At 64.2% G+C, this 57,671-nt stretch carries 47 protein-coding genes (2 of these 47 running past the window's edge); 30 read left to right on the forward strand and 17 right to left on the reverse strand.

Going from position 1 to position 57,671, the window contains the following annotated elements:
- Positions 1-781, reverse strand: the 5' portion of a protein-coding gene (locus RX329_RS40860) for an MFS transporter (protein ID WP_085385504.1). It extends 467 nt beyond the left edge of the window; the window shows 781 of its 1,248 coding nt (coding positions 1-781); the start codon lies at positions 779-781; its stop codon lies beyond the left edge, outside the window.
- A gap of 207 nt (positions 782-988) precedes the next feature.
- On the opposite strand from RX329_RS40860, the gene RX329_RS40865 reads away from it, so the two are divergent.
- Positions 989-3,055 (forward strand): prolyl oligopeptidase family serine peptidase, encoded by a 2,067-nt coding sequence (locus RX329_RS40865; RefSeq protein WP_085385566.1) that lies wholly within the window; start codon positions 989-991, stop codon positions 3,053-3,055.
- Between the two features lie 234 nt (positions 3,056-3,289).
- Positions 3,290-4,636, forward strand: coding sequence for an IS5 family transposase (locus RX329_RS40870; protein ID WP_317245434.1), 1,347 nt, complete (start codon positions 3,290-3,292; stop codon positions 4,634-4,636).
- A 63-nt stretch (positions 4,637-4,699) separates the two neighbouring features.
- Here RX329_RS40870 and RX329_RS40875 read toward each other — a convergent pair whose 3' ends face one another.
- The gene (locus RX329_RS40875) at positions 4,700-5,371 is read right to left on the reverse strand and encodes a DUF938 domain-containing protein (protein ID WP_018455989.1); all 672 of its coding nucleotides are present in this window, start codon (positions 5,369-5,371) and stop codon (positions 4,700-4,702) included.
- Between the two features lie 258 nt (positions 5,372-5,629).
- Between RX329_RS40875 and soxX the strand changes: the two genes are divergently transcribed.
- From soxX to RX329_RS40910, 7 genes are read left to right on the forward strand one after another with little or no spacing between them, the layout of a single operon-like run.
- On the forward strand, positions 5,630-5,983 hold the full coding sequence (soxX, locus tag RX329_RS40880; RefSeq protein ID WP_018455988.1) for a sulfur oxidation c-type cytochrome SoxX: 354 nt from the start codon (positions 5,630-5,632) through the stop codon (positions 5,981-5,983).
- 38 nt (positions 5,984-6,021) lie between these two features.
- Complete coding sequence (gene soxY / locus RX329_RS40885) at positions 6,022-6,513, forward strand: thiosulfate oxidation carrier protein SoxY (RefSeq protein ID WP_018455987.1); 492 nt, start codon at positions 6,022-6,024, stop codon at positions 6,511-6,513.
- A 15-nt stretch (positions 6,514-6,528) separates the two neighbouring features.
- The gene (gene soxZ, locus RX329_RS40890; RefSeq protein ID WP_018455986.1) at positions 6,529-6,840 is read left to right on the forward strand and encodes a thiosulfate oxidation carrier complex protein SoxZ; all 312 of its coding nucleotides are present in this window, start codon (positions 6,529-6,531) and stop codon (positions 6,838-6,840) included.
- Positions 6,840-7,703, forward strand: coding sequence for a sulfur oxidation c-type cytochrome SoxA (gene soxA / locus RX329_RS40895; RefSeq protein WP_085385505.1), 864 nt, complete (start codon positions 6,840-6,842; stop codon positions 7,701-7,703). Before soxZ ends, soxA begins: the two co-directional genes overlap by 1 nt.
- Entirely contained in the window at positions 7,700-8,017 is a 318-nt protein-coding gene (locus RX329_RS40900) for a hypothetical protein (protein WP_085349637.1), read from the forward strand. Before soxA ends, RX329_RS40900 begins: the two co-directional genes overlap by 4 nt.
- Positions 8,018-8,072: 55 nt before the next feature.
- Positions 8,073-9,824: a thiosulfohydrolase SoxB gene (gene soxB, locus RX329_RS40905; protein ID WP_018455983.1), complete on the forward strand. Its 1,752-nt coding sequence runs from the start codon at positions 8,073-8,075 to the stop codon at positions 9,822-9,824.
- Positions 9,821-10,279 (forward strand): hypothetical protein, encoded by a 459-nt coding sequence (locus tag RX329_RS40910; RefSeq protein ID WP_018455982.1) that lies wholly within the window; start codon positions 9,821-9,823, stop codon positions 10,277-10,279. The genes soxB and RX329_RS40910 overlap by 4 nt, the downstream gene beginning before the upstream one ends.
- 56 nt (positions 10,280-10,335) lie before the next feature.
- On the opposite strand, the gene RX329_RS40915 is transcribed toward RX329_RS40910, so the two are convergent.
- The gene (locus tag RX329_RS40915; protein WP_317244478.1) at positions 10,336-11,514 is read right to left on the reverse strand and encodes an IS481 family transposase; all 1,179 of its coding nucleotides are present in this window, start codon (positions 11,512-11,514) and stop codon (positions 10,336-10,338) included.
- 311 nt (positions 11,515-11,825) lie between these two features.
- Between RX329_RS40915 and RX329_RS40920 the strand changes: the two genes are divergently transcribed.
- The 3 genes from RX329_RS40920 (at position 11,826) to RX329_RS40930 (ending at position 14,453) form a co-directional block, all read left to right on the forward strand.
- Positions 11,826-12,863 carry an MBL fold metallo-hydrolase gene (locus RX329_RS40920; protein ID WP_018455981.1) on the forward strand — a complete coding sequence of 346 codons (1,038 nt, stop codon included), beginning with the start codon at positions 11,826-11,828 and terminating at the stop codon, positions 12,861-12,863.
- 76 nt (positions 12,864-12,939) lie between these two features.
- Complete coding sequence (locus RX329_RS40925) at positions 12,940-13,113, forward strand: hypothetical protein (protein ID WP_018455980.1); 174 nt, start codon at positions 12,940-12,942, stop codon at positions 13,111-13,113.
- A 131-nt stretch (positions 13,114-13,244) separates the two neighbouring features.
- Positions 13,245-14,453, forward strand: a complete 1,209-nt coding sequence (locus tag RX329_RS40930; protein WP_018455979.1) for an MFS transporter — start codon at positions 13,245-13,247, stop codon at positions 14,451-14,453.
- Between the two features lie 187 nt (positions 14,454-14,640).
- Here the strand turns inward: RX329_RS40930 and RX329_RS40935 are convergent, their stop codons facing one another.
- Positions 14,641-15,999 carry an MFS transporter gene (locus RX329_RS40935; RefSeq protein WP_085349635.1) on the reverse strand — a complete coding sequence of 453 codons (1,359 nt, stop codon included), beginning with the start codon at positions 15,997-15,999 and terminating at the stop codon, positions 14,641-14,643.
- A gap of 145 nt (positions 16,000-16,144) precedes the next feature.
- Here RX329_RS40935 and RX329_RS40940 point away from each other — a divergent pair, with 145 nt between their 5' ends.
- Genes RX329_RS40940 through RX329_RS40955 form a run of 4 tightly spaced genes read left to right on the forward strand, consistent with a single transcriptional unit; the run spans position 16,145 to position 20,743 of the window.
- Complete coding sequence (locus RX329_RS40940) at positions 16,145-16,798, forward strand: ABC transporter ATP-binding protein (RefSeq protein ID WP_085361911.1); 654 nt, start codon at positions 16,145-16,147, stop codon at positions 16,796-16,798.
- Positions 16,795-19,257, forward strand: coding sequence for an ABC transporter permease (locus RX329_RS40945; RefSeq protein ID WP_085361912.1), 2,463 nt, complete (start codon positions 16,795-16,797; stop codon positions 19,255-19,257). The genes RX329_RS40940 and RX329_RS40945 overlap by 4 nt, the downstream gene beginning before the upstream one ends.
- Positions 19,247-20,329 (forward strand): lipocalin-like domain-containing protein, encoded by a 1,083-nt coding sequence (locus tag RX329_RS40950; protein WP_085361913.1) that lies wholly within the window; start codon positions 19,247-19,249, stop codon positions 20,327-20,329. Before RX329_RS40945 ends, RX329_RS40950 begins: the two co-directional genes overlap by 11 nt.
- Positions 20,330-20,356: 27 nt before the next feature.
- Positions 20,357-20,743, forward strand: coding sequence for an MAPEG family protein (locus tag RX329_RS40955; RefSeq protein ID WP_085361914.1), 387 nt, complete (start codon positions 20,357-20,359; stop codon positions 20,741-20,743).
- Between the two features lie 177 nt (positions 20,744-20,920).
- Here the strand turns inward: RX329_RS40955 and RX329_RS40960 are convergent, their stop codons facing one another.
- From RX329_RS40960 to RX329_RS40970, 3 genes are all read right to left on the reverse strand, one after another.
- Positions 20,921-22,114: an ABC transporter substrate-binding protein gene (locus RX329_RS40960; RefSeq protein WP_085361915.1), complete on the reverse strand. Its 1,194-nt coding sequence runs from the start codon at positions 22,112-22,114 to the stop codon at positions 20,921-20,923.
- Positions 22,115-22,421: 307 nt separating this feature from the next.
- Complete coding sequence (locus tag RX329_RS40965; RefSeq protein ID WP_317245436.1) at positions 22,422-25,586, reverse strand: multidrug efflux RND transporter permease subunit; 3,165 nt, start codon at positions 25,584-25,586, stop codon at positions 22,422-22,424.
- Entirely contained in the window at positions 25,583-26,788 is a 1,206-nt protein-coding gene (locus RX329_RS40970) for an efflux RND transporter periplasmic adaptor subunit (protein WP_018455971.1), read from the reverse strand. The genes RX329_RS40965 and RX329_RS40970 overlap by 4 nt, the downstream gene beginning before the upstream one ends.
- A gap of 279 nt (positions 26,789-27,067) precedes the next feature.
- Here RX329_RS40970 and RX329_RS40975 point away from each other — a divergent pair, with 279 nt between their 5' ends.
- From RX329_RS40975 to RX329_RS41005, 7 genes are all read left to right on the forward strand, one after another.
- Entirely contained in the window at positions 27,068-28,222 is a 1,155-nt protein-coding gene (locus tag RX329_RS40975) for an iron-containing alcohol dehydrogenase (RefSeq protein ID WP_085348656.1), read from the forward strand.
- An 18-nt stretch (positions 28,223-28,240) separates the two neighbouring features.
- A complete protein-coding gene (locus tag RX329_RS40980) occupies positions 28,241-29,791 on the forward strand; it encodes an AMP-binding protein (RefSeq protein WP_085348657.1) in 1,551 nt (516 codons plus the stop codon).
- A 172-nt stretch (positions 29,792-29,963) separates the two neighbouring features.
- A complete protein-coding gene (locus RX329_RS40985; protein WP_317245437.1) occupies positions 29,964-31,565 on the forward strand; it encodes an ABC transporter substrate-binding protein in 1,602 nt (533 codons plus the stop codon).
- Between the two features lie 35 nt (positions 31,566-31,600).
- Positions 31,601-32,548, forward strand: a complete 948-nt coding sequence (locus RX329_RS40990; RefSeq protein WP_018455967.1) for an ABC transporter permease — start codon at positions 31,601-31,603, stop codon at positions 32,546-32,548.
- 9 nt (positions 32,549-32,557) lie between these two features.
- Positions 32,558-33,451 carry an ABC transporter permease gene (locus tag RX329_RS40995; protein WP_018455966.1) on the forward strand — a complete coding sequence of 298 codons (894 nt, stop codon included), beginning with the start codon at positions 32,558-32,560 and terminating at the stop codon, positions 33,449-33,451.
- Positions 33,451-34,458 (forward strand): ABC transporter ATP-binding protein, encoded by a 1,008-nt coding sequence (locus tag RX329_RS41000; RefSeq protein WP_018455965.1) that lies wholly within the window; start codon positions 33,451-33,453, stop codon positions 34,456-34,458. The genes RX329_RS40995 and RX329_RS41000 overlap by 1 nt, the downstream gene beginning before the upstream one ends.
- Positions 34,455-35,441 carry an ABC transporter ATP-binding protein gene (locus RX329_RS41005; protein ID WP_018455964.1) on the forward strand — a complete coding sequence of 329 codons (987 nt, stop codon included), beginning with the start codon at positions 34,455-34,457 and terminating at the stop codon, positions 35,439-35,441. The genes RX329_RS41000 and RX329_RS41005 overlap by 4 nt, the downstream gene beginning before the upstream one ends.
- Positions 35,442-35,491: 50 nt before the next feature.
- Here the strand turns inward: RX329_RS41005 and RX329_RS41010 are convergent, their stop codons facing one another.
- The 7 genes from RX329_RS41010 to RX329_RS41040 all read right to left on the reverse strand — a co-directional run bounded on the left by RX329_RS41010 (position 35,492) and on the right by RX329_RS41040 (position 44,262).
- Positions 35,492-37,465, reverse strand: coding sequence for an acetyl-CoA carboxylase biotin carboxylase subunit (locus RX329_RS41010; RefSeq protein WP_085394870.1), 1,974 nt, complete (start codon positions 37,463-37,465; stop codon positions 35,492-35,494).
- The gene (locus RX329_RS41015) at positions 37,462-39,078 is read right to left on the reverse strand and encodes an acyl-CoA carboxylase subunit beta (protein WP_018455962.1); all 1,617 of its coding nucleotides are present in this window, start codon (positions 39,076-39,078) and stop codon (positions 37,462-37,464) included. The genes RX329_RS41010 and RX329_RS41015 overlap by 4 nt, the downstream gene beginning before the upstream one ends.
- A 113-nt stretch (positions 39,079-39,191) precedes the next feature.
- On the reverse strand, positions 39,192-40,058 hold the full coding sequence (locus tag RX329_RS41020) for a 3-keto-5-aminohexanoate cleavage protein (RefSeq protein WP_018455961.1): 867 nt from the start codon (positions 40,056-40,058) through the stop codon (positions 39,192-39,194).
- Between the two features lie 199 nt (positions 40,059-40,257).
- Positions 40,258-41,058, reverse strand: coding sequence for a helix-turn-helix domain-containing protein (locus RX329_RS41025; RefSeq protein ID WP_018455960.1), 801 nt, complete (start codon positions 41,056-41,058; stop codon positions 40,258-40,260).
- A 170-nt stretch (positions 41,059-41,228) separates the two neighbouring features.
- Entirely contained in the window at positions 41,229-41,885 is a 657-nt protein-coding gene (locus tag RX329_RS41030) for a glutathione S-transferase family protein (protein WP_018455959.1), read from the reverse strand.
- A complete protein-coding gene (locus RX329_RS41035) occupies positions 41,885-43,048 on the reverse strand; it encodes an acyl-CoA dehydrogenase family protein (protein WP_085361919.1) in 1,164 nt (387 codons plus the stop codon). Before RX329_RS41035 ends, RX329_RS41030 begins: the two co-directional genes overlap by 1 nt.
- 77 nt (positions 43,049-43,125) lie before the next feature.
- Positions 43,126-44,262 (reverse strand): acyl-CoA dehydrogenase family protein, encoded by a 1,137-nt coding sequence (locus RX329_RS41040; RefSeq protein ID WP_085361920.1) that lies wholly within the window; start codon positions 44,260-44,262, stop codon positions 43,126-43,128.
- Positions 44,263-44,524: 262 nt separating this feature from the next.
- Between RX329_RS41040 and RX329_RS41045 the strand changes: the two genes are divergently transcribed.
- Complete coding sequence (locus RX329_RS41045; RefSeq protein WP_317245438.1) at positions 44,525-46,075, forward strand: long-chain fatty acid--CoA ligase; 1,551 nt, start codon at positions 44,525-44,527, stop codon at positions 46,073-46,075.
- 73 nt (positions 46,076-46,148) lie between these two features.
- On the forward strand, positions 46,149-47,369 hold the full coding sequence (locus RX329_RS41050) for an ABC transporter substrate-binding protein (protein ID WP_085385510.1): 1,221 nt from the start codon (positions 46,149-46,151) through the stop codon (positions 47,367-47,369).
- 50 nt (positions 47,370-47,419) lie between these two features.
- Here the strand turns inward: RX329_RS41050 and RX329_RS41055 are convergent, their stop codons facing one another.
- Both RX329_RS41055 and RX329_RS41060 read right to left on the reverse strand, forming a co-directional pair.
- Positions 47,420-48,931: a glycosyltransferase family 2 protein gene (locus tag RX329_RS41055; RefSeq protein ID WP_085361922.1), complete on the reverse strand. Its 1,512-nt coding sequence runs from the start codon at positions 48,929-48,931 to the stop codon at positions 47,420-47,422.
- Positions 48,932-48,978: 47 nt separating this feature from the next.
- Positions 48,979-49,749: a transcriptional regulator gene (locus RX329_RS41060; RefSeq protein WP_085361923.1), complete on the reverse strand. Its 771-nt coding sequence runs from the start codon at positions 49,747-49,749 to the stop codon at positions 48,979-48,981.
- A 183-nt stretch (positions 49,750-49,932) separates the two neighbouring features.
- Between RX329_RS41060 and RX329_RS41065 the strand changes: the two genes are divergently transcribed.
- The 5 genes from RX329_RS41065 (at position 49,933) to RX329_RS41085 (ending at position 57,453) form a co-directional block, all read left to right on the forward strand.
- Positions 49,933-52,194, forward strand: coding sequence for a marine proteobacterial sortase target protein (locus RX329_RS41065; RefSeq protein ID WP_085361924.1), 2,262 nt, complete (start codon positions 49,933-49,935; stop codon positions 52,192-52,194).
- Positions 52,195-52,383: 189 nt separating this feature from the next.
- Entirely contained in the window at positions 52,384-52,953 is a 570-nt protein-coding gene (locus RX329_RS41070) for a class GN sortase (protein WP_085361925.1), read from the forward strand.
- A gap of 151 nt (positions 52,954-53,104) precedes the next feature.
- A complete protein-coding gene (locus tag RX329_RS41075; RefSeq protein WP_085361926.1) occupies positions 53,105-54,085 on the forward strand; it encodes a glycosyltransferase family 2 protein in 981 nt (326 codons plus the stop codon).
- A 159-nt stretch (positions 54,086-54,244) separates the two neighbouring features.
- Positions 54,245-56,464, forward strand: a complete 2,220-nt coding sequence (locus tag RX329_RS41080) for an acetate--CoA ligase family protein (protein WP_085361927.1) — start codon at positions 54,245-54,247, stop codon at positions 56,462-56,464.
- A 158-nt stretch (positions 56,465-56,622) separates the two neighbouring features.
- The gene (locus RX329_RS41085) at positions 56,623-57,453 is read left to right on the forward strand and encodes an MlaD family protein (RefSeq protein ID WP_085361928.1); all 831 of its coding nucleotides are present in this window, start codon (positions 56,623-56,625) and stop codon (positions 57,451-57,453) included.
- A 3-nt stretch (positions 57,454-57,456) separates the two neighbouring features.
- Here RX329_RS41085 and RX329_RS41090 read toward each other — a convergent pair whose 3' ends face one another.
- Positions 57,457-57,671, reverse strand: the 3' portion of a protein-coding gene (locus RX329_RS41090) for an autotransporter domain-containing protein (RefSeq protein WP_317245439.1). 2,839 nt of this gene lie beyond the right edge of the window; the window shows 215 of its 3,054 coding nt (coding positions 2,840-3,054); its start codon lies beyond the right edge, outside the window — the gene reads right to left on this strand; it ends in the stop codon at positions 57,457-57,459.

A 57,671-nucleotide genomic window follows, 5' to 3' on the forward strand; every position in this document is an offset into this window, starting at 1 on the left:
TGCCGAAATTGGAATCTGAAACGCTCAAGCCGCACAGCTTCATGGCAAGCGGCGCCGAGGTCATCACCAGGTTCATCATGGGGTAGGAGATGACGCCGCACAGCGCCGCTGCGATGAAGCGTGGCTGGGTCACGATCTCGAGCAGCGGCCGCCCGCCATGAAGATCGGCCGGCGCCGGTTTCGGCATGTCGACCCCGGCGACGATGCCCATCGCGATGAGCGCGACAGCCGCCTGGACCAAGAAGCTGAAGGCGAAGAGATAAGGCTGCCAGACATCCATGGTCCATTGCACGAGCTGCGGACCGAGCACGCCGGCGAACACGCCGCCCGCCATTACCCAGGACACCGCCTTGGGTCGGTACGCCGCGCTGGCGCCGTCGGCGGCAGCGAAGCGATAGGACTGCGCCACCGCGCCGTAGAGGCCGCCGAGAAAAGTCGCCAGACAGAACAACGGAAACGAAGCGTGCAGGATCGCGAAGCAGCCGAGCAGGCCGGTGAGCGTACCCAGGCCCGTGCCGATGATGAAGGCCCAGCGGCGGCCGAAGCGACTCGATATCGCGCCGGTCGGCAGCGTGCCGGCCGCAAGCCCCAGCACGTACATCGACAGCGGTACCGTCGCGAGCGACATGTCGGGTGCAAGCGTCGCACCGACGATGGAGCCGGTGGCGAAGATCACCGCCGAATTGGCGCCGGTCAGCGCCTGCGCGGCGGCAAGGCGCACCACATTGGCGCGCACGCGGGCGTCGGCGGCGACCTCATTGGCTGCAGTCACATCCAGCATCGGCATTTCCGCCCCAACGGGCTTTTAAGTGCTTTCAAGGGCTCGCTTGATTCCCGGCACTATGGCGGGACGCGGGAGGGCGGGCAACCGGCGCAAACGGGCGCAGGCCATGTCTCTGACGCAATCGGGCCGATGATAATGGGCCGCGCACTTGACGGCTTGCGCTCGATCAAATCCTATCCGCCACGACCTTCCGGAGTTTCGTTCATGTCCGTCGACGACAGGCCTACGCTCAGCGCTCCTGACGACGATCCCTGGCTCTGGCTGGAGGAGATCGAAGGCAAGCAGGCGCTCGATTTCGTCACGCGGCAGAACAGCCTGACACTCGACGCGTTCGGCGGAGCGGCCTTCGCGCGCGATCGCGACATCCTCGCGGCGATCTACGATCGTCCCGACAACATTCCCTATGTCAGCCGCCGCGGCACCGAACTGCACAATCTCTGGAAGGACGCCACCAACCCGCGCGGCCTGTGGCGGAAGACTTCCCTCGCGGAGTTTCGCAAACCGCATCCGACGTGGGAAATCATGCTGGATGTCGACCAGCTCGCGGCACGCGAAGGCGAGGACTGGCTGCTGAGCGGCATCACCACGCAGCCGGGAAGCGCGCGCGCCATTTTGGGGCTGTCGCGCGGTGGCAGCGATGCCGTCACCTTGCGGGAATTCGACCTCGACACCAAGAGTTTCGTTGCGGACGGATTTGCGCTGTCGGAAGCCAAGGGCGGCGCCGATTGGCTCGATGCCGACACGCTGCTGTTGTCGAGCGCCCATGGCGAAGGCATGGCGACGAGCTCGGGATATTCCCGGACGGTTCGCCTGTGGCGACGCGGCCAGCCTGTCGATCAGGCGCAGGTGATCATCGAGACCACGGCCGATCATATGGCGATCTCCGGCATCGTCGACGACACCGCTGCGGCCCCGCGCAGCTGGATCGTCGACCAGATCGACTTCTTCAATCATGCGCTCTGGCTGCGCGATGCAGACGGTGCGACGACGAAGCTCGATCTGCCGACCGGCATCTGGTTGCAGGCGCATGGCGACTGGTTCGCGATGAAGCTGCGCGAAGCCTGGTCGATCGAGGGCAGAACCTATGCCGCCGACACCGTGCTCGGCATGCCGCTCTCGGCCTTCCTCGCCGGCAGCCGCGATTTCGCGGTGCTGTTCGAGCCGGAATCTCGCCGCGCCCTGCAAGGTCTGTTCTGGGCCGGAGGCAGGCTGGTGCTGTCGATCCTTGACGAGCTCCAGCCGCGATTCGAGATCTGCACGCCGTCCGTCACGAGCTGGAGCCGCGAGTCACTCGGCGGCCTGCCGCAGATCGGCGTCGTGGACATCTGGCCGCTGGATCGCCATCCCTCCGAGAGCAATGGCGACCTGCTTGCCAATGTGCAGGATCCGTTGACGCCGCCGTCGCTGCTGCTGATGGAGCGCGGCGTCGCGAGCCCGACCGTGCTGAAGCAGGCGCCGAAAACATTCAACGCCGACGGACTGGTGGTGACGCAGCACGAGGCGATCTCGATCGACGGCGAGCGCATCCCTTATGTGCAGACCGGCCCCGCCGGCGAGACCGGCGACGCACCGGTCTATATGAGCGCCTATGGCGGCTTCGCCCATTCGGTGAAGCCGTATTACAACCCGTCCCTCGGCAAGCTGTGGCTGGAGCGTGGCGGCACCACGGTGCAGGCGAATTTGCGCGGCGGCGGCGAATTCGGCACGCGCTGGCACGATGCCGGCCGGCTCGCCGGCAAGAAACTGTCGCACGACGATTTCGCGGCCGTTGCCGCCGATCTCGTCCGCCGCGGCGTGACAACGGCAAAGCGCATTGCCGCACAGGGAGGATCGAACGGCGGCATCCTCATCACCAACATGCTGGTGCGATACCCCGAACGTTTCGGCGCGCTGTTCTGCACCATCCCGCTGATCGACATGCGCCGCTACACGAAGCTGCTCGCCGGCGCGAGCTGGATCGCGGAATATGGCGATCCCGACAAGCCCGAGGAGTGGGACTGGCTCAAGTCCTACTCCGCCTATCACAACGTCAAGGCCGGCCAGCCGTATCCGCCGATCCTGATCGCCACCACGCGACGCGACGACCGTGTCCATCCCGGGCATGCGCGCAAGATGGCGGCAAAGCTCCAGGCCATGGGCTACGAGGCCTGGTTCTACGAGCCTGAAGCCGGTGGCCACGGCTACGGCAAGGACAACAAGGAGCGCGCCGGGTTCGAGGTGATTGGCTTTCGGTTCTTAAAGGACAAGATCGGGTGGAAGGACGAGGGCTAGCGTTTGCGGCGCTGACATCTCCGCACGGTCATGGCCGGGCTTGACCGGGCCATCCACGCCTTAGCTGGTCGTCCGTGAACAAGGTTCTAAGCGATTGAGCAGGAGTCTCTTTTTCGGATTCGAGGCGGTTTGAGATTGCAGGGAATGCGAGGTTGAAGCCGCCAAACCCTGCAATTTCGCTTTTGGATTCCCTTTCCCTGCGGCCCATGATTCTGTGGTGCATCGGAGGGAACGATGCGGCCGAAGAAGCACAAGACGACGGGATCGAACGATCTGTTCCGGGCGCGGCTGGACCAGATCATCAATCTGAAGCACGAGTTGGTTCTGCTTGCCGGCAAGATCGATTGGGACTGGATCGACGGCGAGATCGCGCCGCTCTACAGCGAGAACGGCCGGCCGGGGATCGAGACCCGCTTCATGATCGGGCTGTTGTTGCTCAAGCATATCTACGGGCTGTCCGATGAGGGGGTGTGCGAGCGCTGGGTCCACGACCCTTATTTCCAGTTCTTCACCGGCGAAGAGTTTTTCCGGCACGCTTTCCCGCACGAACGCTCGGACCTGAGCCATTGGCGCAAGCGGCTCGGCGACAAGCTGGAGCTGCTGCTGGCCGAGAGCCTGCGGGTGGCGCACGAAGCCGGCGCCTTACGCAGCCAGGACCTCAAGCGCGTCACCGTCGACACCACGGTGCAGCCGAAGGCCATCACCTTCCCGACCGACGCCAAGCTGCTTCATGCGGCCATCCAGGGCCTCAACCGCCTGGCGAGAAGGCACGCCGTCAGGCTGCGGCAATCCTATTCTCGTGTGGCCAAGGCCGCTGCGATGATGGCGGGCCGCTACGCCCATGCCAAACAGTTCGGGCGGCATCAGCGGCAGTTGCGTATCCTGCGCAGCCGGCTGGGCCGGATCATCCGCGACGTCCGTCGCAAGATCGAGGGCCAGCCAGCCCTCGAGGAGGCATTCGCCCTTCCGCTTGGCCGAGCCAGCCAGATCCGCTCCCAGCAGCAGCGCCAGCGCGGCTGGAAGCTCTATTCCTTTCATGCCCCGGAGGTGGAGTGCATCGGCAAAGGCAAGGCCTCAGCCCCTTACGAGTTCGGCGTGAAGGCCTCCATCGTCACCAACAATCGCCGAGCTCCCGGCGGCCTGTTCGTACTGCACGCCAGCTCGCTGCCCGAAAATCCCTACGACGGTCATACCCTGCGGAACGTCATCGACCGGACCGAGACGCTCACCGGATGTCCGATCGAGCGGGCCTATGTCGACAAGGGATACCGCGGCCACGATGCTCAAAATCCACGTCGCATCTTCATCTCCGGCCAAAAGCGCGGCGTCTTCGGCGTCATCAAGCGCGAGCTGCGCCGCCGCTCCGCCATCGAGCCCATCATCGGCCACATGAAGACCGAAGGTCACCTCGGTCGCTGCTACCTCAAAGGCCGTGCCGGAGACGCCGCCAACGTCATCCTCTCAGCCGTCGGCCACAACTTCCGCCGCATCCTAGCCTGGCTCAGAGAACTTTTGTGCCTGTTCCTGGTCCGACTATGCCGCGTGCTGGCCGGTCCAGCCCCGCTCAATTCGCCTTCTTAACGGACGACTAGCTGGTGCACGAAGAACGTGGATGCCCGGGACAAGCCCGGGCATGACGACCTCCTATCGCGCGAATACCAAGGTCAGATTGTTCGCGGGCATGTCCATCGTATCGACAAGGCGAAGACCAACGCCGCGGGCAAGCGCCTCGACATCGGCGATGTCACGCACGCCCCAGTCGGGATTGCCTTCACGCAGGGAGGTGTCGAACACCGCATTGCTGAGCGCGATGTGCTTGCCGCCGCGCTTGAACGGGCCGTAGAGGAACAGCTTGCCGTCGGCCCGCAAATAGCGGCCGGCGCCGGCGAACAGACCCTCGGCGACGCTCCATGGCGCGATGTGGATGACATTGGCGCAGAACAATGCGGCAAGACTCGACGGCCCCTGCCCGCTTTTCATCTCCGGGCACCAGTCCGGATCGGTGAGATCGATCCGCAGCGGCGAGCGGATGTTTTTGAGGCCTGAATGAACGCGCCAGGCCTCGATGCTCTTGAGGTGGCGCTGGTTGAGATCGCTGGGCCACCAGATCAGGCCGGGCGTGTGACGGGCGAAGTAGACCACGTGCTGGCCGGTTCCGCTGCCGAGCTCGACCACGTTGCCGGTGCAGCCGGCGAGATGCCGTTCCAGTGCCGCCCAGAGCGGCTCGTGATTGCGATGAAATGCCGGCGCATCGAGCCGCCCATCCGACTCGACCCGACCGCCATCCCTGCCGAATTCGACGACATATTCAGCCAAGTGAGGTCCCCTTGAAAAAACGAGAACGCGATGAAAACAGGTTGAGCGCCCAAACGCTCAGGAAACAGCCGGCCCGCGCCACGGCCCCTAACTCTCGGACCAAATCGGCTGAACAAATAATCTCTTTAGTTGCAATCGGGAAGATATTAACTCCATTTTGTCGCGTGGATAGTCTTGATTGTCAGGCGGCGCCCTTTGTGCTTTGGAACGCTTCTATTTTGTAATCGAGACCATCGCATAACGCCTCGGAATAACGCCTTGACCGCCTTTTCCCGGACGCCCGTTCTGTTCATCTTGCTGGCCATTGCAGCCGGCCTCGCCACCCCGGCGTGGGCGCAGTCCGCTGTGGCCGACGGCCAGAAACTCGCTTTCGACCGCGGCAAGGGCAATTGCCTGACCTGCCATGTCATCAGGGGTGGCGACCTGCCGGGAACGATCGGGCCGGAACTGAAGGACCTCAAGGCCAAGTACCCCGATCGCAACGAACTGACCGCGATCATCTTCGACGAGACCAAGCGCAATCCGCAGACCATGATGCCGCCGTTCGGCCGGAACCGGATTTTGACCGAACAGGAGATCAGCGCGATCGTTGATTTCCTGCAGACCCTGTGACTTCAGGCATGCCACGAGATTTGGTTGGGAGACCAGAGATGACCACACTCACCGGCCCAAGCGCGACGCGGCGCCTGATCCTTCAGGGCGCAGCCTCGGTCGCGTTGCTCGGCCTCGGCAATCTGCCGTTCGGCGCCGCGCCCGCGCGCGCCGCGGCCAACGACAAATATCCGGAAGAGGCGTTCAAGCAAAAGAGCGAGGCTGACGCCATCAAGGCGCTCTACGGCAAAACCGCCGAGCCGTCCGACAAGGTCAAGCTGGACGCCCCCGAGATCGCCGAGAACGGCGGTGTGGTGCCGATCTCGGTGACGACGACACTCGACAAGGTCACCTCGATTTCATTCTTCGTGGCCGAGAATCCCAGCGCGCTGGCCGCCAGCTACAGGATTCCCGAAGGCACGATCCCTGCTGTCGCCAACCGGCTGAAGATGGCCAAGACCACCAACGTGGTCGCGATCGTGGAGGCCGACGGCAAGCTCTACAGCGCGACCAAAGAGGTCAAGGTCACCGTCGGCGGCTGCGGCGGCTAAGCGAGGAAGATCGAGATGGCATCCAGCATTCGCGTCCGCGCCACCACCAACGGCGACATCACCGAGGTGCAGGCGCTGATCCAGCACCCGATGGATACCGGCTTCGTCAAGGACGCCAAGGGCGAGCTGATCCCGGCGCATTACATCCAGCAGCTGAAATTCGAATGTAACGGCAAGGACGTCTTCGTTGCCGATTGGGGCACCGCCGTCTCGAAGGACCCCTACGTCAAGTTCAGCTTCAAGGGAGCCAAGAAGGGCGACGATCTCAAGGTCTCCTGGACGGATAACAAGGGTGCGTCGGACACGACCACTGCGAAGATCTCGTGATGAAGGCCCGCACCTCCATCCTGCTTGGTTCGTTGAGCGCCGCGCTCGTCGCGTTGGCCCTCACCTCTCCACGCGTGGTGGCGGCCGACAAGGTCGATCCCATCGCCGATGCCAAGGCGTTCCAGAACTTCTTCTTCCAGAAATTCCCTGATGTGAAGCACGAGGATTTCGTCAACGGTCCTTATTCCATGAACGAGGACATGAAGCGGCAGTGGCAGGAGAAGGAGGAATTCCCGCCCTACGAGTTCGCGCTAGACGCCGGCAAGGAGATGTTCGCCACCCCGTTCAAGAACGGCAAGACCTATGCGGACTGCTTCCCGAACGGCGGCATCGGCATCCGCCAGAACTATCCTTATTTCGACGAGAAGGAAGGCAAGGTCGTCACGCTGGAGCTGGCGCTCAACCGCTGCCGCGAGGCCAATGGCGAGGCGCCCTATTCCTACGTCAAGGACGAGATGGCCTCGCTCACGGCGTACATGGCCTTCACCTCGCGCGGCAAGCCGATGGACATCAAGATCCCCGACGATCCTCGCGCGCTCGCGGCATTCGAGAACGGCAAGCGCTATTTCTACACCCGCCGCGGCCAATTGAATTTCTCCTGCGCGAGCTGCCATGTGCAGAGCCCGGGTGAGCGCATCCGCGCCGAGATCCTGGCGCCGGCGCTTGGCATTCTGAACGCGATGCCGATCTACCGCTCCGAATGGAGCGGCATGGGCACCACCAGCCGCCGCTTCGTCACCTGCAACAGCCAGACCCGCGCGGTTCCGCTGGAGCCGCAGGCGGATGAATATCGCGACGTCGAATATTTCCTGTCCTACGTCGCCAACGGCCTGCCGATATCGGGACCGGGAGCGCGGCCATGAAGCTGTCACTCCCTTTCGCCCGGCTGCTTGCCTTGCTGCTTACCCTCGGGCTCGCGCCGGCGGCGCGCGCGGCAGATGAGGCAGACTACAAGGCGGCCTTTGCCGCCGCCGAGGCCGCCTCCAAGGAGGCCGCCGGCATGCGCAACCAATGGACCGTGACCGTCTCGACGCTGGCCGCCGCAAAGAAGGCGGCCGATGGCGGCGATTTCGACCGCGCCGTGGCCGCAGCCAGGGAGGCCGAGGCGCTGGCGAAGGCGTCGATCTTCCAGGCGATTTCCGAAAAAGAAGCCTGGAAGGCGATGGAAATCCGTTAGACTGTTCGCTTGTGCAACAGCCTTGCGACCGTGAGAGGGCGCGGAGAATTTCTGGATGGCGATCCGCCGCCGCGATTTCCTGAAGAATGCAGGCCTTGCTGCCGCATCGCTGAGCCTGCCGCGGCTTGCGCTCGGTGCTGAGGCTGCGAGCATTTACGACCTCGAACGGTTCGGCAATGCGCGCATCCTTCACCTCACCGACACGCATGCGCAACTCAATCCAGTCTATTTTCGCGAGCCCAGCGTCAATATCGGGATCGGCGAGATGGCGGGACGGCCGCCGCATCTGGTCGGCCGCGCCTTTCTCGACCGTTTCGGCATCAGGCCCGACAGCGCGGATGCCTATGCCTTCAGCTGCTTCGAGTTCGAGAAGTCCGCAGGCCGCTTCGGCAAGCTCGGCGGCTTCGCCCATCTGAAGACGCTGATCGACCGCTTGCGTGGCGATGTCGGCGAAAAACGCTCCGTGCTCGTTGACGGCGGCGACCTCTGGCAAGGCTCGGGACTTGCCAACATCATGCAGGGCCGCGACATGGTCGAGGCCGCAAACCTGCTCGGTGTCGAGGCGATGACCGGGCATTGGGAATTCACCTATGGCGAGCAGGCGCTGCGCGACAATCTCGCGCGCTTCAGGGGCGAGTTTCTGGCGCAGAACGTTTTTCTCACCGAGGAAGCCGCATTCAATGATGCCCCGGCCTTCGACAAGGCGACGGGACGCGTGTTCAAGCCCTCCGTGATCAAGGAGCTCGGCGGCCATCGCGTCGCGATCGTCGGCCAAGCCTTCCCTTACGTGCCGATCGCGCATCCCAAACGGTTCACGCCGGACTGGTCCTTCGGCATCCGCGAGGAAGAGCTCCAGAAGCATGTCGACGGCCTGCGCGGCACCGACAAGGTCGATGCGGTCATCCTGCTGTCGCATAACGGCATGGACGTCGATCTCAAGCTCGCAAGCCGCGTCACCGGTATCGACGTCATCCTCGGCGGCCATACCCATGATGCGATCCCGCAGCCCATCGCCGTGAAGAATGCGAGCGGCACGACGCTCGTCACCAATGCCGGCTCCAACGGAAAATTTCTGGCCGTGCTCGATCTCGCGCTCGACAAGGGCAAGGTCGGCGACGTCAAATATCATCTGCTGCCGGTCTATTCCGAGCTGTTGAAACCCGATCCCGGGATGGCCGAACTGATCGGCCGGTTGCGGGCACCCTTCGTCACCGACTGGTTGGAGAAGATCGCGACGCCCGATCGCCTGCTGTATCGACGCGACAATTTCGCCGGCCCGGTCGACGAGCTGATCTGCAGCGCGCTGCGCACCGAGTTCGACGCCGAGATCGCGCTGTCGCCGGGCTTCCGCTGGGGCGTCACCGGACTGTCCGGCCAGGCACTGACGATGGAGGATTTGCTCGCGGAAACCGCGATCAGCTATCCCGAGACCTATGTGCAGGAGATGACCGGCGCGGAGATCAAGGACGTGCTGGAAGACGTCTGCGACAACCTCTTCAATACCGATCCCTATTACCAGCAGGGCGGCGACATGGTGCGCGCCGGTGGGCTCAGCTACACCTGCACGCCGACGGCGACGATCGGCAGCCGGATCTCGGAGCTGAAGCTCAATGGCGGCAAGGCGCTCAGTGCCAGCCACCGCTACAAGGTCGCGGGCTGGGCCTCGGTCAACGGCCAGCAAGGCGCGCCGGTGTGGGATGTGGTGGCAAAATATCTGCGCTCGGGCCGGATGTTTCAGGAGCGGCTCGGCTCCGGCGTCACGCTAAAGGGCGTCGAGGGTAATCCGGGCATCGCAGGACAGGGATGATGCGGTCGCAAACCCTATCCGCGATGCTGCTGGCGCTGTTCGCCTGGGCGGCGATGCCACCGGCTTTCGCGCAGCAGGTGCCGCTCCAGGACAAGCCGTTCGCCGAGCACAAGATCGTGCTGCAGCTCTCCGATGGCGATGCCAGGAAGCAAGCTCTGGTGCTCAGCGTCGCCAACAATTTGCTGAAGGCCTACGACCCCGACAAGGTCGCAATCGAGGTGGTGGCGTTCGGTCCCGGCATCGACCTCCTGTTCACCGGCAGCGAGCGCCGCAAGCAGGTCGAGAGCCTGATCGCGCAAGGCGTACGCTTCGACATCTGCCTCAACACTGTCGACACGATCGAGCGGGAGACCGGCAAGCGGCCGGAGTTCATCCCTGCCGCTACGCCGGTGCAGGTCGGGGTCGGGCAGATCCTGTTCCTCAGCGAGAACGGATACACGGTGGTGAGGCCCTGAGCCTTTTGCCGGGGCGAAGCGTCGCGGCATACTCGGTGTCATCGCCGGCGAAGTGTTTAGACCGGAGACATAGCTGACGCCTGTTCGGACACATCACTGACAGTTTGGCTGCGCGTCAAGTCGATTGATCCGACCTGCCAACTGGCAAAGAAGATTCCGTAGCGGCCGTCGCGGTCGAGCGGCCTCACGGCCAGCTGCTCGCCGCAGAAGGCTTGAGGGACTTTCCACATTTGCCCTTTGAAGGCGATGTAGCTCCGCGTCGAGGAGACGGTGCGAACGATCTCCCCGGCGTCGTATTGGATCTTCGGCACACGATCCGGCATGGCGCGTAAACTGGGCCGGTAGCGATCGGCGGGAATGCCCATGCCCAAGCTCTCGTGGGGCCGCTCCAGATTGTAGACCGTTCGCCAGCTATCGAGGGCACGCTGGACTTCCGCCAAAGTGCGGAACGTGCGCAGAGCGAACACTTCTGCTTTCAAGCTGCGATGGAAGCGTTCGTTCTTGCCTCGGCCCTGAGGATGACGTGGCCTGGCATGGACCACCCTGACGCCGAGCTTGAGCAGCCATACCTTCAGCGCAGTCCAGCGAACGCCCGAGGTGTCGCCCCAGGGAGAACCGTTGTCGAGGTAGAAGGCCTCCGGCAGCCCATAGCGTCGGAAGGTGTCGGTCAGATGCCTCTGCACATCAGGTCGCTGCTCGTTGGCGCACGCCTTCAAACACAGCGCATAGCGGGAGTGGTCATCGACCATGGTTAGCGGATGGCAACGCCTTCCGTCGGCAAGCGGCATGTGGCCCTTGAAGTCCATCTGCCAGAGTTGATTGGGCGCGTCCCTCTCGAACCGGTGGCCTGAAGGGCTCGGCGCGGCTTTCTCGCTCGGCTTGATCCGTTCGTTCCGGCACAGGATCCGATGCACTGTGGAGGGCACCGGTACGGTCTGGCCGCCGCGCTTCAGGCAATGGGCAATCTTGCGCGCTCCCCAAGCCGGATGCTTGTCACGCACAGCCAGAACCCGCGCCTCGACCTCAGGCACGCTCCGCTTGGGCATGCTCTTGGGCCGGCGCAACTGATCCGCCAGTTCATGATCTCCAGCCTGCCAACGCCGCAGCCATTTGTAGCCCACATCAGGACTGATCCCGAACCGCCGGCACAACTCCCGCCGGTTCGCCCCTTCCTGCAACGCAAGCCGCACAAACTCCCGTCGCTGATCCATCACCGACACCTCGTTCCAGGGCATGGAAGGCCTCCCGAATCGACCATTCCAGCCCAGTTTGAAGTGTCAGCTATGTCTCCGAACACCTGTCAGTGATCTGTCCGGTCTAAACAGAAGGCGGGCGATCCAGTACTCCGAGACCGCGAGGGGTACGGGAGGGCGCGGCGTACTGGATTCCCCGCCTTCGCGGGGAATGGCAGCGGTGGCTAGGTGACGCCCACCCGCCCGTCACAGGAATAAAAATCTTCCAAATTTTCTTGCTTACACAGTGAATTGCTTCTCTTGTAAGCTCGAAATGTAGTAGAATCTCGGGGTAGTTCACGCCGGGTCTTGCCATGATCTTCCGCCAGCTCTTCGACAGTGTTTCGGGCACCTACAGCTATCTCCTGGCGAGCCGCGCCGGCGGCGAGGCGCTGATCCTCGATCCCGTGCTGGAGAAGGTCGACCGCTACTGCCAGCTCCTGCGCGAGCTCGATCTCAAGCTGGTCAAGGCCGTGGACACCCATCTGCACGCCGACCACGTCACCGGCCTCGGCGAGCTGCGCGACCGCACCCATTGCATGACCGTGATGGGCGACCAGACCAAGGCCGACGTGGTGGCGATGCGGGTTGCCGACGGCGACAAGGTGACGATCGAGGGCCTGTCGCTCGACGTGATGTACACGCCCGGCCACACCGACGACTCCTACTCCTACTTGATGGGCGACCGCGTCTTCACCGGCGACACGCTGCTGATCCGCGGCACCGGCCGCACCGATTTCCAGAACGGTTCGTCGCGCGCGCAGTACGATTCGATCTTCAACCGCCTGCTCAAGCTGCCCGACGAGACCATGGTGTTCCCGGCGCATGACTACAAGGGCGACACCGTCTCCACCATCGGCGAGGAGAAACGCTACAATCCGCGGCTCCAGGTGCGCTCGGTCGACGACTATATCGAGCTGATGGCCAATCTGAAGCTGCCCAATCCGAAGATGATGGACGTCGCGGTGCCCGCCAACATGCATGTCGGCCTGCACCAGGAGGAGCTGGAGAAAGAGGGCCGCGTGCTCCGCGCCGTCGAGGCGATCCGCAGCCTCGGCCGTCCCGATATCCTGCTGGTCGATTTGCGCGAGACCAATGAGCGGATGAAGCACGGCATGCTCGAAGGCGCGCTGCATACACCCTATCCGTCCGTTGAGGACAGCCTCAAGCCCGGCGGCATGCTGCGCGAGGTCGCGGCCGCCACCGGTCGCCGCGTCGTGTTCTTCTGCGCCTTCGGCGAACGCTCTGCGATGGCTGTCGCCGCCGCCAAGGAGGCCGGGCTCACCAACACCGCCCACATCGCCGGCGGCATCGATGCCTGGAAAAAGGCCGGCGGGCCGGTGGTGCACTGACCGCCTTGAGATAAGTCAGGAACTGCACATATCTTCCGGATAGGTTTGGGCGCAGCATCACTGTCCGGGACCAGCCATGGCCAAGATCGGCAAGCCGAGCGCGCCGCCCAAAATTGCGGACGACGCGCCAGCAAAAGACAAGGCGAAGAAGCCTCAGCCTCCGCGCGACACCGAAGACGATGATTACGAAGACGGCGACATCGCGACACCAAAGCGCGACCGCTACGGGCCGGACGACGAGCCGTTTTGAGGGGCTCGTCTCTTGCCACGCTCTCAACTGTCGTCCTGCCCCGCGCTACTGCCATGCGCCTGCGTTCATGGACAAATAACCGCTCTGCCCGATAGTTTGCGCGTCTCCAAAGGACGTGAAACGGAACTGCAATGGTCGACGTTCTCGCCGCACCGCAGCAAGGCAAGGCGGACAGCGCGCTACGCACGCTGACGGGAATTTCGATCGCGCATTGGGTCAGCCATTTTCATCTGCTGGTCCTGCCGATGCTGTTTCCCTTCCTCAAAAATCAACTCGGCGTCGGCTACGTCGAGCTCGGCTTCGCGCTGACCGTGTCGGCCGTGGTGTCGGGGCTGACGCAGGCGCCGACCGGCTATCTCGTCGACCATTTTGGCGCGCGAAAGATTTTGCTGGGCGGCCTCACCCTCGGCGGCCTCGCGCTGATCCTGCTTGGCCTGCATCTCAGCTACACCTCGCTGATCGCCTGCGCCGTGCTGCTCGGGCTCGCCAACAGCGTCTACCATCCCGCCGATTACGCCATCCTCGCCGAGCACATGGACGAAGCGCGGATGGGCCGCGCCTTCTCGATCCATACCTTTGCCGGCTATTTCGGCGGCGCGGTGGCGCCGGCGATCGTCGCCGCGATGGTCATCGTGTCAGGCGGTGTCGGTGCGCTGATCGCATCGGGCGTGATCGGCGTTCTGGTCGCGGTGTTGCTGGTGACCATGAACATTCCCGATGCCGGCGCGCACAAGACCAAGCCAGGCACCGAGAACGCACCCAAACAGGCCGTGATCACGCCGGCGCTGATCACGCTGACGGCACTGTTCATGCTGCTCAGCCTGTCGGTCGCCGGCATCAACAATTTCGGCGTGGTGGCGCTGATGAGTGGCTATGGCGTGACCTATTCCGCGGCCAATGTCGCGCTCACCGCCTTCCTCGGTGCAAGCGCCGCCGGCGTGCTCGCGGGCGGCTTTCTTGCCGACCACACCGAGCGCCACGGCTATGTCGCTGCCGCCTGCTTCGCCGCGAACGCGGCGATCGTGCTGCTGATCGCGCTGGTCACGCTGCCGGGCTGGGCGCTGACCGCCACGATGGCGGCCGCGGGATTCCTCTCCGGCGTAATCGCGCCTTCGCGCGACATGCTGGTGCGCAATGCAGCACCTCCCGGCGCGGCGGGGCGCGCCTTCGGCATCGTCTCCACCGGCTTCAATCTCGGCGGCATCGTCAGCCCGCTGTTGTTCGGCTGGATTATGGACCAGAGCGCGCCGCATTGGGTGTTCGGCGCATCCGTGATCTTCATGGTCGCGACGGTGGTGCTGTCGCCGTTCACGGAGCGGAAGCGGCAAATCGCGGCTTGAGCAACAAACTCAATTGTCGTCCCGGCCTAGTGCGCAATTGCGCATAGGGGCCGGGGGCCCATAACCACGAATCGGAGTTGTGGCGCAAAGCTGCCAACTCCAAGTCTTCGCCAAACTAAAAATCGTGGTTATGGATCCCGGCCTTCGCCGGGATGACAGTTGTGATTGGGTTGGCTGAAGTGGCCCCTTACGTCGGCGACACCGCGCTCTTCAGCGGCGCTGCCTGCGGAGCAGCTCCACCGGTCAGCCTGGCCTTTTCCGTGTTGGGCCAGAGCAGGAGCAGCCCGAGCGCACCGGAGCCGACCATGATCGCGGCGTTGATGGTGAAGCCGGTCATGTAGCCGTCGAGCATGCTGCCGGCGCGCTGGATTACGCTGCCCATCACGAGCGGCGCGATGATGCCGGAAAGCGTATAGAGCGCACCGTAGATCGCGAGAACCGCGCCGCGCTGCGACGTCGGCGTGAACTCGCCGAGCATGGGCGGGCAGACGACGTAGATCGCGCCGCACAGGCCGGAGCCGACCACGAGCAGGGCGATCTGGAGGCCGGCACCTTGGACGTGCGGCATCATCGCGAGGATCAGGCCGCCGACGATCAGCGGCACAGAGCCGAGCACGCCGCGGGAGATCCGCGACGTGTAGCCGCGTGCCAGCATCACCTGCGAGATCCAGCCCGTGAGAATGACGATGGTCGCCCCGAACACCCAGGGCAGGATCGAGACGAAGCCCGCCTGAGACTGCGAGAAGCCGAGGCCCTTGACGATGAAGGGCGTGAACCAGGTGAGCCCGAGCGACAGCGCCCAATAGGCGCCGAAGGTCGCGGTCACACAGCCGATGAAAGTGCGCGATGTCAGAAGCTGGAGATAGGGTATTTTCGGTTCGATCACGGCCGATGCGTGGGTGTCCAGCGGGCCTTCCTTGCCGAGTGCGAGCCAGGCGGCGACCCAGATCAGGCCGACGATTCCGAGGGCACCGAACGCATAGTGCCAGGAATGGTTGACGATGATCCAGTTCAGCGCCGGGACCGCCAGGATCACGCCGAAGGCCGAACCCTGCGACAGGATTGCGGTCGGCATCGTGCGCTTCTCGTCGGGGAACCACTTGTAGATCGCGTGCATCGCCACCGAGGCCGCCGGGCCTTCGCCGGCGCCGAGCACGATGCGGCAAATCAGGAGTGTGGTGAAAGAGACGGTGCCGACCATCGGAAACTGCGTCAGCGCCCAGATCACCGCGAGCGTCAACAGCACCCAGCGGGTCGGTACCTTGTTGACGATGAAGCCGACCACGATCGCCGAGATCGAGAACAGGAAGAAGAACGACGAGCCGAGCAGACCGAACTGCTCGGGCTCGAGCTTCAGCTCGGTCATGATCGGAACGCCCGCGAGACCGACGACGATCTTGTCGGCGAAGTTCACCAGCATGAAAAGAAACAGGAGAAATGTAACGGTCCAAGCGCCCTTTGGCGTTTGCTTTTGCGTTTCCTTCGACGTTTCCTTGGACATCCCCGTCATCTTGCCCGCCGCGGGCTGCGTTGCCTGAGCGCTCATCGTTCTCCCCGTCGTCCCTTTTTGGCACTTTTTTGATGTGGTCCTCTTAGGAGCTAACAACGGCTTCAATACCAACGCAACCCGGCATTTCCGCAGCAAGTGTGCTACGCAGCAATTCCGCTAATTCCGTCCGGCGCCATTCATCGTGCTGAGCATCCAAAACCTCTCCAAGACGTTCTCTTCGGCCGGTGAGCCGGTCCATGTCCTGCGCGGCGTCGATCTCGATCTCAAGGCCGGCGAACGCGTCGCACTGACCGGCGAGTCCGGCAGCGGCAAGAGCACACTGCTGCACCTGATCGCAGGGCTCGATGCCGCCGATGGCGGCACGATCCGACTGGAAGACACGGAGGTCACCAAATTGTCCGATGCGGGACGCGCGGGCCTGCGGCGCGACCGGATCGGCCTGGTGTTTCAACAATACAATCTGATCCCGAGTCTGTCGGTCGGGGATAATCTGGTGTTTCAGGCACGGATCGCCGGCCGGTACGACGAGGCTTGGTACAAGGAGCTGATCGAGCGTCTCGGGCTTGGCGGCCTGCTCAAGCGTTATCCAGAACAATTGTCGGGCGGACAGCAGCAACGGGTCGCGATTGGCCGGGCCCTAGCGACGAAGCCGTCGTTGCTGCTAGCGGACGAGCCGACCGGGAATCTCGACGAGGCCACCGCCGAGGACGTGCTGGCCTTGACGCGCGACCTCGTCACGCGCACCGGCTGCGGCTTTCTGATGGTGACGCACAGCCTGCATCTGGCCGCCGCACTCGATCGCCACGTCAACCTGCATGCCGGGCGGATCGCATGAGGCGCGCGCTCTGGGTCCTCGCCGTGCTGCTCAGCCATTGGCGGCGCCACAAGATGCAGTTCGCGACGCTCCTGATCGGGCTGATCGCGGCGACTGCGCTGTGGAGCGGCGTGCAGGCGATCAACCAGCAGGCCCGCAGCGCCTATGACCGCGCCGCGGCAACCTTCGGCGGCGCGCGCACGCCGATGCTGGTCGCGCCTGATGCCGCGACTTTTCCGCAGGAGCTGTTCGTCAAGCTGCGCCGCGCCGGCTGGCCGGTCTCGCCGATGCTGGAGGGACGGGTCCAGGTCAACGGGCGCTCGGTCCGGCTGCTCGGCATCGAGCCGGTGACGCTGCCGGTCGATGTCGGCAACGCACCGCGCCTCGGCGCCGCCGATCTGAGCAGCTTCGTGGCGCCGCCGGGCCAGACGCTGGTGGCAAAGGAAACGTTGACCGACTTGCAGGAGCGGGAAGGCGCAGCGCCGCCGATCAGCAACGGCGCAATACTGCCGCCGCTGCGCGTGCTGCCGCAGCTCGTGCCCGACGTGCTCGTGGTCGATATCGGCGTTGCGCAGCGGCTGCTGAACAAGCCGGACCAGATCTCGCGGCTTCTGATCGGCAAGCCCAAGGGCAAGCCCGCGCCCTTAGCGAGCGTCGTCGGCGACCGCTTGCAGCGGGTTGAGCCGGATGCGGAGACCGAGCTGGAGCGTCTCACCGACAGCTTTCACCTCAACCTCACCGCGTTCGGCCTGCTGTCGTTCTTCGTCGGTCTTTTCATCGTCAATTCAGCCGTCGGCCTCGCCTTCGAGCAGCGGCTGCCGATGCTGCGCACGCTGCGGGCCTGCGGTGCCTCGGCACGACTGGTCAACACCGTGCTGGTGGTCGAGCTCGTGGCGCTGTCGCTGGTCGCAGGCCTGATCGGGCTCGCCTGCGGCTATTTCATTGCGGCCGCGCTCTTGCCCGACGTCGCAGCATCCCTGCGAGGGCTCTACGGCGCGCAAATCCCGGGGCAGCTCAGCTTGCGACCTGAATGGTGGCTCGCCGGGATCGGCATCAGCATTGTGGGCGCGCTGGTGGCCGCGGCGACCAGCCTGATCAAGGCTGTCAGGATGCCGGTGCTGGCGACCGCGCAGCCGCGCGCCTGGCAACAGAGGCAGAGCCGTTGGCTGATCCTGCAGAGCGGGGCTGCCTGCGCCGTGTTCGCCGTCGCGCTGTTGCTGCTCCAGTACGGGCAATCGCTGATCGCGGGCTTTGGCGTGCTGGCAGCGCTGATGCTCGGCGCGGCGTTGATCTTGCCGGCCTTCCTCGACATCATCCTGCGGACCGGGCAGCGTTTGGCGCGGAGGCCGCTCGCGCTGTGGTTCTGGGCGGACAGTCGGCAGCAGCTCTCGGGTTTGTCGCTGGCGCTGATGGCGCTGCTGCTCGCGCTCGCCGTCAATGTCGGGGTGTCCACCATGGTGGAAACGTTCAGCCGCACCTTCATCGGCTGGCTCAACGGGCGGCTCGCAGCCGACGTCTACATCAGCGCCTCCGACAATGCGAAAGGCGTCGCGATCCGCAACTGGCTGAAGGAGCGCAGCGATGTCCAGGCGATCCTGTCGGGCGGACGTGCCGAGGCGCAGGTGCAGGGCCAGCCGGTGGAACTGCTCGGCCTGCCCGATCACGCGCTCTATCGCGAGCGCTGGCCGCTGCTCGAAGCCGCACCCGGTGCCTGGACACAACTCATACCCGGCAATGCCGCTTTCATCAGCGAGCAGCTGAGCCGCCGCCTCAACGTCCGCGTCGGTGACGTCGTTGACGTCCCGGCGCCGGGCGGGACCTGGGAGCTCGACATCGTCGGCATCTATGCCGACTACGGCAACCCCAAGGGACAGCTGGCGGTGAATGTCGCGGCGCTGATCCGGCATTTCCCGCAGACGCCGCAGACGCGCATCGGTCTCATCGTCGCGAAGGAGAATATCCCCAGCCTGATCACGGCGCTGCAGAAGCAGTTTGCGCTCGACGACCGCAGCGTCGCCGACCAGGCGACGGTGAAGGCGGAGTCGATCCGGATCTTCAACCGCACCTTTGCGGTGACTTCGGCGCTGAACGCGTTCACGCTCGGCGTCGCCGGGATCGCGCTTCTGACCAGCTTGCTGACATTGGCGAACTCCCGCCTGCCGCAGCTCGCGCCGCTCTGGGCGATCGGCATCACGCGGCCGCGCCTTGCCGCGATCGAATTGACCAAGACGCTGTCGATCGCGCTGTTCACCTCGCTCCTGGCCGTGCCGCTCGGGCTGCTGGTGGCGTGGTGCCTGATCGCGATCGTGAACGTGAAGGCGTTCGGCTGGCGGCTGCCGTTCCATGTGTTTCCGCTGCAACTGGTCGAACTGGTCGCGATCGCGCTGTTCGCCTCGTTGCTTGCCGCGCTGCCGCCGATGATCCGACTGGCCCGGATGCAGCCGGCGGGCCTCGTCAAGGTGTTTGCCAATGAGCGCTGACAGGATCTCCCGGCGCACCTTCGCGGGCGGGATCGCCGCGCTCGCGGCTGTCAGCCGCGCGGGCGCGCAAGGTTATGCCGGGCTCGGCGAAACGGCCGACGGCTTTGCGAAGGTCACACCGGGGAAGACGTTCGCCTTTCCCGGCGATCACGGGCCGCATCCGGAGTTTCGCATCGAGTGGTGGTATCTCACGGCGAATCTCGTCGATGGCAGCGGCGCGGCTTGCGGCCTGCAATGGACGCTGTTCCGGCAGGCGACGCAGCCGGGGCCTCAGGGCGAGGGCTGGGCCAATCAACAGGTGTGGATGGCGCATGCCGCGGTAACGCGCGCCGACACCCACCGCTTCAACGAGCTGTTTTCCCGCGGTGGTGTGGGACAGGCCGGCGTCACGGCGAAACCGTTCTCGGCCTGGATCGACGATTGGGAGATGAACGGATCCGAGCGCACCGAAGATCGCGCTTTAGCGCCGCTGACGCTGAAGGCCTCGGGCGCCGACTTCAGTTACGTGCTGACGCTCGAGGCCGATCGTCCGGTGGTGTTGCAGGGCGACGGCGGCTACAGCCGCAAGTCGGAGCGCGGTCAGGCCTCCTATTATTACAGCCAGCCGTTCTATCGCGCCCGCGGCACGCTCACCATCGACGACAGACCGGTCGATGTTTCCGGCCAGGCCTGGATGGACCGCGAATGGAGCAGCCAGCCGCTCGACACCGACCAGACCGGCTGGGACTGGCTGTCGCTGCATCTGGCGTCCGGCGACAAGCTGATGCTGTACCGGCTGCGCCAGAAGGACGGCCATAATCATCCGTTCGGCAACTGGATCAGCGCCACAGGCGACACGCACATGATCGCGGGCGACGACATCCAGATGAGTCCGAAGGCGACCGCCGAGGTCGCGGGACATAAGCTGCCGGTCGAATGGCAGATCGCGATCCCCTCGCGGTCGTTCTCGATCCAGTGCAAGCCGCTCAATCCGAAGGCGTGGATGGGGACCGGTTTTTCCTATTGGGAAGGGCCGATCAGCTTTGCCGGCACGCATGACGGCGTTGGCTATCTCGAGCTGACCGGGTATTGAACCGGGACCTCTTCGAAGGGACTAGCGATGTATCACCTCACCGCCCTCGTCACGCTGCTGGCGATCCTGTTCTACTTCTTCATCACCATCAACGTGTCGCGCTCGCGCACCAAAACCGGCGTCAAGGTGCCTGCAATGTCGGGCCATCCGGATTTCGAGCGCGCGTTCCGGATCCAGATGAACACGCTGGAATGGATGCCGATCTTCCTGCCGTCGCTCTGGCTGTTCGCGATTTACATCAATGATGCCGGCGCGGCGACGATCGGCACTGTCTGGATCGTCGGCCGCATCGTCTACTTCATCGGCTATTCGAAAGCCGCCGCAAAACGCGGCCCGGGATTTTTTATTCAGGGTATCGCGGCCATTGTGCTGTGGGCCGGGACGCTCGGAGCGTTGGTGCTGCGGCTGGTGTGAGGGCGGACAACCGCCACACACTCAGTGTCGTCCCGGCGAAGGCCGGGACCCATAACCACGGGATGTGATTTTGACGAAGACTTGGAGTTACCAGTTCGGGCCCACAACTTCTCCCTGGGGTTGTGGGTCCCGGCCTTCGCCGGGACGACATCGGAGTTATTGGCGGGGTCCTGATCCCTACTTCGTCAGCGGGCAGCCGCTCTCCTTGGCCGTGAAGAACGCCTTCTCGCCGGGAACGACCGCGAGCTGCTTGTAATAGTCCCAGGGCTTCTTCGATTCCGAGGGCTTCTTGACTTCGAACAGATACATGTCGTGGACCATGCGCCCGTTCTCGAGCACCTTGCCGCCTTGCGCGAAGTCGTCGTCGACCGGCAGCTCCTTCAGCTTCTTGGCGACCGCATCCGGATCCTTGGTGCCGGCGGCTTTGACCGCCTTGAGATAGCTCAGCGTCGCCGAATAGGTGCCGGCCTGGATCATGTTCGGCATCCGGCCGGTGCGCTTGAGAAAGCGTTCGCCGAGATTGCGCGTGCGGTCGTTGATATCCCAGTAATAGCCCTCGGTCAGCACCAGGCCCTGCGCGGCCTGCAAGCCGAGGCCGTTCACTTCGGCGAGCGTCATCAAGAGGCCCGCGAGCTTCTGGCCACCGGAGACGATGCCGAACTCGGACGCCTGCTTGATCGAGTTGGTGGTGTCGAGGCCGGCATTGGCAAGGCCGACGATCTTCGCCTTCGAGCTCTGCGCCTGGAGCAGGAAGGAGGAGAAGTCCGAGGAGTTGAGCGGCACGCGCACCGAGCCAAGCACCTTGCCGCCATTGGCGGTGACGATCTCGCTGGTGTCTTTTTCCAGCGCGTAGCCAAAGGCGTAGTCCGCGGTGAGGAAGAACCAGCTGTCGCCGCCGGCCTTGGTGAGCGAGCCGCCGGTGCCGACGCCGAGCGCGCGGGTGTCATAGGCCCAGTGGAAACCATAGGGCTGGCAGGCATCGCCGGTGAGGCGCGAGGTCGCAGCGCCGACGACGATGTCGATCTTCTTCTTTTCCTTGGAGAGCTCGTGGATCGCGAGCGCGACCGACGAGGTCGTCAGCTCCGTGATCATGTCGACGTTCTCGACATCGTACCAGCGGCGCGCGATCGAGGTGGCGAGATCCGGCTTGTTCTGGTGGTCGGCGGTGACGAGCTCCACCTTCTGGCCCAGCACCTCGCCGCCGAAATCCTCGATCGCCATCCTGGCGGCCTCGACCGACCATTTGCCGCCGTAATCGGCGTAGACGCCGGACTGGTCGTTGAGGATGCCGATCTTGACGCCTTGCGCAGAGGCCGGCGCGGCCAGCAACAAAGCCGACATTGCGGCAGCGGCCAAAAGTGCTGATTTCATGTGTTAGCTCCCAGCAGTTTTCTGTTTTGAAATCGCGCGGATACTAGTGAAGAACCCCGGCGGTGCCCATCCATTGCATGTTGGTCGTTAGTATGAAGGGCGTGCCAAGCAAACGGCGTCGTCCCGGCCTAGTGCGCAATTGCGCACGGGGGCCGGGACCCATACCGCGGAATCCCTCGGTTGCGGTCGGTAGGAGTACCGAACGACGAATCTTCACTAAACCACGTTCGAGGGTTATGGGTCCCCGGCCTTCGCCGGGACGACAGCGTGAATATTGAAGGGTCGGTGGCGCGCCATTTGGTACTTATCAGCCCACCGCCTTCGGCTTCCCCTCGTTCTTCCCCTCGGCCAGGTTCCGCACCACCACATAGAAGATCGGCGTGAACAGAAGCCCAAACAGGGTGACACCGATCATGCCGAAGAACACGGCGACGCCGACGGCTTGCCGCATCTCCGAGCCCGAGCCGGACGAGATCACCAGCGGCAGCACGCCGAGGATGAAGGCGAAGGACGTCATCAGGATCGGCCGCAGGCGCAACCGACAGGCGTCGATCACGGCCTCCAGCCGCGGCTTGCCTTCTTTCTCGATGTCGCGGGCGAACTCGACGATCAGGATCGCGTTCTTTGCCGCCAGCCCCACCAGCACGACGAAACCGATCTGGGTGAGGATGTTGACGTCCTGCCCCATGATGCGCACGCCGATCGTGGCGGCCAACAGGCACATCGGCACGATCAGGATCACCGCGAACGGCAAGGTCCAGCTGCCATATTGCGCGGCGAGCACCAGATAGACGAACAGCACGCAAATCGGGAACACGTAGAGACCCGCATTGCCGCCAGTGATCTGCTGGTAGGACAGATCGGTCCATTCGAAGCTGAAGCCGCTTGGCAGGGTGTCGTCCGCGAGCTTCTTGATCGCGTTGAGCGCGGTGGTCGAGCTGGTGCCTGGCGCCGGCTCGCCCTGCAACTCGGACGCCGCGTAGAGATTGTAGCGCGCGACACGGTCGGGGCCGGAGATGTCCTTGAACTCGACCACGCTGCCCAGCATCACCATGTCGCCGGAGGCGTTCCGCGTGCGTAGGCGCGACAGATCGCTCGGCTCTTTGCGGAACGGAAAATCCGCCTGCGCTGTGACGTGATAGGTCCGGCCGAACAGGTTGAAGTCGTTGACATAGGTCGATCCGAAATAGGTCTGGATCGTGTCGTTGATGCCGGCGATGGGAACACCGAGCTTCTGCGCCTTGGTGCGGTCGATGTCGACGAAGAGCTGCGGCGTATTGGCCGAGAACGGCGAGAACACGGAGGGAGCGAGCAGCGAGGGCGATTTGCGCGCCGCGGCGACAAGCTCGTCAGTAGCTGCGGCGAGCATCTCCGGCCCACGGCCCTGGCGGTCCTGGATGCGGATGGTGAAGCCGCCACCGGTGCCGATGCCGGGCACGGCCGGCGGTGGAATCACGATGATGAAGGCACCCTGAATCGCGGCCAGGCGTTTGCGCAGCTCGACCGTGATGGCGTTCGCGGACAATCCCTTCTTGATCCGCGCCTCGGGCTCGTCGAACACCGGGAAGAGCGCCGCCGCGTTACCGGCCTGCGTCCGCGTCGCGCCGGAGAAGCCGGCGAAAGCGGCGACGCGGATGATACCCGGCGTATCCAGCGCGATCCGCTCGATCTCGCGCACGACCTCGGTGGTGCGCGCCAGCGAGGCCGCGCCCGGCAATTGCACGGAGACGATGACGTAGCCGCGGTCCTGCGCCGGAATAAAGCCTTGCGACGTGGTAGCGATCAGCCAACCGGCGCTGCCGATCAGCACGACGTAGATCAGGATCATCACCGCCGAATGCCGGATCACGAAATTGGCGAGGCCTGCATAGCCATGCGCGAGACGGTCGAACACGCGGTTAAAGACGCCCGTGAAAGCACTCCAGCCGCGGGCGAGGATATTCCAGCGCGCCGGCGGCCGCTTCTCCTCGTGCGGAACGAGAAGAAGCGAGGCCAGCGCCGGCGACAGCGTCAACGAGCAGAAGCAGGAGATTGCGGTCGCGACCGCAATGGTGACGGCGAATTGCTGAAAGAATTGCCCGGAAATGCCGCCCAAAAACGCAGTCGGGACGAACACCGCGCAGAGCACCAGCGCGATCGACACCAATGCGCCGCCCACCTCCTCCATGGTCTTCAGCGCGGCGTCGCGCCGGCTCATGCCATGCTCGAGATGCCGCTCGACATTCTCGACCACCACGATGGCGTCGTCGACCACGATGCCGACGGCGAGAACGAGCCCGAACAGCGTGAGATTGTTGATCGAGAAGCCGAGCGCCGCCATCACCGCGAAAGTGCCGACCAGCGACACCGGGATCGCGATGATCGGAATGATCGCGGGGCGCCATCCCTGCAGGAACACCAGAACTACGATGACCACGAGCAACATGGCCTCGTAGATGGTCTTGATCAGCTCGTGGACCGACTGCGCGATGAACTCGGTCGGGTTGTAGCCGATATTGAAGTCGAGGCCTTTCGGAAAGGTCTCCTTCAGCTTCGTCATCGTGTCCGAGATGTGCTTCGCGGTCGCGAGCGCGTTCGATCCCGGTCGCTGCGTCACCAGCATGGCGACCGCCGACTTGCGCAGCAGGAAGCTGTTGGTGGAGTACGCGAGTGCACCGAGCTCGATACGGGCGACATCGCGCAGGCGCACCGTGCGGCCGTCGGAGCCGGCCTTGATCAGGATGTCCTCGAACTGCTTCTGGTCTTTCAATCGCCCGGTAAAGGTGAGGTTCGGCTGGAACGCGCGGTCGGCGATCGGCGGCTCGGCGATCTGGCCGCCCGCGATCTGCACGTTCTGCGCGCGGATCGCGGCGAGCACTTCGGCCGACGTCAGGCCGAGATTGGCGATTCTATCCGGATCGAGCCATAGCCGCATCGAATAGTCGCGTGCGCCGAAGATCTGGATGTCGCCGACGCCGTCGATCCGGAGCAGCTGGTCGCGGACCTGGAGCAGCGCGTAGTTGGAGATGTAGAGCTGGTCGAAAGTGTCGTCCGGCGACAGCATGAACACGACCATCAAGATGTCGGGCGAGTTCTTGCGTGTGGTGACGCCGTTGCGCTGAACCTCTTCAGGCAAACGCGGCTGCGCGATCGCGACGCGGTTCTGCACCAGCACCTGGGCCTTGTCGAGATCGGTGCCGAGCTTGAAAGTGACGGTGATGGTGAGCTGGCCGTTCGAGGTCGCCTGGCTGTAAAGATACAGCATGTCCTCGACACCGTTGATCTCCTGCTCGATGGGCGCTGCAACCGTGTCGGACACGGTCTGCGCGGAGGCGCCGGGATATTGCGTGGTGACGACGACGGTCGGCGGCACCACCTGCGGATATTCGGATACTGGCAGCGTGGTGTACGCGAGCGCGCCGACGATCAGCAGCACGATCGACAGCACCATCGCCAGGATGGGCTGGTTGATGGAGAGACGGCCAAGATTCATGATTTGCCACCGGCGGGCGCTGGTGCCGTCTGCGGTGCGACCTTGGCACCGACGCGGGCGCGCTGGATGCCGTTGACGATGACGCGGTCGTCCGCCTTCAATCCCTCGCGGATCACGCGCAGGCCCTCGTCGAGCGGTCCGAGCGTCACGGGACGCGCCTCGACGGTGTCGTCCGGCTTGACCACGAACACGATCTTGCGGGACTGGTCAGTTGCGACCGCAACGTCGGGGATCAGCAGCGCTTCATAGGGCGCGCTGCCGATCAGTCTGATACGCCCGAACTGACCGGGCAGGATCGAAAGATCGGTGTTCTTGACCACGGCGCGGCTGCGCAGCGTGCCGGTGGAGACATCGAGGCGGTTGTCGAGGAAATTGATGCTGCCTTCACGGGATGGTTTCGTCTCGCCGGCGAGCGTCACCTGCACCGGGTTCGCCGTATCGCGCGAACTCGGGCGGCGGCCTTCGAACCACAGCTTGCTGTATTTGATGAAGGTCGCCTCATCCATGTCGAAATAGATATAGATCGGGTCGAGCGTCACGATCGAGGTGAGCAGCGTCGACGTTCCGGTATCGCTGCCCTGCACGAGATTGCCAGGGCTGACAAGGTGGCGGCTGACGCGGCCGGTCAGCGGCGCCGTCACATGCGTGAATTCGATATTGAGCTTGGCGACTTTGAGCGCACCCTCGGCCTGTGTTTCGGCAGCGTGCGCGGCCTGCAAGGCCTGACGGCGCTGATCGACCACCTGCTCGGAGACGGCGCTGGTCTGCACCAGGCTCAAACCGCGATCGAGCTCCCGCTTTGCAAGCTCCACCTTGGCACGCGCATCGGAAAGCTGCCCCTCCGCCTGCGTGGCCACCGCCTCGAACGGACGTGGGTCGATGACATAGAGCAGATCGCCCTGACGCACGATGGCGCCATCCTGGAATTCGACAGAGTTGACGAACCCGCCGACGCGCGGGCGGACCTGCACCTCCTCCATCGCCTCGAAGCGGCCGGTGAACTCGTCCCAATCGGTGACGGTGCGCTTGACCGGCTGGGCGACGGTTACCGGCGCCGGCGGGGGAGCGCTCGCTTGCGAGGCCGGCTGGCCGCAACCGGTGAGCACGAACGCCGCGGCGAGAAGGCCGACGATGGCGTAAGGCCGAGGCGAAACGAAATCGTGCGTTTTGACAAATTGCTCGCTTCCGTCCGGTCCAGTCATCCCAGGTCCTCGCATCAAAGCCGCGGAAAAAGCAGGGTACGCCTGTACCCGCGGGCGCCACAAGATGGGTGGCAATGATGAACTCTTCAAGACCAAAGCGCAGGCAATGCTCGGAGGAATGCCCTGACCGGATGACGGGTTGACAGGGCTTGTTCGCCTCTCCCCGTGAGCCGGGAGAGCAAGCGGAGAGTGCGTTAGCGTCTTTGCACATGACGGGCGGAGCCGGCTCGGCTAGATTGCTCCTCATAAAACAAGACGAATTGTCCGGGGAGGACAGGCGTGCACCAGGGACGTGTCGTTTACGGCGCGATCGAGGAAGTCGTGTTCGGCCACCCCGCGGCCGAGGCCGTGGTCGCCCAGATGGACCGGCTGGGGACGCGCCGCGCCTTCCTGATGGTCTCGGGCACGCTCAACCGGCAGACCGACGAAATCGCCAAGATCAAACAAGCCCTGGGCACAAATTGCGCGGGCGTCTTCGATGCCATGCCGGCGCACACCCCGCGCGAGGCGGTGATCGCCGCCACCAATGCGGCGCGCGAAGCGGGCGCCGACCTGATCGTCACCGTGGGCGGCGGCTCGATCACCGACGGCGCCAAGGCGGTGCAGCTCTGCCTCGCCAACGGCATCGACGATGTCGACGGCATCGAGCGTATCCGCGTGCACAAGGGCGTCGCGCCCGAGATGACGGCGCCGACCGTGCGTCAGATCAGCGTGCCGACCACGATCGCCGGCGGCGAGTTCAGCTCGATCGCAGGCGTCACCGACCGCACCGCCCATGTGAAACAGATGCTACGGCATCCGCTCAGCGTTCCGCGCGCGACCATCCTCGATCCCGCCATCACCGTGCACACGCCGGAATGGCTATTCCTCTCGACCGGCATCCGCGCCATCGATCATTGCGTCGAGGCGATCTGCTCGCGCGAGACGCACCCCTATGCCGACGCGCAATCGGTGAAGGGCCTCGCCATGCTCGCCGACGCGCTGCCACGGGTGAAGGCTGACCCTGCTGACCTCGACGCGCGAATGGATGCGCAGATCGGCACCTGGCTGTCGATGGGCGCGCTCGCCGCTGGCGTGCCGATGGGCGCGAGCCACGGCATCGGTTACGTGCTGGGCGCAGCCTTCGACGTACCGCATGGCTACACCTCCTGCGTCATGCTGCCGGCCGTGATGCGCTGGAATGCGCGCGACAATGCCGAGCGCCAGATGATCGTCGCGGCCGCAATGGGCTTTCCCGGCCGCGCGGCAGCCGATGTGCTCGATGCCTTCATCCGCTCGCTCGGCATGCCGCGCAGCCTCGCCGATGTGCGCGTCTCGCCGGAGCATTTCGACGCCATCGCGGACGCTGCGATGCGCACGAACTGGATCCCGCGCAACCCGCGCAAGATCGACAGCCCCGCTCAAGTGCGCGAAATCCTGCTTCTTGCCGCATGATCCAAAGCCGGAGGACTGATGTACCCAGGTCAGCATGCCCGCCTGCGCCCACTCCAGCCCGCCTTCATCATGGCGACGACCGGCGAGGCCGTCACCTATCGCGAGCTCGATGCGCGCAGCAATCGGCTGGCGCACCTGTTGCGCAAGTATGGCCTGAAGCGGCTCGACCACTACTCGATCTTCATGGAGAACAATTCCCGCTACCTCGAAGCCTGCGGCGCGGGCGAGCGCTCCGGCCTCTACTACACCTGCATCAACTCGTTCCTGACGCCGGGCGAGCTCGCCTATCTCCTGGTCAACAGCCAGTCGAAAATCCTGATCACGTCGGTTGCGAAGCTCGATATCGCCCGCGAGGCGATCAAGGTCTGCCCCGACATCAAGCTGTGCATCGTCGCCGACGGCTCGGGCGAGAGCGAGCGCATCGTCGGCCTCACTGAGGTAACCGCCGACCTGCCGAAGACGCCGATCCCGGATGAATGGCTCGGCACCGCCATGCTGTATTCATCGGGCACGACGGGACGGCCAAAAGGGATTCTGCGGCCGCTTCCGGAGGAGCCGCCGAAACACAATCTGCCGTTGTTCGATTTCCTGACAAAGCTTTGGCACTACCGCGAGGGCATGATCTACCTGTCGCCGGCGCCGCTCTATCATTCGGCGCCGCAGGCCGCCGTGAACCTCACGATCCGCATGGGCGGCACCGCGATCATCATGGAGAATTTCGATCCCGAGCGTTACCTCCAGCTCGTCGAGCAATGGGGTATCACCCACACCCAGCTCGTGCCGACGATGTTCTCGCGCATGCTCAAGCTGCCGGAGGAGGTGCGCGCGCGCTACGACCTCTCCTCGCTCGAGATCGCGATCCATGCCGCCGCGCCCTGCCCGGCGCAGGTCAAGGATGACATGATCAAATGGTGGGGACCGATCATCCACGAATACTACGGCGCCACCGAGGGCCTTGGCTTCACCGCCTGCGACAGCGCGGAATGGCTCGCCCACCGCGGCACCGTCGGCAAGGTGCTGCTCGGCGACCTCCATATTCTCGATGAGACCATGAAGCCATGCCCCACCGGCACGCCAGGACAGGTCTGGTTCAAGACGGCCTCACCGTTCGAATATTTCAACGATCCCGAGAAGACCAAGGAAGCGCGCTCGACCGACGGCAGCATGAGCACGGTCGGCGACGTCGGCTATGTCGACGAGGATCGCTTCCTCTATTTAACGGACCGCGCGACCTTCATGATCATCTCCGGCGGCGTGAACATTTATCCGCAGGAGTGCGAGAATCTGTTGATCACCCATCCGAAGGTTGCGGACGCCGCGGTGTTCGGCGTGCCCAATTCCGATCTCGGCGAAGAGGTGAAGGCGGTGGTGCAGCCGATGCCCGGGGCCGTGCCGGGCGAGGCGCTCGCCGAGGAGCTGATCGCGTTCTGCGGGGCGTCGCTGTCGCGGCAAAAGGTGCCGCGCTCGGTCGATTTCGAGAAGGAGTTGCCGCGGCTGCCGACGGGGAAGCTGTACAAGCGGCTGCTGCGGGACCGGTATTGGGGGAACAAGGCGTCAAGGATTGTGTGAAGGGCCGCTGTCGCCGGAGAAACTTCCCTCTCATCGTGAGAGAAACCCCTGCGGCCTTCCGTCGTCCGAATTGCCAAGAGAGTAGCGGACCTTGACGGTTGCCTCACCGCGCACGCGCCGCTATCGTCGGGACAAACAGGCCGCAAAAGGCCGATGTCCAGGGAGGACGAGGATGCGGAGCGTACGGGCGCTCGCCGCGACGGCGGCGCTATCTTTGCTTGCGTTTTCGAGCGTTGCACTCGCCAGCGAGCCCAAGCAGGGCGGCATTTTGCGGATGTACCACCGCGACAGTCCCGGCAATGCCTCGATCCACGAAGGCGCGACCTACTCGCTCAACGTTCCCTTCATGCCGGTGTTCAACAACCTCGTCATCTACAAGCAGGACGTGGCGCAGAACAGCATGGACACCATCGTGCCCGAGCTCGCCGAGAGCTGGGCCTGGGTCAACGACAACAAGACGCTGACCTTCAAGCTACGCCAGGGCGTGAAGTGGCACGACGGCAAGCCGTTCACCTCGGCGGACGTCAAATGCACCTTCGACATGCTGATGGGCAAGTCGCAGCAGAAGTTCCGGCAGAACCCGCGCAAGAGCTGGTACGAACAGGTCAACGACGTCTCCACCAACGGCGATCTCGAGGTCTCCTTCAATCTGAAGCGGCCACAGCCTTCGCTGCTGGCGCTGCTCGCCTCGGGCTACACGCCGGTCTATCCCTGCCACGTCTCGCCCGGCGACATGCGCACGCACCCGATCGGCACCGGGCCGTTCAAGTTCGTCGAGTTCAAGGCCAATGAATCGATCAAGCTGACCCGCAATCCCGACTATTGGCGCAAGGGCCGGCCCTATCTCGACGGCATCGAGTTCACCATCATCCCGAACCGCTCCACCGCGATCCTCGCGTTCGTCGCCGGCAAGTTCGACATGACCTTCCCGACCGAGGTGAGCATCCCGCTGCTCAAGGACGTCAAATCGCAGGCGCCGAACGCGGTCTGCGTGGTCGAGCCCAACAATGTCGCCACCAACATCATCGTCAATTCGTCCGCGCCGCCGTTCGACAATATCGACATCCGTCGCGCCATGGCGCTGTCGCTCGACCGAAAGGCCTTCATCTCGATCTTGTTCGAGGGCCAGGGTGACATCGGCGGCACCCTGCTGCCGCCGCCGAATGGGCTGTGGGGGATGCCGAAGGAGATGCTCGAGACCATTCCGGGCTACGGCCCCGACATCAACGCCAACCGTGAGGAAGCGAAAAAGCTGATGCAGAAGAAGGCCGGCTATGGGCCGGATAAGCATCTCGCCGTCAAGGTCTCGACCCGCAACATTCCGGTCTACCGCGATCCTGCGGTGATTCTGATCGATCAGCTCAAGAGTATCTATATCGACGCCGAGCTCGACGTGGTCGAGACCGCAAACTGGTTCCCGAAGATCGCGCGGAAGGATTACATGCTCGGGCTCAATTTGACCGGCAATGCCGTCGACGACCCCGACCAGTCCTTCTACGAGAACTATTCCTGCGGCTCCGAGCGCAACTACACCAATTACTGCAACAAGGAGATCGAAAAGCTGTTCGACGTGCAGTCCCAGGAGACCGACATTAACAAGCGCAAGAAGCTGGTGTGGGACATCGACAAGAAGCTGCAGGAGGACGTCGCCCGCCCGATCATCTTCCACGCACGTACCGGCAGCTGCTGGCAACCTTACGTCAAGGGCGTGACGGTGATGTCGAACAGCTCCTACAATGGCTATCGCTACGAGGACGTCTGGATGGACAAGTAGCGCGGGCGGCTGACGGGTTCGACGGGAGGCGATGCATGTTTGCCTATCTGGTGCGGCGCCTGTTGCTGATGCTCCTGACCCTGTTCGGGATCTCGATCGTCATCTTCTTCCTGCTGCGCATCGTCCCCGGGAATATCGTCGACATCCTGTTCGCCGCCGCGGGCTATGTGGACCCCGCCGACAAGGCCAATCTGGAGAAGGAGCTCGGCATCGACCAGCCGCTGGTGGTGCAATATTGGCACTGGATCAGCGGCTTCCTGCGCGGCGATTTTGGCTACTCCTACGTCTCCGAGAAGCCGGCGCTCCAGGAGATCCTGCCACGGATCCCGATCACCGCACGGCTCGCGGGCCTGGCGCTGTTGTTCTCGACCTCGATCGGCATCCCCCTTGGCGTGATCAGCGCGGTGAAGCAGGGAACGAGGCTCGACTACGCATTGCGTGTGGTGAGCCTCAGCGGATTGTCGCTGCCTTCGTTCTGGCTTGGCCTGCTCATCCTCACCGCCTCGGTGGCGATGTTCAACCAGATGCCGATCTTCAACCCGAATCCAGCGACTTGGCTGGAAGCGTTTGCGACCTATGCCGTGCCCGCCGCAGCCGTCGGCTTCCGCAGCGCGGCACTGACCATGCGCATCACGCGATCCTCGATGCTGGAGGTGCTGCGGCAGGACTATATCCGCACCGCGCGTGCCAAGGGCGCATCGGACGCCGCTGTGAACTATCAGCATGCGCTGAAGAATGCGATTCTGCCCGTCATCACCGTGATTGGCATCGAAGCGGCGTTCCTGATCGGCGGCCTCATCGTGACGGAGACGGTGTTCAACATCCCCGGCGTCGCGCGCTTCCTGGTCGAGGCGATTCGCTGGCGCGATTATCCGATCGTGCAGAACCTGGTGATGCTGATTGCCATCGTCGTGGTGAGCGCGAATTTCATCGTGGACATGCTGTACGCGGTGTTCGACCCGCGTATCCGGTACACGGATTAGGAGAACCTGTTGGCTGCGATCGACTATGACGTTGAACTGAGGCGCGCCGGGGCGCACGCGACCGTCGGCTGGCGGCGCGTGCTGTTTTTGGCGCAGCGGCATGTGCTGGGCGCGGCCGGGCTCGTCATCATGACCCTGTTCGTGTTCACCGCGATCTTCGCCGACTTCATCGCGCGTTACGATCCGCTGACGATCGATGCCGCTCGGGCACTGGCGCGTCCAAGCCTGGCACACTGGATGGGCACGGATTCCTTCGGCCGCGATGTCTTCAGCCGCATCATTCATGGCGCGCGGATCTCGCTCGCGGTCGGCATCGGCTCGACGGCGCTCGGCGGCAGCATCGGCGTGATCGTCGGCCTCACCTCCGGCTATCTCTCCGGCTGGGTCGATCTCGTGTTCCAGCGCGTCTCCGATGTCCTCCAGGCGCTGCCGCTGCTGGTGCTGGCCCTGATCATGACCGCGGCGCTTGGGCCGTCCTTGCCGAACGTCATCATTGCGATCGCCATTCCGCTGATCCCGACCGTCTCGCGCGTCATCCGCGCCAACACGCTGGCGCTGCGCGAGCTGCCATTCATCGAGGCCGCCAAGTCGATCGGCATGAGCGAGGTACGCATTGCGCTCCGTCACGTGCTGCCGAATACGCTGGCGCCGCTGATCGTGCTTGCGACGGCCCAGCTCGGCTCGACTATCCTCACGGAAGCCTCGCTCTCCTTCCTCGGCCTCGGCATTCCCGAGCCGTACCCGTCGTGGGGGCGCATGCTCTCTGAATCCGCCGCCGAATATGTCCGCACGGCGCCATGGCTGGTGATCTTCCCGGGCATCGCCATCAGCCTCGCGGTGTTCGGCGCCAATCTGTTCGGTGACGCCTTGCGCGACATCCTCGATCCCCGGCAGCGCGGCTGATGGCTGAGAACTCCGATCTCGTGATCGAGGTGAAGAACCTGAAGACGGTGTTCTTCACCAACTCCGGTCTGTTCAAGGCCGTCGATGATGTTTCCTTCACGGTGAAGCGCGGCGAGACGCTGGCGATCGTCGGCGAATCCGGCTGCGGCAAGAGCGTCACTGCACTATCGCTGATGCGGCTGGTGCCGGATCCACCCGGCCGCATCGTCGGCGGCTCCGTCACGCTCGAAGGCACCGACCTTCTGACGCTGGACGAAGCAGAGATGCGTGCCGTCAGGGGCAACCGCATCTCGATGATCTTCCAGGAGCCGATGACCTCGCTCAATCCGGTGATGCGGATCGGCGACCAGATCGTCGAGACCGTGCGGCTGCACCGGAACATGTCGAGCAAAGAGGCCCGGGGCATCGCAATCGAGATGCTGCGCCTGGTGCGCATCCCCGAGCCGGCTCGGCGCGCGCGGGAATATCCGCATCAGCTGTCCGGCGGCATGCGCCAGCGCGCCATGATCGCGATGGCGCTGGCGTGCCGGCCGGTGCTGCTGATCGCGGACGAGCCCACGACCGCGCTCGACGTCACCATCCAGGCGCAGATTCTGGCGCTGATCCTAGACCTTCAGAAAGAGCTCGGCACCGGGCTCGTGCTGATCACGCATGATCTCGGCGTCGTCGCGCAGACCGCGCAACGCGTCATCGTGATGTATGCGGGACGCAAGGTCGAGGAAGCGAGCGTCGAGGCGCTGTTCGCCGCGCCAAAGCACCCCTACACGCGCGGATTGATGGCATCGATCCCGGCGGTGCCGGCGCCCGGCGTTGCCGCGCCGGCACGGTTGAACGAAATTCCCGGCACCGTGCCGTCGCTGGTGGGGCTGCCCAAAGGTTGCGCGTTCGCGCCACGCTGCAAGCTCGCGATCAAGCGCTGCGAGGCCGAATATCCGCCGCTCATCGATTGGGGCGGCGGCCATCTCGCGGCCTGCTGGCGCGCAGCCGAAGTGGCGGAGGTGGCATGACCGACGCACTGCTCGAAGTCACCGAACTCAAGAAGCACTATCCGGTGCGCGCCGGCGTGTTGCGCCGACAAATCGGCACAGTGCATGCGGTCGACGGCGTCTCGTTTTCGGTTGGGGTCGGGGAGACGCTGGGCCTTGTCGGCGAATCCGGCTGCGGCAAGTCGACGGTGGCGCGCAGCGTGCTGCGGCTGGTCGAGCCGACCTCGGGCCAGATTCGCCTCGAAGGCGAGGACATCACGCATCTCTCCAAGTCCGCGCTGCGGCCACACCGTCGTTCGATGCAGATCGTATTCCAGGATCCTTTCGCCTCGCTCAACCCGCGCATGACTGCCGGAGACATCGTGGGCGAGCCGCTGTTCGTGCACGGGCTCGCGACCGGCAAAGCGCTGGAGGCACGTACCGCACAGCTGTTCGAGCAGGTTGGCTTGCGGCCCGACCAGATGCGCAACTTCCCGCATCAATTCTCCGGCGGCCAGCGCCAGCGCATCTGCATCGCCCGCGCGCTGGCGCTCGGGCCCCGCCTGATCGTCTGCGACGAGCCGGTCTCCGCGCTCGATGTCTCGATCCAGGCGCAGGTGATCAATCTCCTGATCGATCTGCAACGGCAGCACGGCTTCTCCTACCTCTTCATCGCGCATGACCTCGCCGTGGTCGCCCATATCAGTCACCGCGTCGCCGTGATGTATCTCGGCCGCATCGTCGAGATCGCGGACAAGGACGAGCTGTTCCGCAATCCGCGCCATCCCTACACGCAGGCCCTGCTCGCCTCGGTACCGGTCGCCAACCCGCTCGCCAAAAAGCTCGTGCCGCTGGTCGACGGCGACGTGCCAAGCCCGGTCAATCCGCCGCCGGGCTGTGCGTTTCACACCCGCTGCCGGTATGCGATGGAGCGATGCAGGACGGAACGACCGGCGTTGGTGGACGCGGGGGACGGGCACCAGGTGGCGTGCTTGCTCAATGGCGGAACGGGGCGGAGCCAGTAGCTCCGCTGTCGTCCCGGCCTTCGCCGGGGCGACGAGTTGAGCTTGCCGCCCTACTCAGCCCCGATCTCCGCCACGATCCGGCCCGTTGTCACCTGCTCGCCCTCGGCGACGTCGATCGCGGCGACGACGCCGTCGATGCCGGCCTTGTGGACATGCTCCATCTTCATCGCTTCCAACGTCATCACCGGCTGGCCGGCAGTGACGCGGTCGCCCGGCTTGACCAGGACGGCAACGACGCGGCCGTTCATGGCAGCGCGAACCTTGCCGTCTCCGTTGCTTGCGGCCGCCTTCGGCGCGGCGAGGGTGAGATCGGTCGCCGCGAGCGGGATGCCGCGGCGCTGGAGGTGGAGCCGGTCGCCGTCGCGCAGGAATTTGGCACTGTCCATCACGCCGTCATGGCGGAAGCGGATCACGTCGAGATCGAGTTGGTCGATCTCGAACTTGTCTTGCCGGCCGTCCCTGGCAACAATGTAGCTGCCATCGCGCTCGCGCCAGACTTCTAGCTCAAGCGCCTGGCCTGCGATCTCGATTTTCGCCGGCAGCGGGAACGTTGCCGCGAGGCTCCGTCCGCGGCGCCACGACGGTGCCTGGGGGTTCGTGACGTAGAGCAGCAGGCCGGCCAAGGCCATGTCGAATGCGGCGTCCGCGCGCGGCGCCAGCAGCTCGTCGCGATGGGCACCAATGAACGCCGTGGTCGCCTCGCCTTTGGCGAAGCCGGGATGACGCAGGCATGACATCAGGAAAGTCTGATTGGTAGTCACACCAAATCCGGTCAGTTGCTCCAGGCCGACGATCAGCCGCCCCCTCGCCTCCTCGCGGGTCGCGCCATGGCCGATCACCTTCGCGATCATGGAATCGTAGAACGGCGGAATCTCGGAGCCCGATTGCAGCGCATGTTCGACGCGGATGCCATCCGGCACCTGCCAGCGCGCCATGCGCCCGGACTGCGGCATGAAATCCTGCGCGGCGTCCTCCGAGCACAGCCGCACCTCGATGGCGTGGCCTGTGAAGCGAATGTCCTGCTGCTTGACCGGCAGCGACTCGCCGCGCGCGACGCGCAGCTGCAATTCGACGAGATCGAGCCCGGTGATGGCCTCGGTGACGGGATGCTCGACCTGGAGACGCGTATTCATCTCCATGAAGTAGAATCCGCCGCTCGCATCGAGCAGAAATTCGAGCGTGCCGGCGCCCTCGTAACGCAACGCCTTCACCGCGGCGACCGCGACCTCGCCCATCTTCGCACGCAGGTCGGGCGTGACTGCGGTCGACGGCGCCTCCTCGATTAGTTTCTGGTGCCGCCGCTGCACCGAGCAGTCGCGCTCGCCAAGATGGATGGCGTTGCCATGGCTGTCGCCGAACACCTGAATTTCGATGTGACGGGGATTCTGGATGGCGCGTTCGAGGATCACCGTCGGATCGCCAAACGCCGCCTTCGCCTCGGACCGCGCGCTACGCAGTGCATCCGGGAACGAATTGGCATCCGCCACGAGCCGCATCCCGCGCCCACCGCCGCCGGCGACCGCCTTGATCATCACGGGAAAGCCGATCTCTCTCGCCTCCGCGAGCATGACTTCATCGCCCTGATCGGCGCCCTGATAGCCGGGCACGACGGGCACGCCGGCCTTTTTCATGATCTCCTTGGCACCGGCCTTGTTGCCCATTGTCTCGATCGCCTGCGGCGACGGGCCGATGAAGACGAGGCCGGCATCCTTGCAGGCTTGCGCAAACTCCTCGTTCTCGGCGAGGAAGCCATAGCCGGGATGAACGGCATCCGCGCCGCTGGCCTTTGCGGCCGCTATGATCGCGGCGATGTTGAGATAGGACTGCGCCGGCAGCGCTTCGCCGACTCGCACGGCCTGGTCGGCCTGTTGCACATGAAGCGCATCCCTATCCGCATCCGAATAGACCGCGACGACGCCGAGGCCGAGCTTCCGCGCGCTGCGCATCACCCGCAGTGCGATCTCGCCGCGATTGGCGATCAGGACCTTGAAGAACGGCCGGTGCTGCACTGATCCGTTCCTCATGGGCGGGCCACCGAGAATTGCATGCGCTGTGGGCTCCGCGCGTCACCTTCACGACAGATCGCGAGCACTTCGGACAGCACCGCGCGGGTGTCGCGCGGATCGATCACGCCGTCGTCGAGCACGCGCGCGCTGGTCGAGAACACGTCCATCTGGCCGTCGAACACGCCGACGATCTGCGCCTTCATGCCATCGAGCTTTTCTTTTTCGACCGGCTTGCCGCGACGCGCGGCTGCGGCTTCGGTGACGATCGCCATGGTCTCGGCGGCCTGCTCACCGCCCATCACGGCAGTCTTGGCGTTGGGCCAGGAGAAGCAGAAGCGCGGATGGAAGCCGCGCCCGCACATGCCGTAATTGCCGGCGCCGAACGAGGCGCCGCAATAGATGGTGATCTGCGGCACTGTCGCCGACGTCACCGCCTGGATCATCTTGGAGCCATGCTTGATCATGCCGGCTTCTTCGTAAGCTTTGCCGACCATGTAGCCGGTGGTGTTGTTCAGATAGAGCAGCGGCGTTCGGGTTTGGCAGCACGCCTGGATGAAATGCGTCGCCTTGTTGGCACCGGCCGGATCGAGCGGACCGTTGTTGGTGATGATGCCGATGGTCTGGCCCTCGATGCGGGCATGGCCGCAGACGGTGGCCGGGCCGTAGTTCGGCGCCATCTCGGTGAAGTCGGAATCATCGACGATACGTGCGATCACCTGCTTCATGTCCACGGAGCGCTTGTGGTCCATCGGCATAATGCCGAGCAGTTCGTCTTGATCGTAGCGCGGCGGCTTATATTCCGCGCTCGCCCTGCCCGGCCGTTCCCATTCCAGCGCCGCCATGATCTCGCGCGCGATGCGCAGGGCGTCGCGGTCATCCTCGGCGAGGTAGTCGCCAAGTCCCGACACCTGCGTGTGCATCTCGGCGCCGCCAAGCTCCTCTTCGGTCGCGATCTCGCCGGTGGCGGCCTTCAGCAGCGGCGGCCCGGCGAGGAAGGCGCGGGTGCGGCCACGGACCATGACGATGTAGTCGGACAGGCCGGTCTGATAGGCGCCGCCGGCGGTCGAGGAGCCATGGGTTACGGTCACGACGGGCAGGCCCGCTGCGGAGAGTCGCGCGAGATTGCGGAAGATGTTGCCGCCGCGGACAAAGTCTTCGACGCGGTAGCGCAGGAGATTGGCGCCGGCGCTTTCGACCAGCTGGACGTAGGGCAGCTTGTTCTCCAGCGCGAGCTCCTGCACGCGTATCGTCTTGTCGAGGCCGTAGGGCTGAAGCGCGCCGGCATCGATGCCGGAATCGTTGGCGCTGACCATGCAACGGATGCCCGAGACGAAACCGATGCCGGCGATGACGCCGCCGCCGGGGACGCTCTTGTCCGGATCAGATACGTCGAACATGTAGCCGGCGAGCGTGGACAGCTCGATGAAGGGCGCGCCGGGATCGAGCACCAGCGCGACGCGCTCGCGCGGCAACAGCTGGCCGCGCTTGTGGAAGCGGTCTTTCGCCGCGGCTGATGCCGCACGCGTGCGCTCTTCCAGCGCGCGCATGCGGTCGATCAGGCCAAGCATGCCGTCGCGGTTGGCGCGATAGGCGGCACTGCCGGGAGAAATCGTGTTTTCGAGAATGGACATGACTCAATCCTGCTCGTCATTGCGAGGAGCAAAGCGACGAAGCAATCCAGGCGCATCCATGGAAAGATTCTGGATTGCTTCGCTTCGCTCGCAATGACGGTTGAGGCGATAATTTACCTATTCGTCCCAAAAATCTTTCGCGCTTCCGCCGGGCTCGCGATCTCGCGGCCGGCACGGCGGGCGCAGGCGGCGATGGCGTCGATCAGCTGGCCGTTCGACGTTACCTTCTTGCCGTCGGCGAGATAGAAGGCATCTTCGAGACCGGTGCGCAGATGACCGCCGAGCTCCGCACAGCGCTGGTGCAGCGGCCAGATTTCTTCGCGGCCTATCGCGGTGACCTGAAATTGCGCCTCGGGACGCTTCAGCTTAATCAGGATCGGCAGCAGATCGGGATCCGACGGCATGCCGGAGGCGACGCCCATCACAAAGTTATACTCGAGCGGGCCCTTGTACATGCCGACCTGGCGGTACATGCCGACGCAGCGGACGATGCCGACGTCAAAACATTCGAATTCGGGGATGGTACCGACCGCGTTCATGACGTCGAGATAGTCCTTCACCTTCTCGACCGCATTGTCGAACATCATCGGCGGCCAGGCCCAGCTGTTGTCGGCCTTCACCTTCAGGTAATTTAGCGAGCCGGCATTGCAGGCCGCGATCTCCGGCCTGGTCTCGCGGATACAATCCAGCGCACCGTTGTAGTTCGGCCCGGAGACGCCGGAGGTGTGATTGATGATCACGCCAGGGCAGGCTTCGCGAATCGCCTGCTGGATCTCCTTGCTGACGCTGACCTCCCAGGACGGCAGATGCCCCTTGTCCGGCGCCTGCTGACGCAGATGGATGTGCATGATGGACGCGCCGGCATCGAACGCAGCCTTGGCCTCGCGCGCCATCTGCTCGGGCGTGACAGGCACGTTGTGCTGCTTCGGGTCGGTGAGCACGCCGTTCAGCGCGCAGGTGATGACGGCCTTGTCGCTCATGCCTTGAATGTCTCGCACGTTGATAATTCAACGTTTGCGATCATGTGATGGGCGGCAGGCGGCTTCTTGCGCGGAGAAGCTGGAAAAAGGCGATAAACCGTAGGGTGGGCAAAGGCGCTCTTGCGCCGTTCCCACCATCTCTCAATACCTCGCGAAGATGGTGGGCACGCTTTCGCTTTGCCCACCCTACGAGACGACGCTAGCTCGCCTCCGCCAGCCTCACGGTCTCGCTGCTGCGATAGATCGCGAGATCGCGCGAGCCGACGAAGATCGCGCGCGGCTTCAGGCCGTAGAAGCGGCGGATCGAGTGGCTGAAATGGGTGGAGTCGGGATAGCCGATGTCCTGCGCGAGATGGGCGAGGTTGAGGTCCTGGTTGGCGAAGTGCAGCAGGTGACGCGCCCGCTTCCAGGCGCGGAAGGAGCGGAACGAGATGCCGGTCTCTTCCTTGAACAGATGCAGGAAGCGCGAAGCGGAAAGTCCGGCCTCCGCCGCGCATGTGTCCGCCGTCACGGGTTCGCCCGTGAAGCGGCCGATACGGGCGACCGCACGCGTCACGCGGGGGTCGAGCACGCGGCGCGGCAGCGCCTCGCCAAAACACATCTGGTCGAATTCGGCGGTGGTGATGTCGCCGTAGCGACGCTGGCGCAGCAGCGTGTAGGCGGCGAGGATCTTGCGGGCATAGACGGCCCTGTCGGGTCCGGTGAGCCGCTCGGCCAGGACCTCGATCACGCCATCGGGCATGCTCTCCGGCTCCAGCGTCACGCTGATCGCGGTGCGGTAGTCGCTCGCAATGGAATGCCGCTGGTTCGGTAGGGTAACGAACAGCTCGCCGGTGGCGAGCGCATCATCGATCGTCAGATGCAGACTGCCCTTCACCGCGACATAGACATGGCAGCAGCCGGGCGTCCGCTTGCGGGGGCGGCCGAGCAGGCCGGCATAGAATACCCGCTCCGGCGTGATCAGCATCAAATGGTCGGATTCGCGACCGTTATCTTCCATTGGGATCCTCCTCGCGCGGCTCTTTGGCCGCTGCGGACGGAGGTCACCTTAGCGGAAATCTGGGCGCTGTCACGGCGGGATAGCGCTATCATGAAGCGCAAAACAGCGGCAGTCCCGACGACCCGGAACTCCCGGCAACATGGCCGTCCCGGCTTTCGCCAGAACGACAATCAGGCCCTCACCCTTGGCGCCACGTTCTGCTCGACGCCGGCCTGTTGCTCCGCAGCAACCGCGCGCTTGAAACCATCCCGTTGCTGCAAGCGTGCCCAATAGGCTGCGACATTTGGCCCAAAATCCTTGGCAAGCCCGATAGTATCGGCGAGGCGGAGCGCGTAACCGATCACGATGTCGGCGGCAGTGAAGCGGCCCGCGCACAAGGCCTCGGTATTTGCGGTGGCTGCCTCGACGGCGCGCAGGCGGCCCAAGAACCATTTGGCATAGTCGCCGGCGACCTGCGGATTGCGGCGCTCTTCCGGCTCGAGCTGGGTGTATCGGAGCACCAGCGTCTGCGGGAAGGTTAACGTGGCGTCGCTGAAATACATCCAGTTCACGAACGCGCCATAGGCGGGATCTTCGGGTCCGACCATCAGTGGCGTCGGTCCATGCTTGATGCCGAGATAGTGGCAGATGCCGGAGGACTCGGTCATTTTCGTCTCGCCGTCGACCATGAAGGGAATCGTGCCCAGCGGATTGAGCGCGAGATACTCCTTGGCGAAGACCCGCGGCGGGAACGGCAGCATCTTGAGCTCGTAGGGCAGCCCCATCTCCTCCAGCATCCAGAGCGGACGGAATGAGCGCGCGGCGTCGCAGTGATAGAGCGTGATCATCAGGAACTTCCTTTGCTGCCGGGCAGCGTCCCCATCATCTTGCACAGGACCATCAGCATGACCTCGTCGGCGCCGCCGCCGATCGATGTCAGACGGCTGTCGCGATAGGCACGGCTGACCGGCGTCTCGTTGGTAAAGCCCATTCCACCCCAATATTGCAAGCAGGCGTCGGTAAGCTCGCGGCCGAGTCGCCCGGCCTTCAGCTTGGCCATGGTCGCAAGTTTCGTGACATCCTCGCCCGCCACAAGCGCCTCTCCGGCACAGTAGATCAGCGCGCGCAACAGCTCGACCTCGGTCTGCATCTCCGCGAGCTTGAAATGAACGACCTGGTTGTCGAGGATCGACTTCCCAAAGGCCTTGCGATTGCGGGTGTATTCGATGGTCTCGTTGATAATGTATTCATGCGCCTTCAGGCAGGCGGCCGCACCCCAGAGCCGCTCCTCCTGGAACTGGATCATCTGGTAGGTAAAGCCCTTGCCCTCCTCGCCGATCCGGTTGCGCTTGGGCACGCGGACATTGTCGAAGAAGATCTGCGCGGTGTCGGAGGAACGCATGCCCATCTTGTCGAGCTTGCGCGCGACCGTGACGCCCTTGGTCTTCATGGGCACACAGATCAGCGATTTGTTGCGGTGAACGGACCCGTCGCCCGTATTGGCGAGCAGACAGATCCAGTCGGCCTGGGTGCCGTTGGTGATCCACATCTTGCCACCATCGATGACGTAATCGTCGCCGTCCCCGCGCGCATTGGTCTTGATCGAGGCCACGTCAGAACCCGCGCCGGGCTCCGAGACGCCAATGCAGGCCACATAGTCGCCAGAGATCGAGGGCGCCAGGAATTCGCGCCGCACTTCATCGGAGCCGAACCGCGCCAGCGCAGGAGTCGCCATGTCGGTCTGCACCCCGATCGCCATCGGCACGCCGCCGCAATTGATCGCGCCGAGTTCCTCCGCCATCATCAGCGCATAGGAATAGTCGAGGCCGGAGCCGCCGAATTCGACCGGCTTGTTCAGCCCGAGAAAGCCGAGCCTGCCCATCTTCCTGAACAGCTCGTGCGCCGGGAAGATGTCGGCCTTCTCCCATTCATCGACATGCGGATTGATCTCGTTGGCAATGAATTTTTGCAAGGAACGGCGGATCTCGTCGTGGTCGGCGGTGAACAGCATCTTAATTAGCCCAGTTCTTGGTATCTCTGAGGTGCTCGTCATGGCCGGGCTCGTCCCGGCCATGACGGAGAAAGAGGTCACAACCCTATCTGCCGCGACGCGAGATCCTTCATGATCTCCTCGGTGCCGCCGCCGATCGCGTTGACCTTGACCTCACGGTAGATGCGCTCGGCCTTGATGCCGCGCATGAAGCCGGCGCCGCCAAAAATCTGCACCGCTTCCGAGGCGCAGAACGCCATCGTCTGGGTCGCCTGGTTCTTCATCATGCAGATTTCGGCGACCGGGCTTTCGCCCTGCTCCAGCCGCCAGGCCAGCATCTCCAGCATCGCTTGCGATGCGGCGACCTTCTGCGCCATGTCGACGATCTTGTGGCGGATCACCTGGTGCTGCGCGAGCGGCTTGCCGAAGGTCTTGCGCTCCTTGGCGTAGGCAATGGCCTCGTCGAGGCAGACGCGCGCGAACGCGGTGCAGCCCGCCGCCATGCCCATGCGCTCGCTGTTGAAATTCCGCATGATGATCTTGAACCCCTGGCCTTCCTCGCCGATCAGGTTTTCCGCCGGTACGCGGCACTCGTCGAAATGCAGGGTCGCGGTGTCGGAGGCCCACCAGCCCATCTTCTTCAGCTTTGTCCGGGACAGGCCGGGCGTATCCCCCTCGATCAGGAGCAGGCTGACGCCGCCGGCGCCCTCGCCGCCGGTGCGCACCGCAACGGTCAAATAGTCGGCACGCATCCCGGATGTGATGAAGGTCTTCTCGCCGCTCACGACGTAGTGATCTCCGTCGCGCCGCGCCTTGGTGCGGAGGCCCGCGACATCAGAGCCGCCGCCCGGCTCGGTGATCGCGAGCGCGGAGATTTTCTCACCCGCGAGCACCTGAGGCAGCACGCGCGCCTTCACCTCGGGGCGCGCGGCCCGCGCGACCGGCGGCGAACCGATCGTATGGCTCATCAAGCTGGCGCTGACACCGCCGGCGCCAGCCCGCGCCAGCTCCTGGCTGGCGACGATCCTCATGAACTGGTCGGCGGCGATCCCGCCATATTCCTCGGGGAAACCGAGTCCCAAGAGCCCGATCTCGGCCGCCTTGCGATAGAGCGCGCGGGGGAATTCACCGGCCTCATCCCACTCGTGGGCGAAGGGCGCAATCTCCTTGTCGACGAAGCGGCGCATCACCTCGCGAAAGGCGTCATGCTCGGCGGTATAGAACGGGCTCATCATCGCACTCTCGCCTTGCTGGCGGATTCGTCTCGTCCACCATGGCCGGAACCTTGGCGGCTCACTTGCGCGGAGTGGCTGGCCGAGCCCCGCTCCAAGCAAGCTCGCTCTAGCAACTCAACGCAAGACGATTTTCATCGCTCGCGCGCCAACTCCGGATCAAAAAAAGGATGGTGCACAAACTCCGGCTGGCCCTTGGGCCATGCCGGGCATGGTGCATGGCAATAGGGACGCGGGCGGCACAAGTCCGCCGAGGGAGGAATTCTTGGCCGTTCGTTACTACGACTGGATCGCCCACCATGGCCGCCGCACACCGAACAAGATTGCGGTGATAGACCTCGCGAGCGAGCGCCGCTTTACCTATGCGCAGCTCGACGCGCGCATCTCGCGTCTCGCGTCATTTCTGCGCCATGCGCTGAAAGTCTCGCGCGGCGAGCGGGTCGCGGTGCTGGCGCTGAACACGACCGATACGCTGGAGGTGCAATTCGCCTGCGGGCGGTTAGGTGCGATCTTCGTGCCGCTGAACACCCGCCTCACCGTTCCCGAACTCCAGTTCATCACCGCAGATTGCGCGCCGAAGGTGATGATCCACGACACCGATCTCGCCGAAACGGCGCTGGCCGTGGCAAGGCTCTGCGGCATTGCGACGAGCCTGCTGCTTGGCCCCAGCGGGACTTATGAGGCCGGCATCGCCGCCGCAAAGCCACTCGAGAAAATCGAGGAGGTGACCCTCGATGACGTCTCGACCATCATGTACACCTCGGGCACAACGGGTCATCCCAAGGGCGCCACCATCACCCATGGCATGACCTTCTGGAATTGCGTCAATCTCGGCGGCCCCGCCTGCATCGGGCCGTCCTCGGTGCTGCTCACCGTGCTGCCGCTGTTCCACACCGGCGGCCTGAATTGCTACACCAATCCGGTGCTGCACGCCGGCGGCACCGTGATGATCATGCGCGCCTTCGATCCCGGCACGGCGCTCGGCCTGATCAACGATCCCGCACAGGGCATCAACGTGTTCTTCGGCGTGCCCGCGATCTACCAGTTCATGGCCCAGCATCCGGCGTTCGCGACCACCGACCTCGGCCGGTTGATCGTGGGAGGTGTCGGCGGCGCACCAATGCCGGTGCCGCTGCTCAAGGTGTGGGAGGCGCGTGGCGTCGCACTCCAGCAGGGCTACGGCATGACCGAGACCTCGCCGGCCGTGCTGGTGCTCGACCGCGAGGATGCGGCACGGAAAGCCGGCTCCGCCGGCAAGCCGGTGCTGCACACTGAAGTGCGCATCGTGCGTCCTGACGGCGGCGACGCCGATGTCGGCGAACTCGGCGAGCTCTGGGTCAAGGGACCGAACATTACGCCCGGCTACTGGAACAGGCCGGAGGCGAACAAGACGTCGTTCACCGATGGCTGGCTGCACACGGGCGACGCGACACGCGTCGATGAGGAAGGTTTTTATTACATCGTCGACCGCTGGAAGGACATGTACATTTCCGGTGGCGAGAACGTCTATCCGGCCGAGGTCGAGAACGTCCTGCACCAACTCGACGCTATCGCGGAAGCCGCCGTGATCGGCATTCCCGATCCGCAATGGGGCGAGGTTGGCCTCGCCATCGTCGCGGCCAAGCCCGGCCAGCGGTTGACCGAGACAGATGTCTTCGCGCACTGCGCGGCGAATCTCGCGCGCTTCAAATGTCCACGCCAGGTCCGCTTCGTCGATGCGTTACCCCGCAACGCCACCGGCAAGATCCACAAGCCGACCTTGCGCAAGGAATTCTTGGGCGCCTCGGAAGTCGACAAGAAAGCCGCCAACGCCTGATCAAAGCGCCCCTCTCGCGGGCACTTTTCTTTTTGACGTGCGTGTTCCAACCCAGAAAAGCCAAGGAATTTTCATGAACAAGAAACTCTCCCTGCTCGCCGCAGCAACGGCGTTGGTGCTGCTGACAGCCCAAACCGCGTATGCGCAAAAGGCGTACGACACCGGCGTCACCGACACCGAGATCAAGATCGGCAATGTCGAGGCCTATTCCGGCCCGGCTTCCGCCTACGGCGTCATCGGCAAGACCGAGGAAGCCTATTTCAAGATGATCAACGATCAGGGCGGCATCAACGGCCGAAAGATCAATTGGATCTCCTACGACGACGGCTACTCGCCGCCTAAGACCGTTGAGCAGATCCGCAAGCTGATCGAGAGCGACGAGGTCTTCCTGGTGTTCAACGCGCTGGGCACGCCGACCCAGACCGCCGTGCAGAAGTATCACAATTCCAAGAAGGTGCCGCAGCTGTTCCTCGCCACAGGCGCCAGCAAGTGGAATGACCCGAAGAACTTTCCCTGGACGATGGGCTTCCAGCCCAGCTACCGCGTCGAGGCACAGATCTTCGCGAAGTATATTCTGAAGGAGAAGCCGGACGCGAAGGTCGCGATTTTTTATGCCAACGACGATTTCGGCAAGGACTACCTCGCCGGCATCAAGGACGTGTTCGGTGACAAGGCATCGAAACTGATCGTGGCCGAAGAGAGCTACGAGACGTCGGAACCCTCGATCGATGCTCATATCGTCAAGCTCAAGGGCACCGGCGCCGATGTCTTCGTGAACATCGCCACGCCGAAATTCGCGGCGCAGGCGATCAAGAAGATCGCGGAGCTTGAGTGGAAGCCGATGCATCTCATGACCGATGTCTCGGTGTCCATCGGCGCGGTGATGAAGCCTGCCGGACTCGAGGCATCCGAAGGGGTGCTGTCGGCTGGTTATCTGAAGGATGCGTCGGATCCGCAGTGGAAGGATGATGAGGGCATGAAGAAGTTCATGGTCTTCGTCGACAAATACATACCCGGTGCAAATATTTCGGACGCCAATCTGGTTTACGCCTATGCCGCAGCCCAGACCATGGTGCAGGTGCTGAAGCAGGCGGGCGACAATCTGACCCGTGAGAATGTGATGAAGCAGGCAGCGAGCCTCAAGGACTTCGTGCCCGACACACTGATCCCGGGCATCAAGATCAACACCTCCGCCACGGACTTCGCGCCGATCGAGCAGCTCAAGATGTGGCGGTTCAAGAAGGGCCAGTGGGAACTGTTCGGCGATATCATCAGCGCCGAAACGGGCGGCTAGTTCGACTGAGAGCAACAGCCTGAATCGACCGAATAGCGGCCGAAGGGCCGCTATTCTTTTCCAGCAAGCGACGGCGCTGTTCCCGCGCTTTCAACCTCGATCATGTCGTCGCCGACGTCGATGCCCGCGATCGGCAGGCCGAGACGACGCGAATCGCCGACGCCCCTGAACATGGGGCATGCCCAGGCGAGGGTGGCGATGCCTGACGGCGGCAGATCGAGGCTCAGTGTGTAGCTGTCACAACCGGTCACGACCGCTTCGGGGCGGATGGCCGTGCCATCGACATAGAATCGCGTGTCTATCGTATCTAGCGGTGCGCGAAGTGCGGGGCTTCGAACGCGGACAATGGTGCGGCCCGGCTTCCCCTTGATGCGCACGGCTGCCTCTGGTTCGCTCCAGCGGAAAGTGTGACCGGCAGAGAACTCTTCGGCATGGAATCCGATCTGCGCGACAACGCGCTCACCAAGGAGCCCGTCAACAGGTCCCGCATCTCGTCCGAGACGGTGAATGCAATCGAGCCTCTGATGCCGGATCAGCGCGGCGATGTATCGCCGCATCCATCGCGCGATCGCATCGCTCGATCCGGCGGCCGTCACAGCGACCAGCACGGCCCGCGCGTGCCATGCCGCCAGCCGCGCGAAACCGCGCGCGCCGAGACCGCCGAGCAGCGCCGGCACGGCCCAACGCCATACCGCCAGCCATTTCTCGCCAGGCCCTCCCCCGCCGTCACCGAGGCTGGAGCGCAGGAGCGCGTTCAGTGCATTGCGGGCGAGCGACGCGCCGGCCTCGCTCCGCGAGCTCCACTCGACCGGAATGTCGAGCAGCTCGCTGCCGGCATCGTTGCGGGCCTCGCTCAGATAGCGAATCTCGCCTTGCACGAAGTCGAGCGTGAATTGCTTCAGCTCGCCGATCTCACCGACATAGTAGTGATGGAAGCGCGCCTCCTCGAGATAGCCGATGGAATGACCTCTCGCGTGATAGGCGGCGGCGAGCACCCATTCGGCGAAATGACCGAGCTCCTCGCGCAGGCCGCCGCATTCCCGGTAGACGTCGTGCCGCGTCACGAAACACTGATCCAGGACCTTGCGCCAGGGATGCTGCTTCATACCGAACTCGATGTCGGCCTGGTACATGGCGGCCTCTGCCACGGATAACCGGTTATGGCAGATCGGGATCGAACGGCAGGAAAAGCCGGCCCAATCGGGATGAGCATCGATCGCGCGAATGCAGAGTTCGATCACGTCGGGTTCGGGCCGGCAGTGCGATTCCGTGAAGAACAGATAGCTGCCGCGCGCCTTCGTCGCGCCGAATGCGCAGAGCCCGATGTCGTGTTCGGAATCGGTGAATTCGAGGCGAGCCCTGTTGCCGGCCAGCGCCTTCAACTGCTCGCGTGCCGTGAAATCCGGAGGCACGACCAGAATGATCTCGTAGAGCGATGTGTCGGCAGTTTGCGACGTCCAGCCGAGCCAGGACATCTCCCACTGCCCGCGGTGAGATTCGAGCGGGATAATGATTGAGAACAGCGGAGATTTGCCGTCGTAGAGTGCGGACGCGTCCTGCATGTCCCCTTATAGACGCATGCTCGTCATTCCGGATAATTTCTTGCGGGCTATACCGACAGAAACAGCGCGAACGATTCTTCCACCGTTCGGCGCAGAAGCCTTTGGTACAATTCGTGGTTAGCATCGCCGGGCGCGACCCGACCCAGCGAGGGCTTCGCGAAGTTTCGGAGCGGCACATAAGCGATCGGCGCTGCGATCGGCGTCAGCTGCGAGCCGGGACCGGCGCGGAGCGTCGAGATGATCCCGTACATCTCGCCGGCGACCGTCGGCCGCGACACAGTGATCACGCGATGCTGGCCGTGCTTGATGATGACGAGATAGATGAAGCCGGACTGATGCGGCACGGCGACCTCGCCGGTGTGTTCATAGGCGGCATCGGTCCGCTCGCCCTCGCGGAACACCAGTGAAGAGACCTTCGGCTCCCAGACGATCTCGGTGCGGTAGGCGAAGATCGCGTCCTTGTCGCCGAACGACGGTCGCAGCGTGATGTAGACGTCCTCGAGCCACGTCACCGCGCGATGGGCATAGGAGCCGAGGCTGTCGGGCGCGACATCGTTTGCGGCCGGAGGCGTCACTACGGCGGCGCTTCTGCGCAGGGAGACGCCCAGCGCCTGCTCCAGCCGCACCGTGGTCGCCAGCGTGAACGGCCGTCGGCCGCCGAGCACCTTCTCCAGCGTCGACAGGCTGAGCTTGGCCTGCTCGGCCAGCGCCTGCCGGGAGATCCGGCGCCTGGCGAGCTCCTCGCGAATGGTCTCCGCGATCTCGCGGCTCTGCTCGTCCGACAGCTGCTTGTCGGTGAATTTGTCCTGCGTCTGCATCGTGGCCCTGCTCCAGGACGACATCCTAGCAGGACGGACAAACCAGCACAAAACCGCACTTCGCCATCTCGGAGGCGGCCGGCCGGGCCGGCCGTGGCGGAACATTGCCGATCATTCTGCTCGCGAAATCGGGCCGTCCCGGCGGATGCTCGGGGCCAGCAAACATGCTCGGGAGCAGGCCAAATGGATACTTTTGACACGACGGACAGCAACGAACACCCTTGGCTGGGCAGACTGATCGTGGTCGGACTGTTCCTTCTGGCGCAGGGCATCGCGGTGATGCTGGTCGCCTTCGTGGCCCTGCTGGTGAGCTTCGAGCCGGGCTGGTCGGCGACGACGGAGCAGGCCAGCCTGCTCCAGCCCGGCGATGCCAAATCCGGTTCTCTCCTCCTCAAGGAGGATGGCGCCTACACGGAAGCGATCCGCCTCGGCATCGACGTCGACATCACGGTGTCGGGCCCGACACTGCGAGCACGAGTCACCCAAATCTTTCGCAACCCGACGAAGGACTGGGTCGAGGCGACCTATGTCTATCCGCTCCCCGCGGACGGCGCCGTCGATTCGCTGAAGATGGTGGTCGGCAACCGCGTCATCGTCGGGGACATCAAGGAGCGGCAACAGGCGCGCATGATCTACGAAGAGGCGCGCCGCGCCGGCCAGAAGGCCGCGCTCACCGAGCAGGAGCGGCCGAACATCTTCACCAACTCGGTCGCCAATATCGGCCCTGGCGAAACCGTGCTGGTGCAGATCGAATATCAGGAGCCGGTGCATCAATCCGGCAACGAATATTCGCTGCGCCTGCCGCTGGTGGTCGGGCCGCGCTACAATCCGGCGCCGATCGTCCAGAGCGTCGATTTCCGCAACGATGGCTCCGGCTGGGGCGCGACCAACTCGGACCCGGTGCCGGACCGCGACCGCATCTCGCCGCCCGTGCTGGATCCCGCCAGGAATGCACCGGTCAATCCGACCAGCATCACGGTGCGTCTGAACGCCGGCTTTGCGCTCGGCGAGGTCACGAGCCCCCATCATAACGTCAAGGTCGCGAGCCCGGACAATACGATGCGAATCGTCTCGCTTGCCGACGGTGCCGTGGCTGCCGACCGCGATTTCGAACTGACCTGGAAGCCAGCGGCCGTGAAGGCGCCGTCGGTCGGCTTATTTCGCGAGCGCGTCGGCGACGCCGATTATTTGCTTGCCTTTGTCACCCCGCCCGCCGCCGAGCAGGCGACGCAGAAGCCGCGGCCGCGCGAGGTGATATTCGTGATCGACAATTCCGGCTCGATGGGCGGCACGTCGATCGTTCAGGCCAAGGCGAGCCTCACCTACGCGCTCTCCCGTCTCCAGCCGACCGACCGTTTCAACGTCATCCGTTTCGACGATACCATGGACGTGCTGTTTCCGGTCTCCGTCGCGGCGGATGCCGAGCGTGTCGGTGAAGCCACCTCGTTCGTCAGCGCGCTGCAGGCGCGTGGCGGCACCGAGATGGTGCCGGCGATGCGGGCCGCGCTGACCGACAAGCTTGGCGACGCCGGCATGGTTCGCCAGGTCGTATTCCTGACCGACGGTGCGATCGGCAACGAGCAGCAATTGTTCGAAACGATCACGGCGATGCGCGGCCGCTCGCGCGTGTTCATGGTCGGCATCGGGTCGGCGCCCAACACCTATCTGATGACGCGCGCCGCCGAGCTCGGCCGCGGTGCCTTCACCCATATCGGCTCCGTCGAGCAGGTCGAGGAGCGTATGCGCGGCCTGTTTGCCAAGCTCGAGAACCCGGCCGTGACCGGGCTGAGCGTAAAGTTCTCCGAAGCGAAGGCCGACGTCACACCGACGATCATTCCCGACGTCTATCGCGACGAGCCGCTGGTGCTGGCGGCAAAGCTCGACACGGTTGCGGGCTCGGTCGAAATCAAGGGCCGCGTCGGTGACCGCCCATGGTCGGTGACGCTGCCGCTGCAAAATACGGCCGAAGGCAACGGCCTGTCGAAGCTTTGGGCCAAGCGCAAGATCGCCGATGCCGAAGTGGCGCGCACCCTGCGCGAAATGACGCCCGAAGACTCGGACAAGGCAATCCTGGCACTGGCGCTCGACCATCAGATCGTCACGCGGCTCACCAGCCTCGTCGCGGTCGACAAGACGCCGAGCCGTCCCGAAGGCGAGCCGCTCAAGCCCAGCGAATTGCCGATCAACCTGCCGGCCGGTTGGGATTTCGCGAAGGTCTTTGGCGAACGACAGCAGGTCCCAGCGCAGCTCCGCGAGCGTCACGCCGATGCACGCAACCAGCCGGCCACGAGGCGACCGACGCCCGCTGCACCGGATGCGATCCGCCTGCCCAAGACCGCGACCTCGGCCGAGCTGAAAATGACCGCAGGCCTGATCCTGGTCGTGCTCGCCCTGATCCTGTTCGTGTTCAAGCGGCGTCAGTCCTTGCTCACTGACGCCGCTTGAGAGAGGAGCCCCCCGAACTCCTCTGTTAGCGCGCGCGGCTGCCCGTCCCACACACCAACGGCCGCGCGCGCCTTTTTGAACTCGCCCTCTCACCTTCGTCATTGCAAGCGAAGCATCCAGAAACTCATCCACGGAGACAGTCTGGATTGCTTCGTCGCTTCGCTCCCCGCAATGACGGGAATTAGTACAATGCCGCGCATCATCTCTCCCCTCGCTCTCGCCCTGATCGGCATCATCCTGTTCGGCGACGGCGCCTACATCCATGCCAAAGCATGGCTCGCGCAGGTGCTGCTGGAGCGCGCATTCGACCAGAGCGTTGCGACCGGCGAGGTGGTCAGGCCATGGTCATGGGCCGATACTTGGCCGGTTGCGCGAATCGAGGTGAGGCGGATCGGCGCCCGCGCGATCGTACTGGAAGGCGCGAGCGGCCAGGCGCTCGCTTTCGGGCCCGGCCATATCCGCCAAACGGCTGACGCGGGCGAGCGGGGCGTTGCCGTATATGCAGCGCACCGCGACACTCATTTCCGTTTCCTGCGGAATGTCGCCATTGGTGACCTGATCGACGTCACACGCAGTGATGGCAAGCACTTTCGTTTTCGCGCGGATTCCTCCGCTGTGGTTCGCTTCGATGCCTCGGGGATCGATCCTGCGGCACGGGCAGCCGAACTCGTGCTCGCGACCTGCTGGCCGTTCAACGCCGTCGCGTCCGGCCCCGAGCGCTACATCCTGCATGCTACCCTGATCGGCACTGATGAATAGCGGTTCGCAATCGATCCGCACCCCCCTCTTGAATCCGCCCGACCTGTAGGGACAATGCCGCTCGATGGAACCCCTGAACCGGCGCCGTCGACCGCAGACCCATCAGAATGGCCTATTGAGCATTTCCGCTGTAATTTGCGAGAAGACGGTGATGGATGAGGAGTTCAGGCAGCGTCTCGAACAGCTGGAAAGCCGCGTCGCGCTCCTGGAGAGGAACCAGGATCTTATCGCCGCCGGGCAAAGACGCTCCTCGCTTCGGAGCCTCTGGCGCCGCCCGCCGATGTGGACCTTCGAGCAATATCCGCCGCGCCTGCTCAACCTGACGGCTTTCCCGCGAGCTCCTGCGATCCATCCGGGCGCGCCCAGAATCGCGATGGTCACTCCGAGCTACAACCATGCGCAATATCTCGGCGCCACGATCGACAGCATCGTCAGCCAGAACTATCCGGACCTGTATTATCACGTGCAGGACGGCGCCTCGATCGACGGCACGCTCGATCTCCTGAAGAGGCGCGGCGATAGCCTGAGCTGGAGCAGCGAACCGGACAAGGGGCAATCCAGCGCCATCAATCTCGGCTTCGTCGGCGCCGAGAGCGAGATCATGGCCTATCTCAACAGCGACGACGTGCTGCTGCCCGGGACACTTGCGTATGTCGCAAATTACTTCATCGCACATCCGCGTGTCGACGTCGTCTACGGCCATCGCGTCTTCATCGATCGCGAGGGACTCGAGGTCGGCCGCGCCGTGCTGCCGCCTCATGACGGCAAGGCGTTGCGATATGCCGACTACATTCCGCAAGAGACGATGTTCTGGCGCAAGCGCGTATGGGACAGGATCGGGCCGATCGACGAGAGCTTACACTACGCGATGGACTGGGACTTCATCCTGCGGGCGCAAGCCGCAGGATTCAAATTTGCACGCTTGCCGCGATTTCTCGCCTGCTTCCGAATCCATGACGCACAAAAGACGGCATCGACCTATGCGGTCGGCGTCAGGGAGATGGGCATCCTGCGGCGACGCATTCTCGGCTTCGAACCGACACAGATGCAGATCCGGCGCGCCATCGCTCCTTATCTGGCGAAGCAGCTGGCCTATCACTACGCCTACAAGCTCGGCATCCTGCGATACTGAACCACGGCGCGAGCAGTGATCCCAAAATGTCGATCACCAGGGCTTGGCGCGCGCTCATTCCACCGCACGGCATACCCGCCCACGTGGTTGCCAGTCCGAAGAACTCGCCATAGAACAGAGTGACGCACCGCCAACAAGAACAACAGGTGAGGTCACACCATGGAAGCTCGCGTATCTGCCGCCTCAGCTTCATCGCGCCCATGGTCTCCGCCGCCCGATGCCAGCGACATCGTCAAGGGCATCCACGCCATGCTGCATCCGCGCAACATCGTGCTGGTGGGCGCGACCGACAAGCCCGGCAACTATGCCGAGCGCATCTGGAACAATTTGGTCAAATACGGCTACGAGGGCGGGCTCTATCCCGTCAATTCCAAGCGCGACACCATCTGGGGTGTCCCCTGCTACAAGGACTTTGCAAGCCTCCCGGAGAAGCCCGACCACGTGCTGGTGCTGGTGCCGGCGCGCTTTGCCGTGCAGGTGATCCGCGATGCCGCCGCGGCCGGCGCGCGCTCGGCCACCATCGTCACCTCGGGCTTCAGCGAGTTGCAGGACGAGGAAAGCCAGAAGCTCGCCGCCGAACTGCAAGCGGCCGTGCGCGAGACGGGATTGGCGGTCACCGGCCCGAACTGCCTCGGCAATTTGAGCGCGGGCGAAAAGCTCTTCACCAATATCGACGACCGTATCGTCACCATGGAACAGGGCGCGGTGGCGATTGCCGGGCAATCCGGCGCCATCGTCATGGCGATCCGCCAGGCCCTGGAAGATCGCGGCGTCGGGGTCGGCTACATGGTGACGACCGGCAACGAGGCAGGGCTCGAGACGCCGGACCTGATGCGCTATTTCGCCGAGGATCCTAGCATCAAGGTGATCGTGGTCTACCTCGAAGGCGTGCGCAACACCAAGGCATTCCGGGACGCCTGCAAGGCGGCGCGCGCCGCGAGCAAACCGGTGATCGCGCTCAAGCTCGGAGCGTCCGAGGGCGGCCGCGCGGCGGCGATGGCACATACCGGCGCGCTCGCGGGCTCGATCGAGACCTTCGACGCCATTGCAACGCGCGAAGGGGTCATCAGGGTCGGCGGGCTCGACGAGCTGATCGAGACCACCGAATGTTTCGTCCACGCCGCAGTGCCCAGGGGCGACCGGCTCGCCGCAGTGACGCTATCCGGCGGCAAGCGCGGCATGCTGATCGACGCCTTCGATGCAGAAGGCCTGAATTTTGCACCACTCAGCTCGCATGTCGGCTCGGAGCTGGCAAAGATGCTCGGGCCGGGCTCGATCGTCGGCAACCCGCTCGACGCCGGCTTTGCCGCGGTGGTCGATCCCTCCGTCTACATGAAATCGATCGGGCTGATGATCGACGACCCCGATATCGACATCGTCATCATCGATGCCGAGCTGCCGAAAGCGCCGCACGAGCTGCGCGAGCGCAATCTGCGCATCGTCGACGAGATGGCGAGCCGGGCCGGCAAGCCGGTGATCTATATCAGCGCGATGTCGATCGGCTTCACGGAGTTCACCAAGACCTTGCGCAAGTCGCTGCCGCATCTCGCGGTCATGCAGGGCATGGATCGCGCGGTGACTGCGATCAAGTCGCTGCTCGACTACGCCAAGCTGCGCAAGGAAGTGCCTGATATCGTCTCCAGCTCGAAGCCTGCAGCGCGCGCCGTGCTTGAGAAGGCGCTGAAATCGGCAATTGGCGCCGCGCTCGACGAGGTCGCCTCCAAGAAGCTGCTGAAGGCCTATGGCATCCCGATCTCGAAGGAGGCAATCGCACAGACGGCAGCCGAGGCCGTGAAAATCGCCAAGCAGATCGGCTTCCCCGTCGTGGCCAAAGTCGTCAGCGCCGAGATCCTGCACAAATCAGATATCGGCGGCGTGGTGCTGAATCTCAACAACCCGGCCGCGGTGAAGAAGGCGTTCGCCGACATCACCGCGCGGGTGAGCAAGCTGAAGGGCAAGCCGAAGCTCGACGGCATCCTGATCGCGCAACAGGTGAAGGCAGATCTGGAACTGGTGGTCGGCGCCTCCCTCGATGCCGAGATGGGCCCGGTCGTGCTGTTCGGCACCGGCGGCATCGACATCGAGCTGATGAAGGACGTCGCGCTCGCCGGCGCGCCGCTGGACGAGGCTGAGGCTCGACTCCTGATCGGCCGCACCAAGGCCGGTATCAAGATGCGCGGCTATCGGGGCAAACCGGCCTTGCACGAGGCCTCCGCGGTGAAGGCGCTGGTCGGCCTGTCCAACCTGATCGCGGATGCTGGCGACCGGATCGCCTCGATCGACGTCAATCCGTTCCTGATCAATGCCAAAACAGGCGTCGCCGTCGATGCCCTGATCGTGCTGAACAATGCTGCGGCCATGAACACCGCCGGGCATTGATGTCGCTGAGGGCGGTTTAGCGCAGCGTAATCCGCCAATCCTTGCGACAAAACGCGAGAGGAAGTGGCGGGTTACGCTTCCCTAACTCGCCCATCCTATTATTGCGGCCACGCCATCATCCTTCCAACTTCCCCGCTTTGGCCGTAAAATCATCCCGCATGGCACGCGCGAGCAATCTGGTGATCGGAACGGCGACGCTGGCGGTGATCGCCGTGGCGTTCGGCGGCGTGCTCGGCGTGCAGAAATGGCGCACCCTCCAGAGCCGCAGCCAGTTGCGCGTGGTATTCGAGGGGGGCTCCGCCAGCGGATTGCGCCGCGGCGGACCGGTCAATTTCGATGGCGTCCCCGCCGGCCAAATCCTGTCGATCAAGCTGGACAATCCGCGCAAGGTCGTGGCCCTGGTGATGCTCGACAATACCGCGCCGATACGCAAGGACACCGTCGCGGGCATCGAGTTCCAGGGCCTCACCGGCGTCGCCGCGGTCTCGCTGATCGGCGGCGCGCCCTCGGCGCCGCCAGTGCCGCTGGACTCGGACGGCGTCCCCGTGCTGACCGCCGATCTCAGCGATGCCGAATCGATCGTCGACACCCTGCATAGCGTCGACCGTACGATCGTCAGCAACGCCCCGGCGATCAAGGAAGGCCTGCGCACGTTCGAGAACTACACCGCCGATCTCCGGAGCAAGGGCGGCGAAATCGATTCCGTCATGGCCAGGGTCGACAGCGCCTTCGCGGGCTTCGACAAGGCGGTCACAAAGATCGAAGGCGTGGTGCCCGGCTTTGCCGACGGCAAGGCGGATGAGCTGTTCGAAAAGATCCAGGGATTGCACGAACTCGCCGACACCATGAAAAAGAAATCGGCGAACTTCCTCGATGACATCCGTCGCTCGCTGCTCGACGTCAGCGAAGCCGTCAACAAGATGAGCGGGACACCCACGCCGGCCGCCGCTCCGCGACCGCCCCGGAAGCCGGCGCAGCAGAAACGGTAGCGCCTACCACGCGTAGCGGACGACGCCCTTGCCGGCGTAAGAGCGGGTGACGTTCGAGAACTCGCCGTCGAAAGTCGCCGACGCAGACCAGCCGTTCATCCAGCTCATCTGCACCGCCGCTGTGGTCAGCGCGGAATCGTGTGCTTGGGCGGCGCCGTTCACCACGAACGCCGATCCCGGCAACGTTTGGAAGACCGCACCGATGGTGCGATCCGGAT

It is taken from the genome of Bradyrhizobium sp. BWC-3-1, from assembly GCF_032917965.1.
In the GTDB taxonomy this organism is placed as follows: Bacteria; Pseudomonadota; Alphaproteobacteria; order Rhizobiales; family Xanthobacteraceae; genus Bradyrhizobium; species Bradyrhizobium canariense_D.

Excerpts from the sequence above, each read along its gene's own strand:
- soxA (WP_085385505.1), top strand. The coding sequence starts at position 6,840 with ATGAAGGCCCGCACCTCCATCCTGCTTGGTTCGTTGAGCGCCGCGCTC.
- RX329_RS41005 (WP_018455964.1), top strand. The coding sequence starts at position 34,455 with ATGACCGACGCACTGCTCGAAGTCACCGAACTCAAGAAGCACTATCCG.
- RX329_RS40950 (WP_085361913.1), top strand. The coding sequence starts at position 19,247 with ATGAGCGCTGACAGGATCTCCCGGCGCACCTTCGCGGGCGGGATCGCC.
- RX329_RS40945 (WP_085361912.1), top strand. The coding sequence starts at position 16,795 with ATGAGGCGCGCGCTCTGGGTCCTCGCCGTGCTGCTCAGCCATTGGCGG.
- RX329_RS40970 (WP_018455971.1), bottom strand. The coding sequence starts at position 26,788 with ATGACTGGACCGGACGGAAGCGAGCAATTTGTCAAAACGCACGATTTC.
- RX329_RS40960 (WP_085361915.1), bottom strand. The coding sequence starts at position 22,114 with ATGAAATCAGCACTTTTGGCCGCTGCCGCAATGTCGGCTTTGTTGCTG.
- RX329_RS41065 (WP_085361924.1), top strand. The coding sequence starts at position 49,933 with ATGGATACTTTTGACACGACGGACAGCAACGAACACCCTTGGCTGGGC.
- RX329_RS40870 (WP_317245434.1), top strand. The coding sequence starts at position 3,290 with ATGCGGCCGAAGAAGCACAAGACGACGGGATCGAACGATCTGTTCCGG.
- RX329_RS40920 (WP_018455981.1), top strand. The coding sequence starts at position 11,826 with ATGATCTTCCGCCAGCTCTTCGACAGTGTTTCGGGCACCTACAGCTAT.
- RX329_RS41020 (WP_018455961.1), bottom strand. The coding sequence starts at position 40,058 with ATGAGCGACAAGGCCGTCATCACCTGCGCGCTGAACGGCGTGCTCACC.
- RX329_RS41010 (WP_085394870.1), bottom strand. The coding sequence starts at position 37,465 with ATGAGGAACGGATCAGTGCAGCACCGGCCGTTCTTCAAGGTCCTGATC.
- RX329_RS40935 (WP_085349635.1), bottom strand. The coding sequence starts at position 15,999 with ATGAGCGCTCAGGCAACGCAGCCCGCGGCGGGCAAGATGACGGGGATG.
- soxY (WP_018455987.1), top strand. The coding sequence starts at position 6,022 with ATGACCACACTCACCGGCCCAAGCGCGACGCGGCGCCTGATCCTTCAG.
- RX329_RS41040 (WP_085361920.1), bottom strand. The coding sequence starts at position 44,262 with ATGATGAGCCCGTTCTATACCGCCGAGCATGACGCCTTTCGCGAGGTG.
- RX329_RS41030 (WP_018455959.1), bottom strand. The coding sequence starts at position 41,885 with ATGATCACGCTCTATCACTGCGACGCCGCGCGCTCATTCCGTCCGCTC.
- RX329_RS41015 (WP_018455962.1), bottom strand. The coding sequence starts at position 39,078 with ATGTCCATTCTCGAAAACACGATTTCTCCCGGCAGTGCCGCCTATCGC.
- RX329_RS41085 (WP_085361928.1), top strand. The coding sequence starts at position 56,623 with ATGGCACGCGCGAGCAATCTGGTGATCGGAACGGCGACGCTGGCGGTG.
- RX329_RS41080 (WP_085361927.1), top strand. The coding sequence starts at position 54,245 with ATGGAAGCTCGCGTATCTGCCGCCTCAGCTTCATCGCGCCCATGGTCT.
- soxZ (WP_018455986.1), top strand. The coding sequence starts at position 6,529 with ATGGCATCCAGCATTCGCGTCCGCGCCACCACCAACGGCGACATCACC.
- RX329_RS40925 (WP_018455980.1), top strand. The coding sequence starts at position 12,940 with ATGGCCAAGATCGGCAAGCCGAGCGCGCCGCCCAAAATTGCGGACGAC.
- RX329_RS40930 (WP_018455979.1), top strand. The coding sequence starts at position 13,245 with ATGGTCGACGTTCTCGCCGCACCGCAGCAAGGCAAGGCGGACAGCGCG.
- RX329_RS41070 (WP_085361925.1), top strand. The coding sequence starts at position 52,384 with ATGCCGCGCATCATCTCTCCCCTCGCTCTCGCCCTGATCGGCATCATC.
- RX329_RS41035 (WP_085361919.1), bottom strand. The coding sequence starts at position 43,048 with ATGCTGTTCACCGCCGACCACGACGAGATCCGCCGTTCCTTGCAAAAA.
- soxB (WP_018455983.1), top strand. The coding sequence starts at position 8,073 with ATGGCGATCCGCCGCCGCGATTTCCTGAAGAATGCAGGCCTTGCTGCC.
- RX329_RS41025 (WP_018455960.1), bottom strand. The coding sequence starts at position 41,058 with ATGGAAGATAACGGTCGCGAATCCGACCATTTGATGCTGATCACGCCG.
- RX329_RS40915 (WP_317244478.1), bottom strand. The coding sequence starts at position 11,514 with ATGCCCTGGAACGAGGTGTCGGTGATGGATCAGCGACGGGAGTTTGTG.
- RX329_RS41055 (WP_085361922.1), bottom strand. The coding sequence starts at position 48,931 with ATGCAGGACGCGTCCGCACTCTACGACGGCAAATCTCCGCTGTTCTCA.
- RX329_RS40910 (WP_018455982.1), top strand. The coding sequence starts at position 9,821 with ATGATGCGGTCGCAAACCCTATCCGCGATGCTGCTGGCGCTGTTCGCC.
- RX329_RS41060 (WP_085361923.1), bottom strand. The coding sequence starts at position 49,749 with ATGCAGACGCAGGACAAATTCACCGACAAGCAGCTGTCGGACGAGCAG.
- RX329_RS40985 (WP_317245437.1), top strand. The coding sequence starts at position 29,964 with ATGCGGAGCGTACGGGCGCTCGCCGCGACGGCGGCGCTATCTTTGCTT.
- RX329_RS41075 (WP_085361926.1), top strand. The coding sequence starts at position 53,105 with ATGGATGAGGAGTTCAGGCAGCGTCTCGAACAGCTGGAAAGCCGCGTC.
- RX329_RS40900 (WP_085349637.1), top strand. The coding sequence starts at position 7,700 with ATGAAGCTGTCACTCCCTTTCGCCCGGCTGCTTGCCTTGCTGCTTACC.
- RX329_RS41000 (WP_018455965.1), top strand. The coding sequence starts at position 33,451 with ATGGCTGAGAACTCCGATCTCGTGATCGAGGTGAAGAACCTGAAGACG.
- RX329_RS40865 (WP_085385566.1), top strand. The coding sequence starts at position 989 with ATGTCCGTCGACGACAGGCCTACGCTCAGCGCTCCTGACGACGATCCC.
- RX329_RS41050 (WP_085385510.1), top strand. The coding sequence starts at position 46,149 with ATGAACAAGAAACTCTCCCTGCTCGCCGCAGCAACGGCGTTGGTGCTG.
- RX329_RS40980 (WP_085348657.1), top strand. The coding sequence starts at position 28,241 with ATGTACCCAGGTCAGCATGCCCGCCTGCGCCCACTCCAGCCCGCCTTC.
- RX329_RS40990 (WP_018455967.1), top strand. The coding sequence starts at position 31,601 with ATGTTTGCCTATCTGGTGCGGCGCCTGTTGCTGATGCTCCTGACCCTG.
- RX329_RS40955 (WP_085361914.1), top strand. The coding sequence starts at position 20,357 with ATGTATCACCTCACCGCCCTCGTCACGCTGCTGGCGATCCTGTTCTAC.
- RX329_RS40965 (WP_317245436.1), bottom strand. The coding sequence starts at position 25,586 with ATGAATCTTGGCCGTCTCTCCATCAACCAGCCCATCCTGGCGATGGTG.